This is a genomic window from Kitasatospora sp. NPDC051853 (assembly GCF_044452665.1).
Classification (GTDB): domain Bacteria; phylum Actinomycetota; class Actinomycetes; order Streptomycetales; family Streptomycetaceae; genus Kitasatospora.
Genome location: NZ_JBITBY010000001.1, coordinates 324,165 through 381,835, shown reverse-complemented (window position 1 = coordinate 381,835; position 57,671 = coordinate 324,165). Strand labels below are relative to the sequence as shown.

Annotated in this window: 33 protein-coding genes (2 of these 33 cut by a window edge); 13 read left to right on the top strand and 20 right to left on the bottom strand. The window is 75.7% G+C overall.

Annotated features, from left to right (window positions below):
• The 4 genes from ACIA8O_RS01675 to ACIA8O_RS01660 all read left to right on the top strand — a co-directional run.
• Positions 1 to 661, top strand: partial view of a carotenoid oxygenase family protein gene (locus ACIA8O_RS01675; protein ID WP_396291488.1) — the 3' portion only. 707 nt of this gene lie to the left of the window's left edge; only the last 661 of its 1,368 coding nucleotides appear in the window; its start codon lies off the left edge, out of view; the stop codon is at positions 659 to 661.
• Between the two features lie 197 nt (positions 662 to 858).
• Complete coding sequence (locus ACIA8O_RS01670; RefSeq protein ID WP_396291487.1) at positions 859 to 2,121, top strand: MurT ligase domain-containing protein; 1,263 nt, start codon at positions 859 to 861, stop codon at positions 2,119 to 2,121.
• A gap of 119 nt (positions 2,122 to 2,240) precedes the next feature.
• Complete coding sequence (locus ACIA8O_RS01665) at positions 2,241 to 2,969, top strand: type 1 glutamine amidotransferase (protein ID WP_396292102.1); 729 nt, start codon at positions 2,241 to 2,243, stop codon at positions 2,967 to 2,969.
• Between the two features lie 208 nt (positions 2,970 to 3,177).
• On the top strand, positions 3,178 to 4,203 hold the full coding sequence (locus ACIA8O_RS01660) for a 6-phosphofructokinase (protein WP_396291486.1): 1,026 nt from the start codon (positions 3,178 to 3,180) through the stop codon (positions 4,201 to 4,203).
• A 54-nt stretch (positions 4,204 to 4,257) separates the two neighbouring features.
• Here the strand turns inward: ACIA8O_RS01660 and ACIA8O_RS01655 are convergent, their stop codons facing one another.
• The gene (locus tag ACIA8O_RS01655; RefSeq protein ID WP_396291485.1) at positions 4,258 to 4,632 is read right to left on the bottom strand and encodes a RidA family protein; all 375 of its coding nucleotides are present in this window, start codon (positions 4,630 to 4,632) and stop codon (positions 4,258 to 4,260) included.
• Positions 4,633 to 4,711: 79 nt separating this feature from the next.
• Complete coding sequence (locus ACIA8O_RS01650; protein ID WP_396291484.1) at positions 4,712 to 5,185, bottom strand: RrF2 family transcriptional regulator; 474 nt, start codon at positions 5,183 to 5,185, stop codon at positions 4,712 to 4,714.
• A gap of 121 nt (positions 5,186 to 5,306) precedes the next feature.
• Between ACIA8O_RS01650 and ACIA8O_RS01645 the strand changes: the two genes are divergently transcribed.
• On the top strand, positions 5,307 to 6,323 hold the full coding sequence (locus tag ACIA8O_RS01645) for a 2-hydroxyacid dehydrogenase (RefSeq protein WP_396291483.1): 1,017 nt from the start codon (positions 5,307 to 5,309) through the stop codon (positions 6,321 to 6,323).
• Between the two features lie 7 nt (positions 6,324 to 6,330).
• On the opposite strand, the gene sbnB is transcribed toward ACIA8O_RS01645, so the two are convergent.
• Genes sbnB through ACIA8O_RS01625 form a run of 4 tightly spaced genes read right to left on the bottom strand, consistent with a single transcriptional unit; the run spans position 6,331 to position 9,779 of the window.
• Positions 6,331 to 7,323, bottom strand: coding sequence for a 2,3-diaminopropionate biosynthesis protein SbnB (gene sbnB, locus ACIA8O_RS01640; RefSeq protein WP_396291482.1), 993 nt, complete (start codon positions 7,321 to 7,323; stop codon positions 6,331 to 6,333).
• Positions 7,317 to 8,336 carry a 2,3-diaminopropionate biosynthesis protein SbnA gene (gene sbnA, locus ACIA8O_RS01635; protein WP_396291481.1) on the bottom strand — a complete coding sequence of 340 codons (1,020 nt, stop codon included), beginning with the start codon at positions 8,334 to 8,336 and terminating at the stop codon, positions 7,317 to 7,319. The genes sbnB and sbnA overlap by 7 nt, the downstream gene beginning before the upstream one ends.
• The gene (locus ACIA8O_RS01630; RefSeq protein ID WP_396291480.1) at positions 8,323 to 9,561 is read right to left on the bottom strand and encodes an MFS transporter; all 1,239 of its coding nucleotides are present in this window, start codon (positions 9,559 to 9,561) and stop codon (positions 8,323 to 8,325) included. The genes sbnA and ACIA8O_RS01630 overlap by 14 nt, the downstream gene beginning before the upstream one ends.
• A 2-nt stretch (positions 9,562 to 9,563) precedes the next feature.
• Positions 9,564 to 9,779 (bottom strand): MbtH family protein, encoded by a 216-nt coding sequence (locus tag ACIA8O_RS01625; RefSeq protein ID WP_396291479.1) that lies wholly within the window; start codon positions 9,777 to 9,779, stop codon positions 9,564 to 9,566.
• A 192-nt stretch (positions 9,780 to 9,971) separates the two neighbouring features.
• On the opposite strand from ACIA8O_RS01625, the gene ACIA8O_RS01620 reads away from it, so the two are divergent.
• From ACIA8O_RS01620 to ACIA8O_RS01610, 3 genes are read left to right on the top strand one after another with little or no spacing between them, the layout of a single operon-like run.
• Positions 9,972 to 11,009, top strand: a complete 1,038-nt coding sequence (locus ACIA8O_RS01620; RefSeq protein ID WP_396291478.1) for a TauD/TfdA family dioxygenase — start codon at positions 9,972 to 9,974, stop codon at positions 11,007 to 11,009.
• Positions 10,996 to 17,433: an amino acid adenylation domain-containing protein gene (locus ACIA8O_RS01615; RefSeq protein WP_396291477.1), complete on the top strand. Its 6,438-nt coding sequence runs from the start codon at positions 10,996 to 10,998 to the stop codon at positions 17,431 to 17,433. Before ACIA8O_RS01620 ends, ACIA8O_RS01615 begins: the two co-directional genes overlap by 14 nt.
• Complete coding sequence (locus ACIA8O_RS01610) at positions 17,430 to 24,599, top strand: amino acid adenylation domain-containing protein (RefSeq protein WP_396291476.1); 7,170 nt, start codon at positions 17,430 to 17,432, stop codon at positions 24,597 to 24,599. The genes ACIA8O_RS01615 and ACIA8O_RS01610 overlap by 4 nt, the downstream gene beginning before the upstream one ends.
• Before the next feature lie 209 nt (positions 24,600 to 24,808).
• Here the strand turns inward: ACIA8O_RS01610 and ACIA8O_RS01605 are convergent, their stop codons facing one another.
• From ACIA8O_RS01605 to ACIA8O_RS01560, 10 genes are all read right to left on the bottom strand, one after another.
• Positions 24,809 to 27,085 (bottom strand): lantibiotic dehydratase, encoded by a 2,277-nt coding sequence (locus ACIA8O_RS01605; RefSeq protein ID WP_396291475.1) that lies wholly within the window; start codon positions 27,083 to 27,085, stop codon positions 24,809 to 24,811.
• Positions 27,082 to 27,336, bottom strand: a complete 255-nt coding sequence (locus ACIA8O_RS01600) for an acyl carrier protein (RefSeq protein ID WP_396291474.1) — start codon at positions 27,334 to 27,336, stop codon at positions 27,082 to 27,084. Before ACIA8O_RS01600 ends, ACIA8O_RS01605 begins: the two co-directional genes overlap by 4 nt.
• Before the next feature lie 308 nt (positions 27,337 to 27,644).
• Positions 27,645 to 28,589 (bottom strand): threonine/serine dehydratase, encoded by a 945-nt coding sequence (locus tag ACIA8O_RS01595; RefSeq protein WP_396291473.1) that lies wholly within the window; start codon positions 28,587 to 28,589, stop codon positions 27,645 to 27,647.
• A complete protein-coding gene (locus ACIA8O_RS01590) occupies positions 28,586 to 30,085 on the bottom strand; it encodes an amino acid adenylation domain-containing protein (protein ID WP_396291472.1) in 1,500 nt (499 codons plus the stop codon). Before ACIA8O_RS01590 ends, ACIA8O_RS01595 begins: the two co-directional genes overlap by 4 nt.
• Entirely contained in the window at positions 30,082 to 32,388 is a 2,307-nt protein-coding gene (locus ACIA8O_RS01585; protein WP_396291471.1) for a lantibiotic dehydratase, read from the bottom strand. Before ACIA8O_RS01585 ends, ACIA8O_RS01590 begins: the two co-directional genes overlap by 4 nt.
• Positions 32,389 to 32,395: 7 nt before the next feature.
• Entirely contained in the window at positions 32,396 to 33,343 is a 948-nt protein-coding gene (locus tag ACIA8O_RS01580; RefSeq protein ID WP_396291470.1) for an ornithine carbamoyltransferase, read from the bottom strand.
• Positions 33,344 to 33,396: 53 nt separating this feature from the next.
• A complete protein-coding gene (locus tag ACIA8O_RS01575; RefSeq protein ID WP_396291469.1) occupies positions 33,397 to 34,656 on the bottom strand; it encodes an aspartate aminotransferase family protein in 1,260 nt (419 codons plus the stop codon).
• Between the two features lie 15 nt (positions 34,657 to 34,671).
• A complete protein-coding gene (locus tag ACIA8O_RS01570; protein WP_396291468.1) occupies positions 34,672 to 37,875 on the bottom strand; it encodes an amino acid adenylation domain-containing protein in 3,204 nt (1,067 codons plus the stop codon).
• A 162-nt stretch (positions 37,876 to 38,037) separates the two neighbouring features.
• Entirely contained in the window at positions 38,038 to 38,676 is a 639-nt protein-coding gene (locus ACIA8O_RS01565) for a response regulator transcription factor (protein ID WP_396291467.1), read from the bottom strand.
• A gap of 5 nt (positions 38,677 to 38,681) precedes the next feature.
• Complete coding sequence (locus ACIA8O_RS01560) at positions 38,682 to 39,305, bottom strand: DNA-binding response regulator (RefSeq protein WP_396291466.1); 624 nt, start codon at positions 39,303 to 39,305, stop codon at positions 38,682 to 38,684.
• A 417-nt stretch (positions 39,306 to 39,722) separates the two neighbouring features.
• Between ACIA8O_RS01560 and ACIA8O_RS01555 the strand changes: the two genes are divergently transcribed.
• The 4 genes from ACIA8O_RS01555 to ACIA8O_RS01540 all read left to right on the top strand — a co-directional run bounded on the left by ACIA8O_RS01555 (position 39,723) and on the right by ACIA8O_RS01540 (position 48,192).
• Positions 39,723 to 42,845, top strand: a complete 3,123-nt coding sequence (locus ACIA8O_RS01555) for a type 2 lanthipeptide synthetase LanM family protein (protein WP_396291465.1) — start codon at positions 39,723 to 39,725, stop codon at positions 42,843 to 42,845.
• Between the two features lie 94 nt (positions 42,846 to 42,939).
• Entirely contained in the window at positions 42,940 to 43,152 is a 213-nt protein-coding gene (locus tag ACIA8O_RS01550; protein ID WP_396291464.1) for a hypothetical protein, read from the top strand.
• Positions 43,153 to 43,227: 75 nt separating this feature from the next.
• Positions 43,228 to 46,170 carry an AAA family ATPase gene (locus ACIA8O_RS01545; RefSeq protein ID WP_396291463.1) on the top strand — a complete coding sequence of 981 codons (2,943 nt, stop codon included), beginning with the start codon at positions 43,228 to 43,230 and terminating at the stop codon, positions 46,168 to 46,170.
• A gap of 258 nt (positions 46,171 to 46,428) precedes the next feature.
• Entirely contained in the window at positions 46,429 to 48,192 is a 1,764-nt protein-coding gene (locus tag ACIA8O_RS01540; RefSeq protein WP_396291462.1) for a BTAD domain-containing putative transcriptional regulator, read from the top strand.
• A 24-nt stretch (positions 48,193 to 48,216) separates the two neighbouring features.
• Here ACIA8O_RS01540 and ACIA8O_RS01535 read toward each other — a convergent pair whose 3' ends face one another.
• The 4 genes from ACIA8O_RS01535 to lanL form a co-directional block, all read right to left on the bottom strand.
• On the bottom strand, positions 48,217 to 50,010 hold the full coding sequence (locus ACIA8O_RS01535; RefSeq protein ID WP_396291461.1) for an ABC transporter ATP-binding protein: 1,794 nt from the start codon (positions 50,008 to 50,010) through the stop codon (positions 48,217 to 48,219).
• Positions 50,007 to 51,710 (bottom strand): ABC transporter ATP-binding protein, encoded by a 1,704-nt coding sequence (locus tag ACIA8O_RS01530; RefSeq protein WP_396291460.1) that lies wholly within the window; start codon positions 51,708 to 51,710, stop codon positions 50,007 to 50,009. Before ACIA8O_RS01530 ends, ACIA8O_RS01535 begins: the two co-directional genes overlap by 4 nt.
• 464 nt (positions 51,711 to 52,174) lie before the next feature.
• Entirely contained in the window at positions 52,175 to 53,980 is a 1,806-nt protein-coding gene (locus ACIA8O_RS01525; RefSeq protein ID WP_396291459.1) for an alpha/beta hydrolase family protein, read from the bottom strand.
• Positions 53,977 to 56,688, bottom strand: coding sequence for a class IV lanthionine synthetase LanL (gene lanL, locus ACIA8O_RS01520; RefSeq protein ID WP_396291458.1), 2,712 nt, complete (start codon positions 56,686 to 56,688; stop codon positions 53,977 to 53,979). Before lanL ends, ACIA8O_RS01525 begins: the two co-directional genes overlap by 4 nt.
• A 195-nt stretch (positions 56,689 to 56,883) precedes the next feature.
• Here lanL and ACIA8O_RS01515 point away from each other — a divergent pair, with 195 nt between their 5' ends.
• On the top strand, positions 56,884 to 57,671 hold the beginning of the coding sequence (locus ACIA8O_RS01515; RefSeq protein ID WP_396291457.1) for a SpoIIE family protein phosphatase. Its footprint extends 1,843 nt past the window's final position; the window shows 788 of its 2,631 coding nt (coding positions 1-788); it begins with the start codon at positions 56,884 to 56,886; its stop codon lies beyond the right edge, outside the window.

Here is a 57,671-nt window from a genome sequence, read left to right as displayed (position 1 = left end):
GCTGCCGCGGGGTGCGGACGGGGCGCGGCGGGTGCGCTGGTTCGACGTGGCGCCGGGGTACGCGATGCACCTGGCCAACGCCTACGAGGACGCCGACGGACGGATCGTGGTCGAGGGGCCCTCGGTGGGGCGGCGGGGCTGGCAGCGGTCCTGGAACTGGTGGGTCGGCGCGCCGGACCGCGGCGCGGAGCCCAACTCCGGGGCGTACGCCACCCGGTGGACGGTGGACCTGGCCACCGGCCGGGTGGCCGAGGAGCGGACGGACGACCTGGTGGTGGAGTTCCCGACCATCAACGACGCCCGCACCGGGCGGCACCACCGCTACCAGTACGCCCTCTCCTTCCCGGACGACCTGGGCATCGGCAACCACGCGCTGGTCAAGTACGACCGCGCCACCGGCGCCCGCCGGCTGCGCCCCTTCGGCAACGGGCAGCTCCCCAGCGAGGCGGTCTTCGTCCCGGCGGCCGGGGGCGGGGACGCAGGGGACGAGGACGCCGGCTACCTGCTCACCGTGGTCGGCGACCTGAACGCGGACGCCTCCCGCCTCCTGGTCCTGGACGCCTCGGACCTCGGGACGGTCGCCACCGTGCACCTCCCCCGCCGCGTCCCGGCCATGATCCACGGCTCCTGGATCCCGGACGCCGCCCTGGCCGGGAGCTGAGCCGGCAGGGCCGGAGGCCAGCAACCGCAAGGGCCTCCGGCCCCGGCACGCACCGGGCCGGAGGCCCTGCGCGAGCCCTCGCGCGCCTCCGCACGCCCGCTGAGCGACACCCTGCGCGGTTGGCTGACGGAGAGTCGGTAGGCTGATGCTCGTCCCAGCCGCGATAGCGGTGCCGCGCCAAGGAGGAACGACTGAGCATGCCAGGCCCCGACTCGGAAGCCGCAGCCGTGCGCGACGCCTCGCTGCCCGCCCGCGCCAAGATCGCCGTGACGGCCGGCCGGATGGCCGCCGCCCTGTCGCAGAAGGCCGGCCGGGGCAGTGGTTCGGTGATCGGCGGGAAGATCGCCCTCAAGCTCGACCCGGACCTGCTGGCCACCCTCTCCGACCACCTGGACGTGGTCCTGGTCTCCGCCACCAACGGCAAGACCACCACCACCCGCCTGATCGCGGAGGCCCTCCGCGCGGCCGGGCCGGTGGTCTCCAACGCCCTCGGCGCCAACATGCCGGCCGGCATCACCGCCGCCCTGGCCGGTGGCGGCGAGGCCCGCTTCGGCGTGATCGAGGTGGACGAGAAGTACCTGGCCGGGGTCGCCCGCGACACCCGCCCCAAGGCCATAGCGCTGCTCAACCTCTCCCGCGACCAGCTGGACCGCGCCGCCGAGACCCGCATGATGGCGGAGAAGTGGCGCGAGGGCCTCAAGGACACCGACGCGGTGATCGTGGCCAACGCCGACGACCCGCTGGTGACCTGGGCCGCCTCCTCCTGCCGCAAGGTGGTCTGGGTGGCCGCCGGTCAGGCCTGGAAGGAGGACGCCTGGTCCTGCCCGTCCTGCGGCGGTGTGATGCAGCGTCCGGGCGACGACTGGTTCTGCCAGGACTGCGGCTTCCGCCGTCCGCAGCCCCACTGGGCGCTCCAGGGCACCCATGTGATCGACCCTCAGCGCGGCGCCTGGCCGATCCAGCTCCAGCTCCCGGGCCGGGCCAACCTGGCCAACGCGACCAGCTCGGCCGCCGTGGCCGCGGTCTTCGGCGTCGCCCCGCAGGTGGCGCTCCAGCGGATGCAGTCGGTGGCCGCGGTGGCCGGCCGCTACGACGTGGTGCAGTACCAGGGCCGGGACGTCCGGCTGCTGCTGGCCAAGAACCCGGCCGGCTGGCTGGAGACCTTCTCGCTGATCGACCAGCCGCCGGCCCCGGTGGTGCTGGCGGTCAACGCGCTGGACGCGGACGGCACCGACACCTCCTGGCTCTGGGACGTGGACTACGAGCGCCTGTCCGGCCATCCGATCTTCGTGATGGGCCAGCGCAAGCTGGACCTCGCGGTCCGGCTGGAGGTCGCGGGCCTCCAGTTCCACGTGGTGGACACCCTGGAGCAGGCCGTCCAGATGGCGCCGCCCGGGCGGATCGAGGCGATCGCCAACTACACCGCGTTCCAGCAGCTCCGGAAGGCGGTGGCGAACTGATGTCCAACCCGTACCAGGACCCGAACTACACCCCCCAGGTCCATCCCCAGCAGCCCGTGCAGCAGCAGCCCCCGCAGGCTCCGCCGCAGCAGCAGCCGTACGGAGGAAGGTCCCAGCGGATGACCGAGAGCACCCTGCGGCTGGTCTGGGTCTACCCCGACCTGCTGTCCACCTACGGCGACCGCGGCAACGCGCTCGTGGTGGAGCGTCGGGCCCGCCAGCGCGGGCTCAACGTCCAGCGGATCGACGTCCGTTCGGACCAGGCGGTGCCGACCAGCGGTGACATCTACCTGATCGGCGGCGGCGAGGACCGCCCGCAGCGGCTGGCCGCCGAGCGGCTGGCGGCGGACCAGGGCCTGGTCCGGGCGGCCGAGAACGGCGCGATCATCTTCTCGGTCTGCGCCGGCTACCAGATCCTCGGCCACGAGTTCCTCAACGACCGGGGCGAGCGCCAGCCGGGCCTGGGCCTGCTGGACGTCTGGACCGGCCGCGGCGAGGGCGCCCGCTGCGTCGGCGACGTGCTCGCCGAGACGGACCCCCAGCTGAACCTCCCTCAGCTCACCGGCTTCGAGAACCACCAGGGCGTCACCCACCTGGGCTCGGGCGTGCGGCCCTTCGCCACGGTGCAGGTCGGCAACGGCAACGGCACCGGTGACGGCACCGAGGGCGCCTGGCGGGACACCGTCTTCGGCACCTACCTGCACGGGCCCGTGATGGCCCGCAACCCCCAGGTGGCCGACATGCTCATCAAGTTGGCGCTGGACGTGAACGCCCTGCCGCCGGCCGACACCACCTGGTACGACGCGCTGCGCGCGGAGCGGATCGCGGCGGCCCGTCAGCCCGCCTGACCTGTCCGCTGGTTGGGCGGGGGCTGCTGTCCCCGCCCGATCCGGGCCAGAATAGAGACCTCGAACGCACACCCTCCTCGGCGTTCGGTGCAGTACCGCGGGGGCCACTTCAAAGGTGACGTGGCCCGCGTCGGCGCCTGCCCGGCCGGACACGGGCGCCTTTATGGTGGAAGTCCGGCTGTCCCATCTGCTCGGGAGTTGCAAAACAATGCGTATCGGAGTGCTGACCAGCGGCGGTGACTGCCCCGGCCTGAACGCCGTGATCCGTTCCGTGGTCCACCGGGGGGTGGTCGACCACGGCGACGAGATCATCGGTTTCCAGGACGGGTGGCGGGGTCTCCTGGAGGGCGTCCACCGTCCGCTGACCCTCGACTCGGTGAGCGGCATCCTGGCCCAGGGCGGCACCATCCTCGGCTCCTCGCGGGTCCAGCCGAGCCACCTGCGGGACGGCGTGGAGCGGGCCAAGCAGCTCTGCGCCGACCTCGGGATCGACGCCGTCATCCCGATCGGCGGCGAGGGCACGCTCAAGGCCGCCAAGCTGATGAGCGACGCGGGCCTGCCGGTGGTCGGCGTGCCGAAGACCATCGACAACGACATCGCCTGCACCGACGTCACCTTCGGCTTCGACACCGCCGTCTCGGTCGCCACCGAGGCGCTGGACCGGCTGAAGACCACCGCCGAGTCGCACCAGCGGGTCATGGTGGTCGAGGTGATGGGCCGTCACACCGGCTGGATCGCGCTCAACGCGGGCATGGCGGCCGGCGCCCACGCCATCGTGGTGCCGGAGCGGCCGTTCCACATCGACAAGCTGACCGAGGTCGTGGGCGAGCGCTTCGACCGCGGCAAGAAGTTCGCCATCGTGGTCTGCGCCGAGGGCGCCAAGCCCGAGCCCGGCTCCATGCACTGGGAGGAGGGCGTCAAGGACATCTACGGCCACGAGCGGTTCACCGGGATCGCCAACCAGCTCTCCCGCGAGCTGGAGCACCGCCTGGGCAAGGAGGCCAAGCCGGTCATCCTCGGCCACACCCAGCGCGGCGGCACCCCGACCGCCTACGACCGCGTCCTCGCCACCCGCTTCGGCTGGCACGCCGTCGAGGCCGCCCACAAGGGCGCCTTCGGGCACATCACCGCGCTCCAGGGCACCGAGATCAAGCTGGTCCCGCTGGCCGACGCGGTGGCCGACCTGAAGACCGTCCCGTCCGAGCGCTACGTCGAGGCCGAGACCGTCATCTGACGCCCCGTCGCACCGGAGGGCGGGCCCGTGGACCGGGCCCGCCCTCCGTGCCGTTCAGGGGACGGCGATGGCGTCGATCTCGAAGAGCATGCCCGGCAGGGCGAGCGCGGCGACCCCGGAGAGGGTCTGGGCCGGGGGCTCGTCGCCCCAGATCGCGGTGAGCTGCTCCAGCAGGACGCCGAGCTTCGCCAGGTCGTGGTCGACCACGTAACTGCCGAGCCGGACCACGTTCGCGTACCCGAGGCCCACGGCGGCCAGCGCGGTGCCGAGGTTGGCCAGCGCGATCCGGACCTGCTCGGCGAAGTCGGCCCCGACCACGGTGCCCTCCGCGTCGGCGGCGTACTGGCCGGCGATGTAGGCGGTGCCGTCGGTGGTGACGACGGCCTGGCTGTAGCCGAAGGCGGTGGGGTTGACGACGGTGTGCGGCATGGTGCTCTTCCCCTCGATGATCTGGATGTTTCATGTCCGGAATACGGCCCCGAAGAACTCCCGCCCCGGGGACGGGAGTTCAGGCGTCGGCGAACCAGCGGCGGACCCGGCCGGGTACGCCCGGACTGCCCCGCTCGACCTGCTCCATCAGCCCGGCCAGCGTCTGGGCGGCCAGCTCGCGGCGCCAGGCCAGCTCGGCCCGGCCCATCGCCAGGTCGATCAGACAGCTCTCCGGGCCGCGCCCCGGCGCCTGCGCACCGGGCCCCCGGCCGATGATGTCGGCGCAGCGGAAGGCCGGCTCGGGCCCCTCGATCGCCGCCACCACGTCCATCAGGGTGATCCGCTCCGGCTCCCGGGCCAGCCGGAAGCCGCCCTTCGGCCCGGAGACCGAGCTGACGATCCCGGCCCGGGCCAGCGCCTGGAGCTGCTTGTTCAGATAGGCGGGCGGCAGGTCGTGGTAGCCCGCCAACTTCACGGCGGGCAGGGCCCGTCCACCTCCGGCCCAGGCCAGGTTGAGGCAGCAGTGCAGGGCCCACTCGACGCCCTCGCTCATCTTCACAACCTGGACCCTACATATCCAGGATGGCTGCGGCAAGCGCGCCCTGACGGTCCGTCGGACGGCGGGCGGTTAGCGTACGGGTACAGCCAGCCGCCACCGGAAGGACACAGGCCCGATGGAGATCCTCGCCTACGGAGTCCAGGCCGACGAGCAGCCGATGCTGCGCGCCGCCTTCGAGGACCGCCACCGGCTGCGCACCCTGGCGGTCTTCCTCAACGCGGACACCGCGCCGCTGGCCGCCGGCTACCCGGCGCTGAGCACCAGCGTCAACTGCGAGCTGGACGCCGAGGTGCTCGGCCTGCTGGCCGAGGGCGGCACCAAGCTGATCGCCCAGCGCTCCACCGGCTTCAACAACATCGACCTGGAGGCCGCGGCCGAGCTCGGCCTCACCGTCTCCCGGGTCTCCTACTACTCCCCCTACGCGGTCGCCGAGCACGCCTGGACGCTGGCCCTGGCGGTCAACCGCCGGCTGGCCCGGGCCGCCAACCGCTCGCGCGAGTTCGACTTCCGGCTGGACGGTCTGATGGGCCGTGACGTGCACGGCATGACGGTCGGGGTGATCGGCACCGGGAAGATCGGCGAGTGCTTCGCCCGGATCGCGGCCGGCTTCGGCACCGAGCTGCTCGGCTGGGACATCGTGGAGAACCCGGCCTGCCGGGAGCTGGGCATGACCTACGTCCCCCGCGAGGAGCTGCTGGAGCGCAGCGACCTGGTCAGTCTGCACGTGCCGCTGCTGCCCGACACCCACCACCTGATCGACGCCGCCGCGCTGGCCCGGATGAAGGACGACGCCATCCTGGTCAACTCCAGCCGGGGCGGCCTGGTGGACACCGCTGCCCTGGTCGAGACGCTGCGCGACGGCCGGCTCGCCGGGGTCGGCCTGGACGTCTACGAGGAGGAGACCGGGGTCTTCTTCTACGACCGTTCGGTGGAGGGCATCGGCGACGACGTGCTGGCCCGGCTGATCAGCTTCCCCCAGGTGCTGGTGACCTCCCACCAGGCCTACTTCACCCGCACCGCGGTCGGCCAGATCATCGACGCCACCGCCCGCAACGTGGACGACTTCGAGGCCGGCCGCCGCAGCGAGAACACCCTGGTCCCGAGTGCTGCGGACGGCCGGCCTGGTGGATGAGTGCCCGTCAGCCCGGGAGGAAGCCGGGCACCCGGGTGCCGAGGCCGAGGGCCTGGGCCCGGCGGCGGGTGAGGTCGGCGACGGCGAGGTCGAGGACGCCCAGGCCGAACGGGGAGACGACGGTGACGCGGTCCTCGTCGCGCCGGGCCGGGGCCTCGGCGGAGAGCAGGTCGCCGATCGTGGTGGTGATGAACTCGCGGTGGCCGACGGCCTGTTCGGCGAGGTGCAGGGAGGTGGCCTCGCGGCAGACGTGGTCGGGGTCGTCCACCACGTTCACGGCGGAGAGGACGGATTCCGGGGTCAGGTCGCGCAGGGAGAGGTGGAGCAGCAGGGTGCCCGGCCGGCACGCGTCGGTGGTCAGGTGCGGCGCGGCGGCCGTGGTGGCCAGGCAGACCAGCGGGTGGGCGGCGAGCGCCTCGTCGGCGGTGCCCGCGACGGTGACCTTGAGGGTCGGCCACCGGTCGGCGCACCGGGCGGCGAAGGCGGCCGCCCGGGCTCCGTCGAGGTCGAAGACGGTGACCGAGGAGAGCTCCGGCAGCGCCGCCAGGAGGAACCTGAGCACCTCGAAGTTGATCACGCCGCAGCCGATCAGGGAGACCCCGGTGTCGGCGGTCGCCGGCACCAGGGCGGCCGCGGCCGCCGCGGCGCCCGCGGCGGTCCGCCGGGCCGAGATGACGGAGCCCTCCAGCACCGCCTCGGGCATGCCGGTGTCCGTGGAGTTGAGGATGACGGCGGCCGAGGCGCGCTCCAGCCCCTTCTCCAGGTTCCCGGGGAAGGAGGAGATCCATTTGATCCCGGCCACCGGGGTGTCGTCGCCGAGGTACCCGGGCAGGCCGATGATCCGGTCGCGCGGCTGGTCGGGGAACCGTAGGAAGACCGAGTGCGGCAGCACCGTCCGCCCCTGCGCGTGCAGCCGGTAGGCCTGCCGGACGGCCGCGAGGACCTCCTGCTCGGCACCGTCGAGGACTCGGCGGACGTCGTCCGCTCCCAGGATCAGCATGCTGGCACCCTCATGTCGGACTTCTGTTCCTTCCACTGGTGGGTGATGTCGCCGAAGTGGCGGCCCACCCACTCGTCGTCGTAGATGGTGTCGAGGTAGCGCTCGCCGCGGTCGGGCAGGACCAGGGCGCAGGTGGCACCCGCGGGGATCCGGTCGGCCATCAGCTCGACGGCCGCGACCACCGCGCCGGACGAGCCGCCGGCCAGGATGGCCTCGCGTGCCGCGAGCCGCCGGCAGCCGACCACGCAGTCGAGGTCGGTGACGTGGACGACCTCGTCCGCGAGGCCGTCCCGGTAGAGGCCGGGCCGGATCGCCGCGCCGTGGCCGGGGATGAGCCGCGGCCCCGGGGGCCGGCCGAAGATGGCGCTGCCGGCGGCGTCGACGGCGACGACCGTCACCGGCAGGCCGCGCTCCCGGACGTACTCCGCGCAGCCGCGCAGCGTGCCGCAGGAGCTGGTCGCGCAGAAGAGGTAGTCCACCCCGTCGGGGAGGCCCTCGACGATCTCCCGCATGGTGCGGCGGTGGGCCTGCGGGTTCAGCGGGTTGGCGTACTGGTTGGGCCAGTACGCGTGCCCGGTGAGGGTGGTGAGCTCCTGGATGCGGCGGATCCGCACCGGCAGGTACTCGCCGGTGGCCGGGTCGGTCTCCCGGACCACCTCCACCTCGGCGCCCAGCGCCCGCATGATGGCGATGTTCTGCTGGTTGGTGCGGGGGTCCACCACGCAGATGAACCGCAGTCCGTAGTAGGCGCAGACCTGGGCGAGGCCGATGCCGAGGTTGCCGGAGCTGGACTCGACGACGGTGGACCGGCCCGGGACCAGCTCGCCGGTGCGGATCCGCTCCCCCAGCATCTCCAGGGCGGACCTGTCCTTCATGCTGCCGCCGGGGTTGTGGGCCTCCAGCTTGGCGAAGGTCCGGAACCGCCGGGCCGGGTCGAGTCTGGTCAGTTCGACCAGCGGGGTCGCGCCGATGGTGCCGAGCACGCCGGCCGGCACCGGGTCAGACGGTGTCATGGTTTCTCCGTACCGAGCGGGCCAGGGTGGCGGCGGCGGCCAGCAGCAGCATCCAGACCGCGAGTGCCGCGGCGGCGCCCTGCGGGCCGGCGGTGTCCAGCAGCAGCCCGCCGGCCAGTGCGCCGAGCGGGAGCGCGCCGTTCGACAGGGTGCTCATCGCGGCGAGCACCCTGCCGCGCAACCGGTCCGGGGTGATGGCGAGTTGGTAGCTGCCGAGGGCGACGTTCCAGACCGGGCCGACGAACCACATCGCGGCGTAGGCCGCCGCGAGGACGAACTGACTGCTGGTCAGGACGATCACCCCCATCAGCACCGCCCAGGCCCAGTTGGCGACGATGACCAGGACGTTGAGCGGCACCCGGCGCCGGAACCAGGGCGCCGCGAGCGAGCCCAGGACTCCCCCGGCACCGGCGAAGCCCAGCATCACGCCGATCCCGGTGGCCGAGGCGCCGCTGCGGGTGGCCATCACGACGATCACCAGGAACAGCGCCCGGAACATCAGGTTGCTGCCGGCCACGAGCAGCGTCGTGACGCGCAGGAAGGGCTGCCGCCAGAGCCAGCGCAGGCCCTCCCCGATCTGGTCGGCCATCCGGCCGCCGGTGTCCTTGCGCGGTTCCGCCTCGAAGTCCTTGCGGATCAGCAGCAGGGTGACCAGCGACACCAGGTAGGAGAGCGCGTCGGCCAGGAACGGGACGGCCCGTCCGAGGGTGAACAGCGCTCCGCCCAGCGGGGTGCCCAGCATGGACGCGGCCCGGCCGCGCGCCTCGTTGCGGGAGAGCGCGAGCGCGAGCTGGCTCTCGGGCACGAGGTTCGGCACCGCGACGTGGGCCGCCAGGCCGTGCAGCACGGTCAGCGTGCCCTCGACGAAGCAGACGACCAGGATCTGGGGCAGGCCCAGCCGGTCGAGGGCGAGGGCCGCGACGACGCTGGCGACACCGAGGCCACGCAGCGCGTCGCACCAGATCATCAGCCGTCTGCGGTTCCACCGGTCGACCAGCGCGCCGGCCGGCAGTTGCAGCAGCAGGCCGGGGAGCAGGCCGAAGAACCCGGCCAGCCCGGCGTCGAACGCCGACCCGGTCAGGGCCAGCACCAGGAGTGGGTAGGCGATCAGGGACGCGGTCGAGCCCAGGTTGGACGCGGCGGCCCCGACCCACAGCAGGACGAAGTCACGGTTGCGGTGGAGCGGGGTGACCCGCTCGGTCGGGGTGGTGACGGCGGTGGTCATCGCTAGGAGGACGCCGCTTCCATCTGGCGCCGCAGGCTGAGCGGCCGCAGGTCGGTCCAGACCTCGGCGATGTGGGCCAGGCACGCCTCGCGGGTCCCCTCGGTGCCCTCGGCGTACCAACCGAGCGGCAGCGGCCGGTCGGCCGGCCAGACGGAGTACTGCTGCTCGTCGTTGACGACGACCCGGTGGACCCGCTCGTCGGTCTGCTCCTCGGCCATGACGGCCCTCCCTCGTATGCTCTGCCGCGTCACGAGCGTCACGTGACCGGTGGCGGCAGTAGGAGAGCCTCCCGGGTGACCGGGCCCCGGTTGCAGAGAAGAACCGGCAGTAAGCCGGGCACCCGGCCCTGCCGGCAGCGCTGCCGGTTGTTCTCTCGTTCCGCGACGGGGGCAGCCGGGACGCTGGCGGGCATGACTGCCAACCCATCGCCCCTGGCCCCGCGCGCGGGCTCGTCCGGTGGCTCCGCACCGGAACTCGCGCTCCCCTCCGTCCTGTCGTCCGACGCTCCCCTGGCCGAGTACCTGGCCTCCGCCCGTCCGCTGATCCGCCGTCTGCTGCTGGAGCACGGCGCCGTCCTGCTGCGCGGTTTCGACATCGGCGGGGTGGACGGGTTCGAGGGCGTGGTCCGCGCGGTGTCCGGGGCACCGTTGCCCTACGCCGAGCGCTCCTCCCCGCGCAGCGTCATCAAGGGGCAGGTGTACACCTCCACCGACTACCCGCCGAACGAGGAGATCTTCCTCCACAACGAGAACTCCTACCAGGCGAGTTGGCCGCTGACCCTGTTCTTCCACTGCGTGCGGCCGCCGGAGACGCTGGGCGCCACCCCGCTGGCCGACACCCGCCGGGTGTACGCCGCGATCGACCCCGCGGTCCGCGCGGAGTTCGCGGAGCAGGGCTGGATGGTGGTCCGCAACTTCAGCGACGGCTTCGGGGTGCCCTGGCAGCAGGCGTTCAACACCGAGGACCGGGCGGAGGTCACCGCCTACTGCGCCCGCAACGGCGTCCAGGCCGAGTGGACCCCGACCGGGCTGCGCACCCGGGCGCGCCGGGCCGCCGTGCACCGGCACCCGGTCACCGGGGAGACGGTCTGGTTCAACCACCTGACCTTCTTCCACGTGAGCACGCTGGCCGAGGACGTGTGCGCCGCGCTGCGCGAGATGTTCGACGAGTCGGAGCTGCCGACCAACACCTACTACGGCGACGGCCGGCCGATCCCGGACGAGGTGGTCGCCCACCTGCGGGACTGCTACCGCGCCGAGCAGCGCCGGTTCGACTGGCAGCAGGACGACGTCCTGCTGGTCGACAACATGCTGGCCGCGCACGCCCGCGAGCCGTTCACCGGCCCGCGCAAGATCGCCGTGGCGATGGCCGAACCCTGGACCCCGCCGGCACCGGACGCCCCGGCCGCCGCGCTCTCGCTGACGGAGGCGACCGATGGCAAGCACTGAGGACGGGTACCCGCTCGCGTTCGCGCAGGAGCAGCTCTGGTTCCTCGACCAGCTGCGCTCCGGCGCCTCGACGGAGTACCTGCTGCACGAGGCGTTCCGGATCCGCGGGCCGCTGGACGAGTCCGTGCTGGCCCTGGCGTTCACCGAGATCGCCACCCGGCACGAGGTGCTGCGCACCCGCTACCACGGCGAGGACGGGGCGGGGCTGCAGATCGTCGACGAGCCCGCGCCGGTGCCGCTGGCCGTGGTGGACCTGTCCGGGCTCCCGGCGGACGAGCAGCGGGAGCGGCTGGCCGGCCTGCAGGCGGCCGAGACGCGGACCCCGATCGACCTGCGCACCCGGTGGCCCTGGCGGGTCGGCCTGGCGCGGCTCGGCCCCGAGGAGGCCGTGCTGCTGGTGACGGTCCACCACATCGCCTTCGACGGCTGGTCCTGGGGCGTCCTGGCCCGTGAACTGTACGAGCTGTACGACGCGTTCGGCTCCGGCCGGGAGCCGGAGCTGGAGCCGCTGCCGGTGCAGTACGCGGACTTCGCCCACTGGCAGCGGGAGAGCTGGGAGGCCGCGGCCGAGACGATGGACCGCCGGCGCGGCTACTGGCGGGATCGGCTGGCCGGGCTGGAGCCGCTGGAGCTGCCGACCGACCGCCGGCGCCCCGCCCGGTGGCAGGCGGCGGGCGAGAGCCTCTCCTTCACCGTGCCGGCCCCGCTGGCCGGGCGGCTGGCGGAGCTCGGGCAGCGCCACGGGGCGACGCCGTTCATGGTGCACCTGGCGGCGTTCCAGCTGCTGCTGTCGCGCTACTCCGGCCGCCCGGACGTGGCGGTCGGGGTGTCCGTCGCCGGGCGCGACGAGGTCGCGCTGGAGCAGCTCATCGGCATGTTCCTCAACACCGTGGTGCTGCGCACCGACCTCGGCGGCCGGCCCTCCTTCACCGAGCTGCTGCGGCGGGTGCGGGAGACCACCCTGGAGGCCTACGAGCACCAGGACGTCCCGTTCGAGCGGGTGGTCGCCGATCTGGCCCCGGAGCGGGACCTCTCGCGCAACCCGGTCTTCCAGGTCGGCTTCGCGCTGCAGAACGCCGCGGGCCGCCCGGTCCGCCTGCCGGGTCTGGAGGTCGCCAAGGAGGAGGCGCTCGGCGGGAGTTCGGCCTTCGACCTGTCGCTGCACCTGGCCGAGCGGCCGGACGGTTCGCTGGGGGGCCGCTTCCTCTACCCCACCGCGCTGTTCGACCGGGACCGGATCGAGCGGATGGCGGGGCACCTGCTCGGGCTGCTGGGCGGCATCGCCGACGAGCCCGGCACCCCGGTGGCCGCGCTGGAGCTGCTCTCCCCCGCCGAGCTGCGCGGCCTGGCGGAGTGGAACCGCACCGAGGTCGAGCGCCCGGACGAGTCGCTGTACGAGCTGTTCCTCGCCCAGGCCCGGGCCACCCCGGGGGCGGTGGCCGTGGTGGCCGGGTCCGAGGAGGTCGGCTACCGCGAACTGGTTTCCCGCGTCGAGGAGTTGGCCGGGCGGCTGCGCGCGCTCGGGGTCGGCCGGGAGACGCCGGTCGGGGTGGCGCTGCACCGGGGCACCGCGCTGGTGACGGCGCTGCTCGCGGTGCTGGCCGCGGGCGGGGTGTACGTGCCGCTGGCGCCGGAGTACCCGGCCGAGCGGCTGGCCTTCCTGGCCGAGGACGCCGGGGTGCGGGTGCTGCTCACCGAGGAGGCGCTGCGCGGCCAACTGCCGCCGCACCCCTGCGTGCTGACGGTCGACGGGCCGCAGGGGCCGCCGGCCGGGACGGCGCCGGCCGCCGGGCCGGCCCCGTCCGACGGGGCGGACGCCGCCTACATCATGTACACCTCCGGCTCCACCGGGCGGCCGAAGGGCGTGGTGGTCCCGCAGGCCGCGATCCGCAACCGGGTGCTGTGGTCCGTGGAGGAGTACGACCTCGGCCCCGGGGACCGGGTGCTGCAGAAGACCACCATCGGCTTCGACGCCTCGGTGTGGGAGTTCCTCTCCCCGCTGGTCTGCGGCGCGACGGTGGTGATGGCCCCGGGCGAGGCGCACCGCGACCCGACCGTGCTGGCCCGCGCGGTGGCCGAACACGGCGTCACCATCCTCCAGTTGGCGCCCTCGGTGCTGCGCCTGCTGCTCGCCGACCCCGGCCTGGCGGCCTGCGGCGCGCTGCGGCTGGTCTGCTCGGCGGGTGAGCCGCTGACCGCCGACCTGTGCGACCGGCTGCGCGCGATCCTGCCCGTCGAGGTGTACAACACCTACGGCCCGACCGAGTGCGCCATCGACTCCACCGCCTGGCACCACCGCCCGGGCGGGCCGGGCGAGTCGGTGCCGATCGGCCTGCCGCTGCCCAACGCCCGCACCTACGTGGTCGACCGCGAGGACCGGCCGGTGCCGGTCGGCGTGGTCGGCGAGCTCTGCGTGGCCGGCGTCGGCCTGGCCCGCGGCTACGCGGGCCGCGGCGACCTGACGGCCGACCGGTTCACCCCCGACCCGTTCGCCACCGAGCCCGGCGGGCGCTGGTACCGCACCGGGGACCTGGCGCGGCGGCGCGCCGACGGCGCGCTGGAGTACGTCGGCCGGATCGACGACCAGGTGAAGGTGCGCGGGGTCCGGATCGAACCCGGGGAGATCGAGGCCCTCCTGACGTCCCATCCGGCGGTCGCCGCCGCCGTGGTCGGCGTCCACCGCGGGGACGCGGGCGAGGCCGACCTGGTGGCCTGGACGGTCGCCCGCCCGGGGGCGGCGGCCGGCCTGGAGGAGCTGCGCGCCCACCTCGCGGCCCGGCTGCCGGAGGCGATGGTGCCCTCGCGCTTCGTCGCGCTGGACGGGCTGCCGCTCACGCCCAACGGCAAGGTGGACCGGCGCCGGCTGCCGTCGCCGGACGGGCGGCAGCAGGAGAGCGGCACGCCGTGGGTCGCCCCGCGGCCGGGCACCGAGCAGGCCGTGGCCGAGCTGATGGCCGAGGTGCTGGGCGTCGAACGGGTCGGTGCCCAGGACGACTTCTTCCTGCTCGGCGGTCACTCGCTGGTCGCGATCCGGCTGGTGATGCGGCTGCGCCGCACGCTGGGTGCGGAGCTGACGGTCGGTGAGCTGTTCGCCGACCGGACGGTGGCCGCGCTGGCGGCCCGGGTGGACGCCGCCGGGACGGACCCGGCCGAGGCCCCGATCCGGCCGGTGCCGCGCGGGGGCGGGCTGCCGCTCTCCTTCGGCCAGCAGCGGATGTGGTTCCTGGACCGGCTCGAACCGGGCAGCGACGAGTACGTCGTGCCGATGGCGCTGCGGCTGACCGGTCCGCTGGACCCGGCCGCGCTGCGCCGGGCGGTGGACGACACCGTCGCCGTGCACGAGGTGCTGCGCACCCGCTACGTCCCCAACGGCGGTGACCCGGTGCAGGTGATCGACCCGCCGGCGCCCGCCGACTTCACCCTGGTCGACCTGGCCGGGGAGCCGGACGCCGAGCAGCGGGCGGCCGGGCTGCTGGAGGAGCTCACCACCCGCCCCTTCGACCTGGAGCGGGACCGGCCGCTGCGCGTGACGCTGGTCCGGACCGGCCCCGAGCGGCACCTGCTGGTGCTGACCCTCCACCACATCGCCTTCGACGCCTGGTCGATGGAGATCTACCTGCGGGACCTGCGGGCGGCCTACGACGCGGCGGCCGCCGGAGAGCCGTCCCCGCTGCGGCGGCCGGCGGTCCAGTACGCGGACTTCGCGGCCTGGCAGCGGGAGCAGCAGGCGGCGGGCGCGATCGACCAGCAGCTCGGCTACTGGCAGGACCGGCTGGGCGGCCTCACCCCGGTCGAGCTGCCCACCGACCGGCTGCGCGCGGCGGTCCGCGACGCGCGCGGGGACAACGTGATCGTCGACGTGCCGCCGGCGGTCGGCACGGCCCTCGCCGAGCTGGCCGGGCGGCACGGCGCCACGCCGTTCATGCTGCTGCTGGCCGCCTTCCAGGTGCTGCTGGGCCGCTACACCGGGCGGGACGACGTGGCGGTCGGCACGCCGGTGGCGGGGCGGACCAGGCCGGAGACCGAGGAGCTGGTCGGGTTCTTCAGCAACAACCTGGTGATCCGCACCGACCTGGCCGGGGACCCGGTGTTCACCGAGGTGCTGGACCAGGTGCGCCGGGTCTCGCTGGAGGCGTTCGGGCAGCAGGACCTGCCGTTCGAGCGCCTGGTGGACGCGCTCCGCCCGGAGCGGGACCTGTCCCGCAACCCGCTCTTCCAGGTGATGTTCGACCACCAGCACATGGGCGGCGTGCCGGGCAGTCTCGGCGGGGCGGCGATCGAGCCGCTGCGGGCCGGCCTGACGGTGGCCAAGTTCGACCTGACGGTGACGGTCAAGGAGCGCCCGGACGGACGGCTGCACTGCTGGTTCGAGTACGCCACCGCGCTGTTCGACCGCGCCACCGTCGAGCGGATGGCCCGCCACTACCTGACGCTGCTGGGCGGCATCGCCGCCGCGCCCGGGCGCCGGGTGGCCGAGCTCGACCTGCTGGGCGAGGCCGAGCTGCGGACGGTGCTGACCGAGTGGCCCGACCCCGAGGGCGGGCGGACCGCGCTGCTCGACCCGGCCGAGGAGCACGGGCTCTGCGTGCCGGAGCTGTTCGCCCGTCAGGCGGCCCGGACCCCGGAGGCGGTCGCGGTGGTCTCCGGCGGCCGGCAGCTGACCTACGCGGAGCTGGACGCGCGGGCGGACCGCTTCGCCCGCCGGCTCCGCGCGCTGGGCGTCGGCCCCGAGACGGTGGTGGCCTCCTGCCTGGAGCGCAGCCCCGAGGCGGTCGTGGTGCTGCTCGGCGTGCTCAAGGCCGGCGGCGTGTACGTCCCGTTCGACCCGCAGCACCCGGCGGAGCGGCTGGACTTCATGCTGGCCGACGCCGGGGCGGGGACGGTGGTCACCACCCGGGCCTTCCGCGACCGGTTCCGGGGCGACCACCAGGTGGTGACGGTCGATCAGGAGCCGGAGCAGGACCCCGACGGTCCGGAGGCCCAGGACGCCCCGCTCCCGGCGGTGCGGCCCGGCAGCCTGGCCTACGTCATCTACACCTCCGGCTCGACCGGCCGCCCCAAGGGCGTGATGATCGAGCACCGCTCCTACGCCCACCACTGCCGGGTGATCGCGGACGCCTACGGTCTCGCGCCCGGCGAGCGGGTGGTGCTGCTCTCGGCGCTCACCTTCGACGTGGCGATGGACCAGATCGCGGCCACCCTGCTGGCCGGGGCGACCGTGGTGGTCGGCGACCCGGTGTTCTGGACGCCGGCCGAGCTGCCCGCCCGCCTGGCCGAGCACGGGGTGACCGTCGTGGAGATCACCCCCGCCTACTACCGCGCCATGATGGAGTCGCCGGACCTCGGCCGGCTCGGCGCGCTGAAGCTGATGAACGTCGGCAGTGACGTGGTCACCGGCCACGACGCCCGCCGCTGGGCGGAGACCGGGCTGCCCGGACGGTTCCTGTGCAACTACGGGCCGACCGAGGCGACCGTCACCTGCCTGCTGCACCCCGTCGACCGGACGGCCGGGGAGGGCGGCGGCGCCGCCGCCCTGCCGATCGGCCGCCCGGTGGCCGGCACCCGGGCGTACGTCCTGGACGCCGAGCTGCGGCCCGTCCCGGTCGGCGTGCCGGGCGAGCTCTGCCTCGGCGGGGTCCGGCTGGCCCGCGGCTACCACCGCAGGCCGGAGCTGACGGCCGACCGGTTCGTCCCCGACCCGGTGTCGGGCGTGCCCGGCGCGCGGCTCTACCGGACCGGCGACCTGGTGCGCCACCGGCCGGACGGCACCATCGAGTTCCTGGGCCGGATGGACCACCAGGTCAAGGTGCGCGGGCTGCGGATCGAGCTCGGCGAGATCGAGGCCGCGCTCACCCGGCACCCGGCGCTCCAGGAGGCGGTGGTGCTGGCCGCCGAGCCGGCCCCGGGCGAGCGCCGGCTGGTCGGGTACCTGGTCGCCCGGCCGGGCGAGGAGGTGCCGGAGCCGGCCGAACTGCGCGGGCACCTGCGCGAGTTGCTGCCCGAGTACATGATCCCCACGGCCTGGGTGCCGCTGGACGCGCTGCCGCTGACCGCCAGCAAGAAGGTCGACCGCAAGGCGCTGCCCGACCCCGCCGCCGCGGGTGCCGACGGCACCCGCGCGTACCTGGCGCCGCGCGATCCGGCCGAGGAGGCCGTGGCGGCGGTCTGGTGCGAGGTGCTGGGCGTCGAACGGGTCGGCGCCCGGGACGACTTCTTCCTGCTGGGCGGGCACTCGCTGCTCGCCACCCGGGTGCTGGCCGGGATCCAGGAGGCGTTCGCGGTGGAGCTGCCGCTGCGCCGGCTGTTCGAGGCCACGACCGTGGCCGAACTCGCCGCGGTGGTGGTCGAGGCCGTCGAGGCCGACATCGCCGGGCTGTCCGATGACGAGGTGGCGGGCCTGCTCGCCGAGGAGGAGGCACGATGACCGACATGGAGACCCGGGCGGACCAGCGGCAGGAGCTGCTCCGGCAGCGCCTACGGGGCCGGAGCGCGCCGAAGCCGGCCGAGACCATCGGCCGGGTGCCGCGCGGCGGCCCGCTGCCGCTCTCCTTCGCGCAGCGCCGGCTGTGGATCCTGGACCGGCTGCGGCCGGACACCACCGAGTACCTGATGACCACGGCCCTGCGGCTGGAGGGACGGCTGGACCGGGCCGCCCTGCGCACCGCGCTGGACGGCGTCGTCGCGCGGCACGAGGTGCTGCGCACCCGCTACCCGGTGGTGGCCGGCGAGCCGGTCCAGGTGATCGACGCGCCGGCCCCGGTGCCGCTCACCGAGCTCGACCTGAGCGCGGCGGAGCCCGCCGCCGTGGCGGAGCGGCTGGCCGCGCTGGCCACCTCCGAGCGCCGGCCGGTCGACCTGGCCGAGGGGCCGGTGTTCGCCGCGACGCTGGTCCGGCTGGGCGCCGAGGAGCACGCGCTGTTCCTGACCCTCCACCACATCGCCGCCGACGGCCGCTCGGAGGAGCTGCTGGTGGACGAGCTGGCCCGGCACTACGCCGGTGCCGCGCCCGGGCAGCCCCCGGTGCAGTACGCGGACTACGCCGCCTGGCAGCGCGAGCGGCTCACCGGTGACCTGTCGGAGCGTCAGCTCGCCCACTGGCGCGAGCGGCTCGCCGGGCTGACCCCGCTGGACCTGCCCACCGACCGGCCGCGCCCCGCCGTCCAGGACACCGCCGGCTCCCAGGTGCCGCTGCGGGTGCCCGCCGAGACCGGCCGCCGGCTGCTCGCGCTCGCCCGGGAGCACGGCGCCACCCCGTTCATGGCGCTGCTCGCCGCCCAGGCCGCCCTGCTCGGCCGCTGGAGCGGGCAGCGGGACGTGGCCGTCGGCACGCCGGTCTCCGGCCGTGACCGGGCCGAACTGCGCTCCGCCGTCGGCCTGTTCCTCAACACCCTGGTGCTACGCACCGACCTCTCGGGGGCGCCGTCCTTCCTGGACCTGCTGGACCGGGTGCGGACGGCCGCGCTGGACGCCTACACCCACCAGGACATCCCGTTCGAGCGGCTGGTGGACGAGCTGGCGCCGGAGCGCGACCCCTCGCGCAACCCGCTGTTCTCCACCATGCTGCTCTGGGAGGAGGCCGCCTCGGGCGCCCCGGGCATGGGGGACCTGACGGTGAGCCGGCTGCCGGTCGGCGAGAGCAGCGCCAAGGTCGACCTGACGGTGGGTCTGGCCGAGCGGGCGGACGGGTCGTTGGCGGGCGGGGTGACGTACGCCTCCGCGCTGTTCGACCGGGCCACCGCCGAGCGCTTCGCCGCCGGGTTCGTCCGGCTGCTGGAGAGCGTCGTCGAGGCGCCCCACCTGCCGGTCGAGGAGCTGGACGTGGTGCCCGGGCCGGAGCACGCGCTGCTGCGGGAGTGGAACGCCACCGAGCGGCCCTACCCCTCGGGCACCCTGCCGCTGCTCTTCGAGGAGCAGGCGGCCCGCACCCCGGACGCGCCCGCCGTGCGGTTCGAGGGCGGCACGCTGTCGTACCGCGAGCTGAACCTGCGGGCCAACCGGCTGGCGCACCACCTGCGCCGGAGCGGGGTGGGCCCGGAGTCGGTGGTGGGCGTCTGCCTGCACCGGGGCCCCGAGCTGGTGGTCGCGCTGCTGGGCGTGCTCAAGGCCGGCGGCGCCTACCTGCCGCTGGACCCCGAACACCCGTCGGAGCGGCTGGCCTTCATGCTGGCGGACTCCGCCGCGCGGGCCGTGGTCACCGACGCCGGCCTCACCCCGCTGGTCGAGGGCCGGGTGCCCCTGGTGGTGGACGTGGCCGGGCCGTTCGACGAGGCCTGGGAGCACGACCTGGTGTTCGCCGCGGGCCCCGAGCACGCCGCGTACGTGATCTACACCTCGGGCTCGACCGGCCGGCCGAAGGGCGTGCTGGTCGAGCACCGGGCGATCGTCAACCGCCTGCACTGGATGCAGGAGGAGTACCGGCTGGACGCCACCGACCGGGTGCTGCAGAAGACGCCGTACGGGTTCGACGTCTCGGTCTGGGAGTTCTTCTGGCCGCTGGTCACCGGCGCCGTGCTGGTGGTGGCCCGCCCGGGCGGGCACCGGGACCCGGCCTACCTGGCCGGGCTGATCACCGCCGAGCGGATCACCACCCTGCACTTCGTGCCGTCCATGCTCCGGGCCTTCCTGGACGGGCCGCTGCCCGCCCTGCCCTCGCTGCGCCGGATGGTCTGCAGCGGCGAGGCGCTGCCGCCGGACCTGGTGGCGGCGGTGGACCGGCGGATCGGCTGCGAGCTGCACAACCTGTACGGCCCCACCGAGGCCGCCGTGGACGTCACGGCGGTGCGGTGCGTGCCCGGAGAGCCCGTCACCATCGGCCGGCCGATCGCCAACACCCGTACCCACGTGGTCGACTCCGCGCTGCGGCCGACCCCGGTCGGCGTGCCGGGCGAACTGCTGCTGGGCGGTGTGCAGCTGGCCCGCGGCTACCTGGCCCGGCCCGACCTGACCGCCGACCGCTTCGTCCCGGACCCGTTCGGCACCGAGCCCGGCGGCCGGCTCTACCGCACCGGTGACCTGGCCCGGTTCCGGGCGGACGGCACCATCGAGTACCTGGGCCGGCTCGACCACCAGGTGAAGATCCGCGGCCAGCGGGTCGAACTCGGCGAGATCGAGGCGGTGCTGACCGAGGCCGCCGGGGTGCGGAGCGCGGCGGTGACCGTCCACGACGATCAGCTGGTCGCCCATCTGACGCCCGCCGACGTCGAGGTGGACTCCGTGCGCGAGCACGTCCGGAGCAGGCTGCCGGAGCACATGCACCCGGTGCACTGGACACTGCTGGACGCGCTGCCGCTGACCACCAGCGGCAAGGTGGACCGCCGGGCGCTGCCCGCGCCCGACCGCAGCCGGGCGGCGCTGGCCGGGGAGTTCACCGCTCCCCGGGACGCCCTGGAGGCCACCCTGGCCGCCGCGTTCGCCGACGCGCTGGGGGTGGACCGGGTCGGGGTGCACGACAGCTTCTTCCAGCTCGGCGGCGACTCGATGCGCGCGATCCGGGCGGTCGGCGCGCTGCGCGCGCAGGGCGTCGAGGTGACCGTGCAGGACCTGTTCGTCCGTCAGCGGGTCGCCGAGCTGGCCGAGTCGGTCCGCTCCGGCGCCGCCCCGGCCGCCGCCGAGGAGCCGCTGGTCGAGCCGTTCGCCCTGCTGTCCGCGGAGGACCGGGAGCGGCTGCCCGAGGGGCTGGCCGACGCCTACCCGATGGCCCGGACCCAGGCCGGCATGGTGTACGAGATGCTGGCCGCCACCGGCCGCGCGGTCTACCAGAACGTGTCCTGCTACCGCGTCCGCGACGAGCTCCCGTTCGACCTCGACGCGCTGCGCGAGGCGGGCCGCCGGCTGGTGGGTCGCAACGAGATCCTGCGCACCTCCTTCGACCTGTCCGGCTTCTCCGAGGTGCTCCAACTGGTGCACCACCACGCCGAGTTGCCGGTCGGCATGGACGACCTGCGCGGCATCCCGGCGGCCGACCAGCGGGCCATCGTGGACGGCTTCCTGGTCGGCGAGCGGCGCAAGCCCTTCGACCTGGAGCGGCCGCCGCTGCTGCGCTACCACGTCCACGTGGTCGACGACCGGGAGTGGTGGCTGACCCACACCGAGGCCCACGCCATCCTGGACGGCTGGAGCCACACCTCCGTGGTCGCCGAACTGCTCGCCCTCTACCGGGCGGTCCGGCAGGGCCGCGAACCGGACCTGGCCCCGCCGCCGGAGGTGCGGTTCGCCGACTTCGTCGCGCTGGAGCGCCGGGCACTGGCCTCCGCCGAGGACCGCGCCTTCTGGGCCGAACGGGTCGGCCGGTACGAGAAGTTCGAGCTGCCCGCCGACTGGGCGGACGACGCGAGCGACGAGCGGGCCGTGATCCTGGAGGTCACCTACCAGGACCTGCTGCCCGGCCTGCGCCGGCTCGCCGCCGCGGCGAACGCCTCGCTGAAGAGCGTGCTGCACACCGCCCACCTGAAGGCGCTGAGCGTGGCCACCGGCCGGCGCGGCTTCTTCACCGGCCTGGTCTGCAACGGCCGGCCCGAACGGGACCGCGGCGACGAGGTGAAGGGCCTCTACCTCAACACCGTGCCCTTCGCGGCCGAGCTCTCCGCCCCGACCTGGCGCGGCCTGGTCGCCGAGGTCTTCGCCGGCGAGGCCGCGCTCTGGCCGCACCGGCGGTACCCGATGCCCGCCATGCAGCAGGAGTGGGGCTCCGGCTCCTCCCTGGTCGAGGTGGCCTTCGGCTACCTGGACTTCCACGTGATGGACTGGGAGTCCGGCCAGGTCGGCATGGTGGACGACTTCAGCCCGAGCGAACTCGCCCTGGAGGTGTGGACCTTCCCCGGTCTGCTGCGGCTCGGCGGGCTGCCCGGCCGGATCGGCCGCCCGCAGCTCGAACTGCTCGCGCGCACCTACCGGCACGTGCTGGAGGCGATGGCCGCCGACCCCGAGGGCGGGGTGCGGGCGCTGTCGCTGCCGCCCGCCGACCGCCTGGCCGCCGTCCTGGCCGGCAACGACACCGCCCTGACGGTGCCCCAGGACCGCCTGGTGCACGAGCTGGTCGGCGAGCGGGCCCGCACCGCCCCCGACGCCGTCGCCCTGCGGTACGGCGACGAGACCCTGGCCTACCGCGACCTGGACACCCGGGCCAACCAACTCGCCCACCGCCTGCGGGCCCTGGGGATCGGCCCGGACGCCGTGGTCGGCCTGCACCTGCCGCGCACGCCCGAGCTGTTCGTCGCGCTGCTGGCCGTGCTCAAGGCGGGCGGCGCCTTCCTCCCGCTCGACCCGGCCTACCCGGCGGAGCGGCTGCGGCACATGCTCGCCGACGCCGGCACCACCGTGGTGCTCAGCGCCGAGGTGCCGCTGCCCGAGGGCGCCACCGGCCGGGTGGAGCTCCTCGACCCGGCCGCGTACCGCGAACTGCCCACCTGGGCACCGCCGGTGACGGCCGGTCCGGAGAACCTCGCGTACGTGATCTACACCTCCGGCTCCACCGGGCTGCCCAAGGGCGTCGGCGTCCCGCACCGGGGCGCGCTCAACCTGCGCCACGCGCAGCTCGAACCGCTCGACGTCCGCCCCGGCGACCGGGTGCTCCAGTTCGCCTCGCCCAGCTTCGACGCCTCGGTCTGGGAGGTGCTGATGGCGCTGACCAACGGCGCCGAACTGGTGCTGCCGCCGGCCGGCACCGACCCGGGCGACCTGCGCCGGCAGGCGCCGCTGGTGACCCACATGACCCTGCCGCCCTCGCTGCTCGACCGGCTGGACCCGGCGGACTTCCCGCAGCTGCGGGTGCTGGTCTCGGCCGGCGAGGCCGTCTCGGCCGAGCAGGCCGCCCGCTGGGCCGCGCACACCACCTTCGTCAACGCCTACGGCCCCACCGAGACCTCGGTCTGCGCCACCCTCACCCCGATCCCGGCCGGGGCCGGCGGCCGGCCCTCGATCGGCGGGCCGGTCGCCAACGTCCGGGTGCACGTCCTGGACGAGGAGCTGCACCCGCTGCCGGACGGCGTACCGGGCGAGCTGTACGTCGCGGGCCCGTGCCTGGCCCGCGGCTACCTCGGCCGGCCCGCGATGACCGCCGAGCGCTTCGTCCCCGACCCGTTCGCCACCGAGCCCGGGGCCCGGCTCTACCGGACCGGCGACGTGGTCTCCCGGCAGGCCGACGGCACGCTCCAGTACCTCGGCCGGCGCGACCACCAGGTCAAGGTGCGGGGCCTGCGCGCCGAGCCCGGCGAGATCGAGAACCTGCTGCTCACCCACCCGGCGGTGGCCGCCGCCGTGGTCACCGTGCACCGGCCCGGCACCGCCGACGCCACCCTGGTCGCGCACGTCCGCACCGAGCCCGGCCACCCCGCCGCCACTCCGGCCGACCTGCGCGAGCACCTGCGCGGCCGGATCCCGAAGGCCCTGCTCCCGACCCACTACCTGACGGCGGACCAGTTCCCGCTCACCCCCGCCGGCAAGGTCGACCGCGCCGCCCTGCCCGCACCCGACGGCACCAGGCCCGCGCTCGGCTCCCCCTACCGGGCCCCCGCCGCCGGACTGGAGCAGGCCATCGCCACCGCCTGGGGCGAGGCCCTGGGCATCGACCGGGTCGGCGCGGACGACGACTTCCACGAGCTCGGCGGGCACTCGCTCGCGATGATGCGGATCGTCGCCACGCTGCGCGCCCGGGAGGGGGTGGAGCTGCGGTTCCGCTCCTTCGTCGAGCACCGCACCGTCGCCGCGCTGGCCGCCTCGCTGGCCGAGACCCGCGGCAGCGTCGGACAACCCGACCCGCTGGTCTGGATCCGCCGGGAGGGCAGCCGCCGGACGCTGTTCTGCGTGCACCCCGGCGGCGGCAGCGCCCACTGGTACCTGCGGCTGGCCCCGCACCTGGACCCGGACCGGCCGGTCGCCGCCTTCGAGTGGCCCGGCCCGCACGCCGAGCCCGAGCCGCCGAGCGCGGAGCAGATGGCCGAGCGCTACCTCACCGAGCTCCGCCGCATCCAACCCGCCGGTCCCTACCTGCTGTTCAGCTGGTGCGGCGGCAGCGGCATCGCCTCCGAGGTGGCCCGCCGACTGGTCGAGGCGGGCGAGCAGGTCACCTTCCTGCTGCTCGACCCCGGCCTGGACGCCCACCAGCGGGCCGAGGGCTGGCGCGAACTCGCCCTGATCCGGCGGCTGGAGACGCTGCTGGAGGAGGTCCGCGACGGCGGCTCCGCCGCCGACACCCCGGCCCGCCGGCAGGAGATCCTCGCCCTGCTGGACCACCTGGTCGACGACGTCGACGAGGAGACCGGCATCACCCTCCCCGAGGAGGGCGTCGGCACCGAGTGGCCGCGCGCGACCCGGATCTGGCGCGAGGTGATGGAGATGGACCTCGCCTACCGGCACCGGTCCTTCCCCGGCGCGCTGCACCTGGTCGTCAGCGACGAACTCGCCCAGGGCGAGCACGAGGTGGCGTACGGACAGGCCTTCGGCGACTACGTCGACCGCTGGCGCGAACTGCTGACCTCCGGGGTGACGGTGCACCGGGTGCCCGGGGACCACTTCGGCGTGATGAAGGAGCCGCACGTGGCCGAGCTCGGGAGGATCGTGGAGGAGGTGATCTCGCGGGTGGACGAGGACTGACCGAGCGTTCGAGCGGCCCCGCCGGGTTCTTCCCGGCGGGGCCGCTCGGCGTTCCGGCCGGGTTGCCCGGCGCTCGGCGTCCGGGCCGGGTTGCCCGGCGCTCCGGCGGGCCCTCGGTGTCCCGGCCGGCCGCTCGGTGTCCCGATGCGGGCAAGCGAAAGGGGCCGGGTCCTGACCAGTGGTCAGGACCCGGCCCCGCCGGGTGGTGCTCAGTCCGTCACGGCCACGAAGCGCAGCTCCGAGGTGTAGCCCCGGCCCTGGTCGTCCGTCAGCCAGGCCTGCTCCGGGGTGGGCAGCATCTCGGTGACGGTCAGCCGGGCCTCCGGGTCCTTGCGGGCCAGCCGGCGGGCCGCCTTGGCCAGGATGTTGACGTAGGCCGGGCTGTCGAAGTCCACGAAGAACGGCCGCGGTTCGGCCGGCGAGACCACGAAGACGAACCGGGGCAGCTCCCGCTCCCGCCACCACCGGCGGGCCCGGACGAACCGGCGCGCCTCGCTCTTGTCCTCCGCGAAGTCCAGCGCCTGGCCGGGGAAGCGCCAGGTCTCCCGGGCCACCACCACGGAGTCCAGCGACAGCCGGGGCGTGTGGTCGGCCTCCGGCAGGATCCGGAAGCGGTCCATCACCAGGGTGGTCAGCACGTGCGAGAAGACCTCGACCGCGTCGAACTCCGTGCCGTCCGGCAGGACCACGACCAGCCGCCCCGCCCGGCGCTCGACCGTGGCGTCCGCGCTGCGCACCGTCCGGGGGCGGCCCGGGTCGGCGGTGTCGTCGAGCAGCGCGACCTGGTAGTCCTCGGGACGGACCAGGAAGTGCCGCACCCGGATCGACAGCCGGGACTTGTGCTCCTTCGGCAGCAGGGGCATCAGCCGGGCCGAGGGGTGGTCCCGCCCGGTGCGGGCGAACAGCTCCTCGGGGGCCGGGTGCTGGTTGACGAAGAGCGAGTTGCCCAGGGTGTTGGCGGCCAGGTGCAGTTCGCCGAGGACGAGTTCGAACTCGCCCCGGGCCACCGCCTCCGGGCCGTCGGCGGCGATCATCACGTCCGGGCTGACGTACCGGGCGGCCGCCCAGCCCGCCTTCGGCGCGCCGAAGGCGGCCGCGACCTCGGCGGCCAGGTCCACGCCGGCCACCCGGACCCGGCGCGCTCCCCCGGGCAGGCGCAGGATCTCCGCCCAGCGGCGCTGGAACTCGGCCTGGAGCCCGGCCGCCTCGGCGACGGCGTCCCCGTGCAGCACCGGCATGCAGGCGAACCAGAAGCTCGCCAGGTCCACCGGCCCGTCCGCCGCCAGCCGGTCGAAGACCTCGCCGGCCCGGCGCATCACCCGGGCGGCCAGCTCCTCGGTCAGCCAGACCGTACTGGTCATCAGCGGGTCGAGCGGAGCCAGCGCCGCGAGCACCTGACGGCCGATCAGGGTACGGGCGGAGCGGACGCAGTCCGCGTAGGCGACGGCCCGGCAGGGTGCGGTGGTGTCGCTCTTCTCCCGCTTGGCGGCCGCCTCGGTCAGGGTCTCGAAGCACTCCTCCAGCGCGCCGAGGGCCCGCACCAGCCGCTCCGGGTCCTGGCCGGCGGCCGCGACCTCGTCCCGGGCACGTTCGAGCGCGTCCAGCCGGGCCAGCGCCGGATCGCGGACCGCCGGGTCACCGATCGTCAGCAGCCGCTCGCGCAGCCGCAGTTCGGGCCGGATGTCGGCGGGCACGTCGAGCCGCCAGGTGACCCAGCGGCGCCGGACCAGCTCCTCCAGGGCCGCGGTCACCTCGGTGTCCGGGCCCAGCAGGAGCTGGATCTCGCGGGCCGGGCGGCGCCCGTCGCACAGGCGCAGGACGTCCACCAGCGCGGACGGGACGGCGAGGGCGGGGCGGCCGGGCACCCGGACCGCGTCCCCGTCGATCCGGACGTAGGGCACCCGGCGCGGCGCGAGCCAGGGCCGGACCGCCGGGTCCTCCTCGATCACCTTGGCCAGCGCGTCCACCGACCAGCCGGCGAGGTACACCGTGGAGGCCTCGACCAGCCCCGTGCCGGGGTCGACCTCGACGCCCTCGACGGAGCCGTCGAGCCGCCCCCAGCCGACCGGGCCGAAGAAGCCGATGGTGTCGTTCTTCACGCAGAACCGCTGCCAGTAGTGGGCCACCAACTCCTCGCGCTGGCGCGGTTTGAAGGTGCGTCCGTCCGCCGCGGGCGACCAGTTGAGGAAGGGCCGGACCGCCGAGTCGAGCACGCCCCGGTTCTGCCAGGCGACGGCGGCCCGGAACGGCCCGGCGGCGGCGATCTCCTGCATGGTCTCGGCGGTGCGCACGGCATCCCGTTCGAAGGCCCGCTCGAAGTCCTTCCACTCCGGGCCCTCCAGCCGGCCGTCGAACTTGTCCGCGGCGGTGGCCAGGCCGTCGGGCGCCAGCCGGAGCACGCCGTCGGCCGGGAAGCCCGGCCCGCGGACGCCGACCTGGTCCCAGAGCCGCCACCGCCCGCCCAGCGGCACCGAGTCGCCGGTCATCGGACGGCTGCCAGGTCCTCGGCCACGACCTCCGCGAGCTCGGCCGGGGTGGGGTGGGTGAAGACCAGCGCGACGGCGACCTCGACGCCCAGCGCGCCGCGGAGCCGGTCGGTGATCTGGAAGGCGGCCAGCGAGTCGCCGCCGGCCTCGAAGAAGTCGCTGTCCCGGTCGAGGCCCGGGTCGCCGAGCGCGTCCCGGTAGGCGTCGAGGACGAGGTCGGTGAGCGCGGCCGGGTCGGTGGCGATGGTCATGGTGCTTTCCTCTCGATGGACGTGGGTCTCGATGGACGTGCGTCAGGTCGACGGGTGCTGTGGGTCATGCGGCTCGTGCCTCCCCGGCGGGGTTGGCCCCATCAGGAGCGTCGTTCGGTGCGTGCTCTCGGCGTGCCGGAGAAAGGCCCTCGTAGCGGAGCTACTCGGGCCTTTGGCCGGTGCGGCGAAAGGGCCCCTCCTGCCCGATGGCGGGCAAGGAGGGCGCGTGCCGGGCGGCGCGACGGGGCGAACCCCGCCGGGGAGGCACGAGGGCACCGGCGGCTGCCGGTGCCCTCGGGGAGACGTGGTCACGGGGTGAGGTTCAGGGCCTCCGCCAGCGCGGCGGCGGTGTTGCCGCCGGAGACGATGACGGCGGTCCGGCCGGTCCGGCCGGGGAGGCCGGACCGGAGGGCGCCAGCCAGGGCGACGGCCCCGGTCGGTTCGGCCGCGATGCCGGCCCGGCGCAGCAGGCCCTGCGCCCGGACGATCTCGGCGTCGGTGACGCCGAGCAGCTCGTCCACCCGGCTCCGGACGATCGGCAGGATCACCTCGCCGGGGCGCTGCCCGCGCAGCCCGTCCGCGACGCTGTCGCAGGGCGGCACCTCGACCGGGCGGCCGAGGGCCAGCGACCGGGCGTAGCGGCGGGCCCCCGCGGGCTCGACGCCGACGATCCGGACCGGGCGGGCGAGCCCGGCCGCCGCGAGGCAGACCCCGGCGAGCAGACCGCCCCCGCCGGTCGGCACGAAGACCGCGTCGAGGTCGGGCGCGTCCTCGAACACCTCCAGGCCGACGGTGCCCTGACCGGCTATCACCAGCTCGTGGTCGGAGGAGGGGACGAAGACCGCGCCGGTCCGGGCCGCGAGCGCCTTCGCGTACCGGTCCCGGTCGGCCACCCCGCCGTCGACCCTGGTCACCCGGGCGCCGAGCCGGCGGATGGCCCGTTCCTTCGCCTCGCTCGCCGCGGCGGTCATCACCACCCTGACCCGCCGGCCGAGGGTGCGGCCGATCGAGGCGACGGCGATGCCGTGGTTGCCGGAGGAGCCGGTGACGATCTCCGGGGCGGCCGTCGCCAGCACGGCGTTGGCCGCGCCGCGGGCCTTGAACGAGCCGCCGCGCTGGAGGTGTTCGGCCTTGAACAGCAGGCCCGGCAGGACCGGGCTGGTGAGCAGCGGGGTGCGGTGCACCTCGCCGGCGATCCGTTCGGCGGCGGCCAGCACGTCGGCCCGGCCGAGCAGCAGGTCGGCGGCGGTCACCGGGCGGCCTCCAGCGCGAGCGCCCGCCGGTCGGCCTTGCCGCTGTGGGTCACCGGCAGGCTCGTGAGCCGGGTGAAGCGGCGGGGCAGCATGTACGGCGGCAGCGTCGCGGCGAGGTGGGCGCGCAGCTGCGCGTCCCCGGTGGCGCCCGGCGGGCCGGTGATGTGGGCGTGCAGCCAGACCCGGCCGCGGTCGTCGGTCTCGGCGGTCACCACCGCGCCGGTGACCTCGGGGTGTCCGAGCAGCGCGCCCTCGACCTCCGCCGGGTCGATCCGGTAGCCGCGGATCTTGACCTGGCGGTCGGCCCGGCCGAGGTACTCCAGGGTCCCGTCGGTCCACCGGCGGGCCAGGTCCCCGGTGCGGTACATCCGCGCTCCGGGCGGACCGCAGGGGTCGGGGACGAAGCGGTCGGCCGTACGGGCGGGCTGCCCGCCGTACCCGCGGCCGACGCCGATGCCGCTGATGTGCACCTCTCCCACCGCGCCGTCGGCCACCGGGCGCAGCTCCTGGTCGAGCAGCCGCACCCGGGCGCTGTCGATCGGCGTGCCGACCGGGTCGGTACCGGTGTCGGGGTCGGCGGGCACGTCGTAGCGGGTGGAGGTCATGGTGCACTCGGTCGGCCCGTACTGGTTCACCAGCCGCCCGCCGAGCAGGCTGCGGCCGCCGGCGGCCAGGAAGGGCCGCAGCGACTCGCCGCTGGAGGCGAGCAGCCGGATGCCGCGCAGCCGCTCGGCGGCACCGGGCGCCTGGGCCAGGAAGGTGAGGAACGAGGGAGTGGTGCTCAGCACGGTGTTCACGCCGTGGGTGGCGACGGTCTCGGCGAAGGCGTCCGCGCGCATCAGCTTGGCCCGGTCGACCAGGACCAGCCGGCCGCCGGCGGCCAGCGGGGCGAAGGTGTCGCGGAGGGAGGCGTCGTAACCGAGCGGGGCGAGCTGGAGGACCACCGTGTCCGGCCCGAGCTCGAAGTCCCGGACCAGGCACCGGAGGTAGGCGTGCAGGCCGCGGTGCTCGATCAGGACGGCGTTGGGCGCGCCGGTCGAGCCGGAGGTGTGGCTGACGTACGCGAGGGCCCGTGGCTCGGGGGCCGGGAACGGCAGCCCGTCGGGCTCGGGCAGGACGTCCAGCAGGATGGCCGGCAGCGGGAGCAGCAGTCTGAGGTTCTGGGCGAGTCGGCTGCTGGTCAGCAGGTGGCGGGCGCCGCCGCTGGTGAGCTGGGCGGCCAGCCGGGGGGTCGGGAGGTCGACGTCCAGGCTGAGGAAGGCGCCGCCGGCCCGGAGCACCGCGGCCATCGCGACCACGGCGTCCACGCCCCGCTCGACGGCGATCGCGCAGACCTGCTCGGGCCCGACGCCCCGGGTCCGCAGGTGGGCCGCCAACCGGTGGATGCGGTCGGCGAGTTCGCCGTACCGGAGCACCCCGTCGTCGGTGACGATCGCGACCGCCTCGGGGGTGCGGGCGGCGTGGGCCAGGATGTCGTCGACGAAGGTGCCGGTCATGCGTCCTCTCCGCTCTCGACGGTGCGGTCGACGGCCACGAAGCGCAGCTCCGAGGTGTAGGTGCTGCCCTGGTCGTCCGTCAGCCAGGCCTGCTCCGGGGTGGGGAGCATCTCGGTGACGGTGAGCCGGGCCTGCGGGTCCTTGCGGGCCAGCCGGCGGGCCGCCTTGGCCAGGATGGTGACGTACACCGGGCTGTCGAAGTCCACGAAGAACGGCCGGGGCTCGGTCGGGGAGACCACGAAGACGAACCGGGGAAGCTCCCGCTCCCGCTGCCAGGCCCGGGCCCGGACGAACCGGCGCGCCTCGCTCTTCTCCTCCGCGAAGTCCAGCGCCTCGCCCGCGAACCGCCAGGTCTCCCGGGCCACCACGGTGGAGTCGATGGTGATCCGCGGCGAGTGCTCGCCGTCGGTGCGCAGGGTGAAGCGGTCCATCACCCGGTGGGTCAGGGCGTGGCAGAAGACGTCGAGCAGGTCGAAGACGGCGCCGTCGGGCAGCACGGCCACCAGCCGCTCGTCCCGCTCCTCGACCCGGACCTCCGCGCAGCGGACGGTGCGCGGGCGGGCCGGGTCGGCGGTGTCGTCGACGATGGCGACCAGGTAGTCCTCCGGGCGCTCCAGCGCCTGCCGGCTGCGGCTGGACCACTTCAGCGGCATCTCCTTGGGCAGCATCGGGATCAGCCGGGGCCCGGGGAAGTCCCGGCCGGTCTCCTCCAACAGCTGCTGCCGGTCCGGGTGTTGGTGGACGAAGAGCGAGGCGGCCAGGGTGTTCATGGCGACGTGCAGTTCGCCGACCACGAGCTGGAAGTCACCGCGTTCGACATCGGCCAGGTCCTCCGCGATGATCATCACGTCCGGGCTGACGTACCGGGCGAGCGACCAGCCCCGGCCCGGCTCCGCGAAGGCCTCGCGCACCTGGTCCCCGATCTCGGCCGAGGAGCGCTGCACCCGGCGGGCCCCCTCCGGGGCGTCGATGATCCGGGCCCAGCGCGCGCGCAGCTCGGCCTGGATCCGCTCGATGTCGGCGGTCGACTCCGGGTGCGGGGCGGGCAGGCAGGCGAACCAGAGCGAACCGAGGTCCACCTCGCCCTGCCGCTCGCGCAGCCGCAGGTACTCCTGCCGGATCCGGGCGCCGACGGTCTCGGCGTAGCGGTTGGTCATCCAGCGGGCGCCGGTCAGGCAGAGTTCGAGCGGGGTGAGCTGTTCGAGCACGGCCGTCCCGACCGTGGCGGTGGCGGCGCGGCGGTGGTCGGAGTAGGCCAGCGCCCGGTTCGGGGCGGTCCGGGAGCCCTTCGACCGCTGGGCCGAGAGCTCGGTGATCCGGGCGAACTCGGCCTCCAGCGCGGAGAGCGCCGCGACCAGCTCCTCGGCGTCGAACCCGGCCCGGCGGACCCGGTCCCGGGCCGCCTCCAGCGCGTCCAGCCCGGCCAGCGCCGGCTCGCGCACCGCCGGGTCGCCGACCCGCTCCAGCAGCGCCCGCAGCTCACGCTCCGGGAAGGTGCTCGCCGGGGTCTCCAGCCGCCAGCTGACCCAGCGCCGCCGGACCAACTCCTCCAGCGCGGCGGTGACCTGCCGCTCCGTCAGCCCGGCGGCCTCCGCGATCGCGGCCGGCAGCCGTACGCCGTCGCAGAGCCCGAGCACCGTCAGCTGCTCGGGCGGCAGCACGAGGGGCGGGCGGCCGGGGACCACCACGGCGCCCTCGGAGATCCGGACGTACGGCACCGGGCGCGGGGCCAGCCAGGGCCGGATCGCCGGGTCCTCGCCGAACACCTTGGCCAGCGCGTCCACCGACCAGCTGGAGTAGTAGACCTCGGAGGCCGCGCTCAGGCCGCTGCCCGGGTCGACCTCGACCCCGCGCCGCGCGGTGTCCAGCCGCCCCCAGCCGACCGGGCCGAAGAAGCCGATGGTGTCGTTCTTCACGCAGAACCGCTGCCAGTAGTGCGCGACCAGCTCCTCGCGCTGCCGGGGCATGCTGGTGCGGCCCGCCACCGACGGGGTCCAGGCCAGGAAGGACTTGATCCCGGTCTCCAGGACGGTGCGGTTCTGCCAGGCCACGGCGGCCCGGAAGCGGTCCGAGCCGGCGATCTCCTGGAGGATCTCGGCGGTGCGCACCGCGGCGAGGTCGAACGCCTCCTGGAACGCCTCCCAGTCCGGGCCGTCCGGCCGGTCGTCGAACTTGTCTGCGGCCTCGGCCAGGCCCTCCGGCGCCAGCCGGAGCACCCCGGCCGCCGGGAAGCCCGGCCCGCGGAGTGCGAAGTGGGGCCACAGGCGCCACCCGCCGCCGGGCAGGGTCACGGTTTCTGGCATGACGGGACTACCTCCCAAGGGAATCGGCCGGGGTGCCGGTCAGGCACCACTCCAGGACGGCACGCGCGCTGTGGTACTTGTTCTCGGCCTGCTGGAACGCGATGCTGGCCGGTCCGTCGAGCACCTCGGCGGTGACCTCCTCCCCGCGGTGCGCGGGCAGGTCGTGCATGAACACCGCTCCCGGGCCGGCCTGCTCCAGGACCGCCGCGTCCACCTGGAACGGGGCGAACAGGCGCCGCCAGTCCGGGTCCGGCTTGACGGTCCCGGTGGTCTGCCAGCGGGTGGTGTAGACCACGTCCACCTCCGGCAGCTCGTCCATGTCGTGGCGCTCCGCGACGTACGAGCCGGCCTCCTTGGCGTGCCGCAGGGCCCGGTCGAGGTAGTCGCGGTCGAGGCCGTACCCGGGCGGCGTCCGCAGGTGCAGCTCGGTGCCCGGGAAGCGGGAGAGCGCCAGCGCGAGGGCCGAGGCGGTGTTGTTGCCCTCCCCCACGTAGAGCACCCGCAGCCCCTCGATCCGGCCGAACCGGCCGAACAGCGTGGTGAGGTCGGTGAGCGCCTGGGTGGGGTGCTCGGCGGCGCTCATCGCGTTGACCACCGCCATCCGCTGCTGGTCGGCGTAGGCCCGCAGCTCCTCCTCGCAGCCGGCGGTGCGGGCCACCAGCACGTCGAGCATCCGGGAGAGCACCGCCCCGGTGTCCTCGGTGCACTCCCCGGTGTTCTCCTGGAGGTCGCCGGGGCCGTAGGTGATCAGCCGGCCCCCCAGGCGCAGCGCCCCCGCGGAGAAGGCGGTCCTGGTGCGGGTGGACGTCTTGCGGAACAGCACGCCGACCACGGCGTCCTGCAGCGGACGCGCCGCCTCGCACCCGCCGGCGGCGTACTCGGCACCGCGCCGGACGATGCCGCGCAGGTCCTCGTCGGTGAGGTCGTCGATGGAGATCAGGTGGTTTCGGGGCATCGCAGGGGCCTCCTTCTCGCAGCGGATTCGGGTCAGGGGTCGTGGGGCGGCCCCTACGCGGTCAGCCCGTCCCGGAGGACGGCCAGGCCGCGGTCGAGCCGGGCGGCGTCGATGGTCAGCGGCGGCATGACCTTGAGCACCTCGTCGTAGCGGCCGCACCGCTCGACGATCAGGCCGTGGTCGAACGCGTACCGCTGCACCCGCTCGGCCCGCTCCGGCCCGCCGCTGCGGCCGGTGTCGATGCCGAGGACCATGCCCCGGCCGCGCAGGCCGAGGGCCGGGTCGAGTTCGGCGAGTTCGGCGCGGAACCGGTCGAGCCGCTCCGAGGCCGCCGCCAGGCCGGTGTGGAAGCCGCTCTGCTGCCACAGCTCGCAGGCGGCGGTGGCGGCGACGAAGGCCAGCTGGTTGCCGCGGAAGGTGCCGGTGTGCTCACCGGGCTCCCAGACGTCGAGCTCACGGCGGAACAGGGTGAGCGAGAGCGGCAGCCCGTACCCGCTGATCGACTTGGACACCGTCACCACGTCCGGGACGATCCCGGCGTCCTCGAAGCAGAAGAAGGTGCCGGTGCGGCCGCAGCCGGACTGGATCTCGTCCAGGACCAGCAGCACGCCGTACTTCTCGGTGACCGCGCGCAGCTCGCGCAGCCAGCCCCGGCTCGCCGGGTAGACGCCGCCCTCCATCTGGAGCGGCTCGACGATGACCGCGGCCGGCCGCTCCGTCCCCGAGGACGGGTCGGCCAGCAGCCGCTCCAGGTAGCCCACCGAGTCGAACGGGCCGAGCGGGCCGTCCTCGAACGGGACGAAGGTCACGTCCCCTCCGCCCACCCCGCCCGCCCGGCGGGCCCGGAGGCCGCCGGTGACCGCGAGGGAGCCGCGCGACATGCCGTGGTAGCCGCCGGTGAAGGCGACCAGACCGGTGCGCCCGGTCGCCTTGCGGACCAGCTTGAGCGCGGCCTCCACCGCGTCGGTGCCGGTCGGGCCGGTGAACTGCGCCTTGTAGTCGAGGCCCCGGGGCTGGAGCACGACCTCGTTGAAGCGGGCGAGGAAGTCCCGCTTGGCGACGGTGTGCATGTCCAGCCCGTGCATCACGCCGTCGGAGGCCAGGTAGTCGAGCAGCCGGCCCTTGATCGCGTCGTTGTTGTGGCCGTAGTTGAGGCTGCCGGCGCCGCAGAAGAAGTCCAGGAAGGCCCGGCCGTCCTCGGTGAACAGCTCGGCGCCCTTGGCCCGTTCGAACACCACCGGGAAGGTGCGGCAGTACATCCGCACCTCGGACTCCAACTTCTCGAAGACGGCGGTGTCCTGAGGGAGGGTCATCTGATGTCCTTTCGGTCAGCGGGTGGCCGCAGCGCGGCGGCGCGGGGTGAGGGCCGGCTTCGGGCGGTCGCCGGTGAGCCGGGGGTAGCCGTCGAGCGCCGCCGCGAGCAGCGCCACGGTGGGGCGGTCGAACAGGGCCCGCACCGGTACGTCGACGCCGAGCGCGGCCCGCAGCCGGACCGAGACCCGGGTGGCGAGCAGCGAGTGCCCGCCGAGCCGGAAGAAGTCGTCGTGCGGGCCGACCGCCGGGATGCCCAGCACCTCCTGCCAGACCTCGGCGACGGCGCGCTCGCGCGGGCCGAGCGGGGCGGCGTCCGCCGGGGCCGGCCCGGCGGCGGCCGCCTCGGGCAGCGGGAGCGCGTGGCGGTCGACCTTGCCGCTGACCGCCCTCGGCACCTCGTCCAGCAGCACGAACGCGGCCGGGACGAGGTAGTCGGGCAGGGACTGCAGGAGCAGCCGGCGCAGCTCGTCCGGCGCGGGCGGGCGGGCCGGGTCCCGGGGGACCAGGTAGGCGGTGAGCTGCCGCCCGCCCGCGCCGTCGGGCGTCGGGTGGACCACGGCGGCCCGGACGTCGTCCAGGCCGAGCAGGGCGGCCTCGATCTCGCCGGGCTCGATCCGGTGGCCGCGGATCTTCACCTGGTGGTCCCGGCGGCCGAGCACCTCGATCGACCCGTCCGGGCGCAGCCGCCCCAGGTCGCCGGTGGCGTACAGCCGGCCGCCGGGCAGGGCGGAGTGCGGATCGGGCCGGAAGGCGCCGGCGGTCTGGGCGGGCCGGCCGAGGTAGCCCCAGGCCAGGCCGGTGCCGCTGACGAAGATCTCCCCCGTGCCGTCCTCGGCCACCGGCTCCAGGCGGTCGTCGAGCAGCCGGACGTCGGTGTTGTCCAGCGCCGACCAGTCGAGGATCCGGCCGTCGTCGGCGTGCCGGGCGAGGCTGGTCCAGATGGTCGCCTCGGTCGGCCCGTACAGGTCCCAGACCCTCGCTCCCGTCCCGGCCAGCGTGCACGCCAGCTCCGGGTGGAGCTTCTCCCCGCCGGAGAGCACCAGCGTGCCGGGGTCCGGCGCCCAGCCGGTCTCGGTGAGCATCCGCAGCACCGACGGGGTGGCCTGGACCACGGCCGGCCGGTGACGGGCCGTCAGGGCGGCCATCCGCTCCGGGTCCCGCTGCTCCTCGGTGTCGGCCACCACCACCCGGGCGCCGGTGGTCAGCGGCAGGCACAGCTCCAGCATCGACGGGTCGAAGGAGACCGTGGTCAGGGCCAGCACGGCCTCGCCCGGCCGCAGCGCGATCCGGTCGGCCATCGCGGCCAGGAAGTTGGCCAGCGCGCGGTGCGGGACGGGCACGCCCTTGGGCATGCCGGTCGAGCCCGAGGTGTGGAAGACGTAGGCGAGGTCGTCCGGTCCGCCGGCCCGGTCGGGGCGGCCGGCGGGCCCGGCGTCGAGGGCGGCCCGGTCCCGGTCGAGCAGCACGGTGCGCACGCCGGTGCCGGCCAGCCGCTCGTGGTGCGCGAGGTCGGTGAGCACCACGGCGGCGCCGGTGTCGGCGATCAGGTAGGCGATCCGCTGGGCGGGGTGCATCGGGTCGAGCGGTACGTAGGCGGCGTCGGCCTTGAGGATCGCGAGCAGGGCCACCACCAGGGCGGTGCCCCGCTCCAGGTGCACCCCGACCCGGTCGCCCCGGCCGACGCCCAGGGCCCGGAGCCGGTGGGCGAGCCGGTTCGCCCGGTCGTCGAGTTCGGCGTAGCTCAGCGCGCCGTCGGCCGAGGCGACCGCGACCGCCCCCGACGTGGCCAGGGCCTGACGCTCGAACAGGTCGGTGAAGGTCTCCTCCGGCAGGTCGCGCGCCGGGCCCCGGCCCAGGGCCAGCAGGCGCCGCCGCTCCTTGGCCGGCAGCAGCGGCAGCCTCCCGGTCACCTCGGTCAGCGGCTCGGCCGGGTCGGCCAGCGCCTCGCGCAGCAGCCGGACGTAGCCGGCCGCGAGGTGCTCCACGGTCTCCCGGTCGAAGAGCGCGGTCGCGTACTGGAGACGGCCGGACAGGCCGCCGTCGGGGCCGCGCAGCAGGTCCATCACCAGGTCGAGGGGAGTGCCGGTGGCATCCGTCGGCACCACCTGGACGTCCAGGCCCGGCAGGGCGGGCGGTTCGGTCCCGCGGTCGAGCAGCAGGAAGGAGACCTGGAAGAGCGGGTTGCGGGCGAGGTCGCGTTCCGGGGCGAGCTCGGTGACGACGTGCTCGAAGGGGGTGTCGGCGTGCGAGAGGTCGGTGAGGACGGCGTTGCGCACCCGCTCGACGAGCCCGCCCAGGCCGGGGCCGCCGGACAGGTCGGTGCGCAGGACCACGGTGTTGACGAAGAGTCCGATCAGGTCGCGGGTCCCGGCCGGGCCGCGCCCGGCCACCGGCGCGCCCACCGCGAGGTCGGTCCGGCCGGTGTACCGGCCGAGCAGCGCCTGGAAGGCCGCCAGCAGCACCATGTACCTGGTCGCCCGGTGCGAGCGGGCCAGCCGGTCCACCTCGGCGGCCAGGTCGGCGGGGAGCGTGAACCGGACCAGACCGGCGTCACCGTCCCAGACCGGCGGGCGGGGGCGGTCGGTGGGGAGCTCCAGCGGGCCGAGGCCGGCCAGCCGGGACCGCCAGTACGCGCGCCCCGCGGCCGCCCGGTCCGCCGGGACGGCCTCCTGCCGTTCCGCGAAGTCCGCGTACTGGAAGGCGAGTTCGGGCAGCTCGGCGGCGGTCCCCGAGGTCCTGGCGCGGTAGCCGGCCGCGAGCTCCCGGGTGAGCACGTTCCAGGAGGCGAAGTCGAAGGCGATGTGGTGCACCACGACGGTCAGCAGGTGGTCGTCCTCGGCCAGCCGGGCCAGCACCGCCCGGAGCGGCGGCGCGGCCGCCAGGTCCAGCGGGCGCCGCAGCTCCCGGCGGACCAGCGCGTCGACGCCGTCGGCGCCCTCCGCGTCGACCCGCTCCAGCGGCACCGCGACCCGGGCGGCCACCCGGGCGACCGGCTCGCCGTCCACCTCCGCGTACTCCGTGCGCAGGACCTCGTGCCGCTCCAGCACGTCCGCGAGGGCACCGGTCAGCGCCTCGGCGTCCAGGGCGCCGCGGATGCGCAGGGCCATCGCGAGCAGGTGGTCCGCGGAGCCGGGCCGGAGCTGGTCGAGGAACCACAGCCGCCGCTGCGCGAAGGACGTCGTCCGGGTGGTACCGGTCGTGCGGCCGTCAGCGTCCACCGGCTCACTCACCTCCAAGATCGGGATCAGGGCGCGTCCCCGGGACCGGGGCACACGGGAAGCCTGTCGGCCGGGTGACCGGCCGGGTAGGGAAGGAGCGGCAGCGCTCGGCCGCCGGATTCACTGCGCTTACGTCTCTGTCCGGCCGCCCGCGGGCGGCGGTCAGATCAGACCCGTGCGGACCGCCTCGGCCACCGCGTGGGCGCGGTTGCGGGCGTGCAGCCGGGACATCAGCTCGTAGAGGGCGTTCTTGACGGTGTGCTGGGAGCAGGACAGCGCCCGGGCGATGGCGGCGTTGTCGTGGCCCTCCGCGACGAGCGAGAGCACGGTGGCCTGACGGGGCGTCAGGGGCGAGGTGCCCGGGCGGGCCGGGGCCGCCGCCTCCCCGCCGGGGTGGCGGAGCAGCCGGACCAGCACGTCGTAGGGCATCCGGCCGTCGCCGTGGTACGCGCTGTGCAGGGCGTCGACCAGCCGCTCGCCGGTCGCGTCGGACGAGTGCAGCATCGCGACCGCCCCGGCCCGCACCGCGCGCCGGACGCCGACGGCCGTGAAGCCGGAGGCGACCACCAGCAGGCGCAGCCCCTGCGTCCGCCCGTCCGCCGGGCAGCCGTCGAGCGCCTGGTCGACGGTCGGGGCGGCGGCCAGCAGCACGGCGTCGTCGCACTCGGCCGCGGCCGGTACGCCCACCCGGCGCAGGCTCCCCAGTACGGCCTCGCCCACGGTGCCGCCCGCCGTGAGCACCCGGACCGGCGGGTGCCCGGCCACCGGCCGGCCGGGCAGCGCGCACCCCCGCGTCGCCACCGGGCTCACAGCAGGCCCGTCCGGAGCGCGTAGGCCACCGCGTGGGCGCGGTTGCGCAGCCGGTAACGCCGGTTGATGTCGCGCACCACGGTGGTCACCGTCCGGGGCGAGTAGCAGAGCTCGCGGGCGATCTCCTCGGTCTCGCGGCCGTCGGCGACCAGCCGCAGGACCGCGAGCTCCCGATCGTCCAGGCCGCCGTGGGCCCCGTGCTCCCCCCGGGGGCCCGGTGCCGCGGCGGCCGCACCGTACTCCAGCAGACTGTCGATCAGATCGGGCGGCACGGTGAAGTCGCCCCCGGCCGCGGTGAGGACGGTGCGCACCAGCCGGTCCCCGCCGACCTCGCGGCGGCGCAGCAGGCCGGCGGCGCCGGCCTCGATGGCGCGCAGCGCCTCGGCCGGGGCCAGCTCGGTGGAGACCAGCACCACGTCGGGACGGTGGGCCTCCGTACGGATCGCCCGCACCTGGTCCAGCTCCCGGCCGGTGATCCGGTCGACCACCACGACCACCACCCTCGCCGTCTCGTGCGGCAGCACGACGTCGAGATCGGGACTGCTGAGCAGCGTGCTCCGGACTCCGGCCTCCAGCACCGGATCCGGCGCGACGACGCTGACGGACACGGGATCGCCCATGGGTACTCCTCGATCGGCTCGCGGTCGGCTCCTGGCCAAGAGCTTCGGCGCCCCGGGCGGACCCCGGCATCGGGTCGCTGCCCCCACATTCCCGCCCGGGCCACGAGGGCCTCCCCACGCCGGCCGGGCCACCCCCGGCCTGACCTGCGGCCGTACCCGCCCCACCCGCCACGGCCGGGGCGGTTCCTCCCCCGGCGGGGCCCGCCCCATGAGGAGCACCGTCCGGCGCGTCCTCCCCGCGCGGCGGAGGAAACCCCCACCCCACGCCCGCCGGGCCACCCCCCGCCTGACCTGCGGCCGTACCCGCCCCGGCCCCCGCCCCACCCCCCGCGGCCGGGGCGCTGGGTAGTGCCGCACGGGAATTTGCGCAGTGAACCCCCATGTCCCGGTAGGGGGGCCGCTGGCAGGGTGAGGCACGTGACCGCCACCGCCACCGCCGCCGCCCCGGCCGACAGCCACCCCGACTCCCTGCCCCTGTTCTGGTGGGCCCCCGGCACCAGCCTGCGCGAGCGGCTGGACGCCCCGGACCTCCCGGCGCCGGTCGCGCCGGAGCCGGCCGGCCTGCCAGGGCTGGAGCAGGAGTGCCTGGCCGTCCGGCTGTCGGCGCTGGGTGTGGGTGCGGGTCTCGCGGGGGCGCTCGCCGCCGAGCCGGCCGACCGCCTGGGCGGGCGGGTCGCCAAGCCGGACTGGGCCGTGTTCGTGGAGCGGGCGGTGGCCGCCGCGGACTCCTGGGAGGTCGTCCCGGTGGCGGGCGAGGGGGCGGAGGTGTTCGCTCCGGTGCTGCGTCCGCTGGTCGAGGCCGCCGTCGACGCGCTGCTCCGGCTCTCCCGCGAGGCGGGGGCCGGCCCGGAGGACCTGTCCGTCCTGGTGCCGAGGTTCCGCGACTGGCTGGGCCGGCGGATCTCGGGGCTGGCCGCGCGGACCCTGGCGGTGGAGCTCGCGGCCGCCCGGTCCGCCGGGCTGCTGGGCGGGAGCGGACCGGCGGACCGGTTCGCGGACTTCCTCCGCCGGTCGGGCGGCCGGGCCGGGCTGGGCCGTCTGTTCGCCGCCCACCCGGTGCTCGCCAGGCTGCTCGGCCGCACCTGCCTGCGGACGGCGTTGGCCTCCTCGGAGCTGGTCGCCCGGCTCGCCGCCGACCGCCGGGACATCACCGCGACGATCCTCGGCGGAACGGCCCCGGGGCCGCTGACCGAGGTCGAACTGGGCCTGGGCGATCCGCACCAGGGCGGCCGGTCGGTCTCGCTGCTGCGCTTCGCGGACGGGTCCGCCGTCGTCTACAAGCCGCGGCCGCTGGACCAGCACGCGCTGCTGGACCGGATGGCCGGCTGGCTCGACCCGCGGGCCCCCGGGCTCTGCCTGCGGACCCCGCGCACGGTCGCCCGGGACGGCTACGGCTGGCTGGAGTACATCACCCACCGGCACTGCCGCTCCCTCGCCGAGGTCGACCTCTTCTACCGCCGGCAGGGCGTGCTGCTCGCCCTGGCCCACTCGGTCGAGGGCGTGGACCTGCACTTCGACAACCTCATCGCGCACGGCGACCAGCCGGTGCTGGTGGACGTGGAGACCCTCCTGCACCCCGCCCTGCCCGAGACCGCGGCCCAGCCCGACCCGGCGGCCGCGGCGCTCGCCTCCTCGGTGCACCGGACCTGCCTGCTGCCCCAGCTGATGGTCGGCGAGTTCGGCGCGCTGGACATCTCGGCGATCGGCGGCGCGCCGGGCGGCACCCTGCCGTGCGCCCGGATGGGCTGGGACGGGGCCGGGACGGACACCATGCGGCTGGTACGCCGTCCCGCCCCGTTCGACGGGGCGCGCAACCGGCCGCAGCCCCCGGGCAGCGGCAGCGGTCCGACCGACCACCTGGAGGCCCTGCTGGCCGGCTTCCGGCTGGGGTACGACACCGTCGTCGCCCACCGGGACGACCTGACCGGCCCCACCGGCCCGCTCGCGGGCCGGACCGGCGCGGTCGGACGGCTGGTCGCCCGCCCCACCCAGCTGTACTGCACGCTGCTGGAGGAGTCGACCCACCCCGCCGTGCTGCGCGACGGGCTCGACCGGGACGCGATGTTCTCGGTGCTGTGGGCCGAGTCCGGCGGCGACCCGGCGCGGCAGCGGCTGATCGAGCACGAGATCGCCGACCTGTGGGACGGCGACGTACCGGTCTTCTTCCACCGCCCCGCGGGAACGGACGTGTGGACGTCCACCGGCGTCCGGGTGAGCGGCGTGCTCGACACCTCCGGGCTGGCCTCGGCACTGCGCAAGATCGGGTCGATGGGCGCGGTCGACCGGCACGACCAGGAGTGGATCATCTCCGCCGCGCTGGCCACCGCCCAGCCGGACGCCCGGCCCGCCCACCGCCGTCCGGCCGGCCCGGCCCGGCCGTCACCCGCCGCCGTGCCGGAGCCGCAGGCGCTGCTCGCCGCGGCCTGCGGCATCGCGGACGAGATCGCGGGCCGCGCCGCCCGGGGGCCGGGGCGCGTGAACTGGATCGGCCTGGAGCCGGTGGACACGCACTGGACCATGCTCCCGATGGGCGCGGGCCTGGCCCACGGCTACTGCGGTGCGGCGCTGTTCCTGGCCCAGGTGGGCCAGCTGACCGGCTCCTCGCGGTACCGGGACCTGGCCCGCGCGGCGGTCGCGCCGCTGCCCGGGCTGCTGGCCACCATGGCCGACGACCCGGACCTGGGCCGGGCCGTCGGGCCGGGCGGCTTCGACGGCCTGGGCGGGATCTGCTACGCCGTCGCCCGGCTCGGCACGCTGCTCGACCAGGACCTCGACGGCTGTCTGCCCACCGCCCTGCAGGCCCTGGCCGCCTGCCTCGACGACCCCGGCACCACGACCGACGTGTCGGCCGGCCTCTCCGGTGCGCTGGTGGCGCTGCACGCCGTCCACCGGGAGAGCGGGCTGCCGGAGGCCGCCCGCCTCGCGGACCGCCTGGCCCCCCGGCTGCTCGCCCGGGCCGGGGACGCCCCGGCCGGGCACGGTTTCGCCTTCGGCTCCGCCGGGGTCGGCTGGGCTCTGCTCCGCCACGCGCGGGCCGCCGGGCCGTCGGCCGGGGAGCGGTTCGCCGCCGCCGGACGGGCGCTGGTCACCGGCGCCCTCGCCGCCGCCGAGCAGGACCCGAAGGACCTCGGCTGGTGCTCCGGGCTGTCCGGCACCGTCCTGGCGGCGGTGGACGGCCTGCGGTGGCCGGCCCCCGACGGGGCCGTCGACGACGCGCTCGGCCGGGCGCTGCGCTCGCTCACCGGGCAACTGCCGTCCTCCGACCTCAGCCTGTGCCACGGCGACCTGGGCGTGGCCGAGGCCCTGGGCGTGCTCGCCCGCAGGCGCCCCGAGGCCCGGTCCGCCCTGCACACCCGGGCCGGCGTCACGCTCGGCGTCCTGCGGGACCGGGGCCGCCTGTGCGGGACGCCCGGCCACGTGACCACCCCCGGACTGCTCAGCGGCCTGTCCGGCATCGGGTACGCCCTGCTCAGGCTGGGGTTCCCCGACAGCGTGCCGTCCGTGCTGCTGCTCGACCCGAGTCCCGCCTGGGCCTCCTGACCGTTTCCCCTCGCGCCGGGCCGGGAAGCCCGTCCCGGCGCACCCTCGCACCCTCCTTCCGTACCGAGGCACATCCACACAGATGGGATCAGCAATGACGCTCGAGCCGTCGCAGGACACCCTCCCCGCCACCGAGGACACGATCGCCGAGGCCGACGACCGGACCGGCGACCCGGCGGGCGAGATCCGGCTGGTGCGCCGCAACCGCGCGTACAGCAAGGTCCTGGCCCTCGCCGGGCTCGGTCTCAGCAGCGGTCTGGTCGTGGCCCTCGATCCCTTCGGCACGAGCGTCTCGATCACGTCCTGACGGCTCCCGTTTCCGCCAGAGGATCGAACAGAAGCACTAGGACTTCGTCATGTCGGTCCACTACTATGCGGAACCATGCGCGCACGTGCAGTTGAGATCATCGGACGTGACACCGAGCTCGCCGCACTCAAGGCCTCCTTGCAAGCGGCGCGGGAGTCGCGCGGGTTCGCGGCCTTCCTGATCGGCGAGGGCGGCATCGGGAAGTCCCGACTGGTCGCCGAGGCGACCGGTGCCGCGCTCGACGGCGGTCTCCGGGTGCTCCGGGGGCGGAGCAGCACCATCGGACCGATGGTGCCGCTCCGCCCCCTCACCGAGGCCCTGATGCCCCTGTCGCGCGGCGGCGAGCCCCTCGACGAGGCCGGGCTCGGCCCCTACCGCCCGGTGCTCGGCCGGCTGATACCCGACTGGAGCGCCGGCACCCAGGAGCAGAGCTCGATGGTGGTGCTCGGCGAGGCCGTCCTGCGGCTGCTCGCGGCCATCGGGCGGGAGCGCGGCTGTCTGCTGGTCCTGGAGGACCTGCACGACGCCGACACCGAGACCCTGGCGGTCATCGAGTACCTGATCGACAACCTGGACCAGCTTCCGCTCATGCTCCTGGCGACCGTACGGGCCGAGCCGAGCGACGCGCTGGACCTGGCCGAGTCCGCGGCCAGGCGCCGTTCCGGCACCGCCCTCCGGCTCACGCCGCTGGCCGGCGACGACATCACCGACATGGTCGCCTCGTGCCTGGAGACCACCCCCGACCAGGTGCCCGCCGAGGCGCTGGCGCGGATCCGGGAGGACAGCGGCGGCAACCCGTTCCTCATCGAGGAGCTGCTCCAGGGCATGGTCGCCGGCGGTGCGCTGATCCGGGACGGCGGCAGCTGGCGGGTGGTCGGCGACCTGCGCCGCCAGGTGCCCCGGGCACTCCTCCAGGGCGTCGTGCACCGCATCGACCAGCTCGGCCCGCAGGGGCAGACCCTGCTGTCGGCCGCCGCCGTCCTCGGCCGCCGGTTCCCGCTGTCGGTGCTCCAGCGGATGACCGGCGTCGACGACCGGAGCCTGCTCAGCCACCTGCACGCCGGGGTGGCCGCGCAGCTCGTGGTGGTCGACGAGCCCGCGCCCGACTGGTACGCCTTCCAGCACCCGCTCACCGCCGAGGCCCTGCTGGCCCAGCTCACCCCCGCCGCCCGGGCGGCGCTCTGCGCGCAGGCGGCGGACGCGCTGGAGGCCCTGCACCCCGAGCTGGAGGGCGAGTGGTGCCCGCTCGCCGCCTCCCTGCGCGCCAACGCCGGGGACCACGCCCGCGCCGGGCGGCTGCTGACCGAGGCCGGGCGCCGGGCGCTGGCGAGCGGCGCGATCGGCTCCGCGGTGTCGCTCCTCGACCGGGCCGAGCGCCTGCTCGCCCCCGGCTCCAACTGCACGGCCCACGCCGAGGCCCTCGAACTCCTGCTGCCGGCCCTGGCCGAGACCGGCGAGCTGACCCGCGCGCTCAGCCTGGCGGACAGTCTGCGGGACCTGGTCGGGGCCGGGCTCGGAGCCCCCCGCCTGGCGGCCCTGCACACCCACCTCGCCCAGGTCGCCTACATCGCCGGCCGCTGGGCGGACGGGAACGAGCAGATCGAGCGCGCCCGGACCCTGCTCGGCTCCGCCCCCGACGAGGCGTACACCGCCCCGATCGACGTGATGGCGGGCTACCTCACCCTCGACACCCCCGGCCCGGACCGGACCCAGAAGGCCGAGCGGCTGGCCCGCTCCGCGATCGCGGCCGCGGAGCGCCACCACCTGCCCCTGGTCTCCTGCCAGGCCTGGGAGCTCCTGGGCGTCATCGCCCGCGAGCGCGACCTGGCGGAGGCCGACGCCTGCCTGGAGCGGGCGATGCGGACGGCGGAGGACCACAACCTGCCGGTCCAGCGGATGTACGCGCTGGCCCGGCTCGGCGGCAGCCGGTGGCTCGCGGACGGCGACACCCGCACCCTGGAGGTGGCCCGGGCCGAGGCCCGGCGGCTGGGCGCGGTCACCGTGCTCTACACCCTGGACGCGATCACCGTCCTCCACCTGGTCCTGCAGGGCCGGTTCGCCGAGGCCCGGCCGCTCGGGGACGAGTGCCTGGCGGTGGCCGGCCGGCTGCGGCTCACCCCGGTCGCCCGCTACGTCCTGATGGCCAAGGCGGTGTCGGCCGCCCACCAGGGCGACCGCGCGGCGATGAACGAGGCGCTGACCGAGTTCGGCCGCTGGGGCGGCAGCGGTTCGGTGGAGGAGCCGCTGGCCCTCGGTCTCGCCCGGGCCTTCTGCGCACTCCTGGAGGAGGACCGGGCCCGGGCCCTCCGGGACCTGGCCGGGGTGACGGCGCTGGAGGCGCAGAACCCGACCACCTTCCACCTGAGCGGACGCCACGGCGTCGGCCTGCTGCTGGACGTGCTGGCCGGGCAGGCCGACCGCGCCCGGTACGAGGCGGTCGCCGCCAGCTCGGCCGGGCGGATGCGGTGGAACCGGCACTTCGTCCTGCTCGCCGAGGCCGTCCTGCTCGGCCGGGAGGGCGAGGCCGCGGCCGCGGTCCGGGCGGCCCTGCTGGCCCAGGAGCTCGCCGCGCCCTACCCCGCCGCGCTCCACCTGGGGCAGCGGCTGATCGCGGAGGAGGCCGCCGCCGCCGGCTGGGGCGACCCGGAGGCCTGGCTGCGCCAGGCCGAACTCCACTTCCAGCAGGCCTCGGTGCCCGCGGTCGCCAGCGCCGCCCGCGGCCTGCTGCGCGGCATCGGGGCCCACGTCCAGCAGCGCCGCACCGGCAGCGACCACATCCCCGCCGAGCTGCGCCTGCTCGGCGTCACGGTCCGCGAGTACGAGGTCTTCCAGGTGCTGACCGACCGGCTGAGCAACAAGGCGATCGCCGAGCGCCTGCACATCTCGCCGCGGACGGTCGAGAAGCACATCGCCAGCCTCATCACCAAGACCGGGCAGCCCAACCGCTCCGGCCTCTGCGAGCTGTCCGCCTCCCACGCGGCCGGCCGCCCGCCCGAGCTGGTCCTGACCCGGGGGTAGAGCCGGTCGCCCTGACGGCCCCTGAGGGGTCGTCACCCAGGGCCGGGCCGCGGCGGGGGCCAACATGGGGGCCGCGCCCCCATGTCCGGTGCGCCGCCCGTCGGCAGAATCGGCGGTGGCGCAGCGCACGGCAGCCCCCCGGTCGGTCGGACGGGGGAGCACGTACGCCTCTCTTCCTACTTCTGGGGGCCCTGGGTGTTGAGCTCGAATTGGTGCGTACCGCAGACCGGGCCGGCCGCGACGGCGCCGCGGGGCCGGATGCTCCCGCCGGCCCTGCCGGACGCGTGCGTCGAGCGTCCCGGGCTGGTGGCGGTCCTCGACGCGGCGGTCCGACGGCGCGTCACCCTCCTGCTGGCCGGGCCCGGTTGGGGCAAGTCGACCTCGCTGGCCCTGTGGGCGCGGTCCAACCCGGTGGCCTGGCTCACCGTCGACGAGGACCACTCCGACCTCGGCCGCTTCGCGTCGGACCTGCTCCTCGCGCTCCAGCCCTTCCTCGACCTCCCCGAGGCGGTCCGCGAGGACCTCCCGGTGCTCGAACTCGCCCGGGACGCGGCGGCCTTCGTCGACGTGCTCGCCTTCGCCCTGCGGGGGCAGGCCGTCCTCGTGCTGGACGACGTGCACCACCTCCCGGAGCAGTCGGCCGCCGCCCGGCTGGTGGAGCGGCTGTGCTCCCGGGCGCCGGGCGGCCTGCGGATCGTCCTCACGGCCCGCCGCGAGCCCGCGCTGCGGCTGGACCGGCTGCGCGGGCGGGGCCACGTCTCCGACCTCGACGCCGGGCCGCTGCGGATGGACCCCGCCACGGTGGCGGCGTTCCTCTCCTCGGCGCTCGGTGCCCCGGCGGGAGGGGTGGCCGAGCCGGTCCACCGATGTACCGACGGCTGGCCGGCCGCCGTCCGCCTGACGGCGGACGCGCTGCGCGGCACGCCGCCGCACTCCTGGCCGCAGGCCCTGGCCGCCGGGCCGGGCCCCCGTCTGATGCTGCGTTACGTCCGCGAGGAGGTCCTGGCCGGGGAGTCCGCCGACGCGCTGGAGCTCATGGCGGGCCTGGCCCGGCAGCCCGGGGTCACGGGGCCCGAGGTCGGTGGGCCCGGGGCCGCGGAGCCCGAGGAGCTCCCGCGGGCGGCCGACGACCTGGTGCGGCGCGGCCTGGTCGCCGAGGCGCCGGGGGGTGCCACCCGGGTGGTGGAGCCGATCCGCCGGTGCCTGGCGGTGGGGACGACGGGGGCGGCCGCCCGGACCACCGCGGGGAGGGCCGGGCCCGACCTCGCCTTCCACACCCTCGGCGGCTTCCGGGTGGTCCGCGACGGCCGGGCCGTCCCGACCACCGAGTGGAAGTCGGCCAAGGCCCGCCACCTGCTCAAGCTGCTGCTGGCCCGGCGCGGCCGGCCGGCCTCCCGCGAGCAGCTGATGGACTTCCTCTGGCCGGACGAGGCCCCCGAGCGGCTCGGGAACCGGCTGTCGGTCGTCCTCTCCGCCGCCCGGGCCGCCCTGCTCGGGGACCGGCGCAGCGGTGCGGACGGCCCGCTGGTCGCCGACCGCGACGTGATCCTGCTGGACCTGCGCCGGATCGACGTGGACGTCGAGCGCTTCCTGGAGCAGGCCGCCGAAGCGCTGGACGCCGACCGGCGCGGCGGCGACGCGCTGGCGCTGCTCTCCTCCGCCCACCGGCTCTACCGCGGCGCGTTCCTCGCCGACGACCTCTACGCGGAGTGGGCCGAGCCGCTGCGGGAGGAGGCGCACTCCGAGTTCCTGTGCGTCCTGCACGCGCTGGTCCGGCAGGCCGAACGGTCCGGGGACACCACCCTGGCCATCCGCTTCGCCCTCCGCCTGCTGGAGCACGACGCGTACGACGAGCAGGCGCACATCGGCCTGATCGGGCTGCTCACCCGGGCCGGCCGGCACGGCGAGGCGAGACGCCGGTACGGCACGTACACCGCGCAGATGCGCGCCATCGGGGTGACCCCGTCGTACGCCGCGGGCGGGGGCGCGCCGGCGATGCGCCGAAGCGCCGGACCGGGGTGACCCGGTCCGGCGCCCGGCACCCGGTCAGGACGCGCCCGCACCCACCTCCTCGTGCGTCCTCGCCCCGGGCCCCGGCCCGCCGGATCCCTCCGGTCCGCCTTGGTGCCAGTGGCCGAGCAGCCGCGCGTACAGCGGTGAGAGGCCGGGCAGCAGCCGCGGGGGTGCGACGACCGCCTTGGCGCCGTCGAGCAGCAGGACCCGCCGGGCCCGCTCCGCCGAGCTGATCCGGTGGGCGATGACCACCAGCGCGCCGCCGCGCCGGAGGAAGGCGGCCTCGGCCCGGCTCTCCGCCCGGGGGTCGAGGTGGCAGGTCGCCTCGTCGAGGACGACGATCCTGGCCTCGCTCGCGTGGACCCGGGCGAGCGCGATCAACTGGCGTTCCCCGCTTGAGAGTTCCTCGCCGCCGGGCCCGATCTCTCCGTCGAGCCCGCCGAGCCGTTCGATCAGCGGGCGCAGCCCGAGCTCCTCCACCGTCCGGTCGAGCAGGGCGTCGTCGGCGTCCGGCCGCAGGTAGCCGAGGTTCTCGCGGACGGTGCCCGCGAAGACGTACGCCTCCTGCGGGATCAGCGCGACCTGCCGGTGCAGGTGCGCGGGGTCGACCCGGTCGACGGGGATCCCGCCGAGGGTGACCCGGCCGCCGGTCGGGGCGAGCCCGCCGGTCAGCAGCCGGGCCAGGGTGGACTTGCCCGCGCCGCTCGGTCCGACCACCGCGAGGTGGTCGCCGTCGGCGATCTCCAGGTCCAGTCCGGCCAGCACCGGTTCGGACCAGGGCCCGTAGGAGAAGGTGAGGCCGGTGGTGGCGAGCGGGGCGCCGACGGGCGGGGCGGCCACCCCGGCGGCCGGCACCGGGACGGTCCCGGCGAGGGCGAGCCGCGAGAGGACGGTGCCCAGTTGGATGCCCCAGGTCGCCACCAGGCCGACCAGCGCGCGCAGGGCGGGCAGCAGGTTCGCCGTGACGTAGGTGACCGCGCCGATCAGCTGACCCCCGGTCAGCCGGCCGCCGCCGACCAGCCAGGGCCCGGCCGCCAGGACGGCGAGCAGGGGCAGCTGGCCGCCGAGCAGGACGACCAGGGTGCGCAGCGTGCCGGCCCGGGCGAGCCGGACGGCCGCCTCGGCCTGACGGTCGATCACCGTGCCCACCGCGGTGGCGGCCTGCCGCTCCGCCCCGCACGCGACGACGTCGCGTAGTCCGCCGAGCACCGGCCCCACCTCCTGCGCGATCCGCTCCTCCAGCACCACGGCCTCCCGTCGGCGGGCGGCGAGGCCGCGCAACGTCAGCGCGAACAGCAGCCCGGCCAGCAGCAGCGGCGGCAGCACCAGCGCCACCACGGCCGGTGCCAGGGTCAGCAGCCCGACCAGGGTGGCCAGCAGGGTGACGGCGGTGCGGCGCAGCGAACGCAGCGCGGCACCGACCAGGCCCCGGACGGTCTCCACCTGGCCGGTCAGCCGGGCAACGGCGGAGGTGTCCGGCCGGGCTCCGCCGTGCACGGCGTCGGAGAGGGTGCCGCCGACCAGGCCGCGCACCAGCGCGTCCCGCAGCGGTTCGACGGTCGCCCCGAGCCACGGGAACATGCCCCGGGTGGCCAGCGCGCCGAGGCCGCCCGCCACCACCAGGGCCACCAGGCAGGCCACCCCGATCCCCGGGCGGCCGCGCAGGAACCCCTCGTCCAGGGCGGCAGCGACCAGCCGGCCGGAGAGCAGGGCCGGCAGGCCCTCCAGCAGTGACCACAGCCCGACCCGGACCAACGCGGGCCGCCGGGCGGCGAGTTCGCCGCGCAGCAGGGCCCATCCGGCGCGGGAGTCCGGTTCGCGCGTCATGCCGCCTCCTCCCGTCCGAAGACGGCCCGGTACTCCGGGTCGGACCACAGGTCGGCGTGCTCGCCCACGGCGCGCACCCGGCCGTCGTCGAGCCAGACCACGTGGTCGGCGCCGGCGGCGGTCGCGGGCCGCCGGGCGATGATCAGGCGGGTACGGCCCGCCAGGTCCTCGGTGAGCATGCGGGAGACCTTCATCTCGGTGACGGTGTCCAGGCTGGAGGTCGCGTCGTCCAGCACCAGGACCCTGGCCCCGCGGGCGAGCGCGCGGGCCAGCCCCAGCCGCTGGGTCTCGCCGCCGGACAGCCCGAGGCCGGCCAGCGGGGTCGCGTAGCCCTGCGGCAGCCGCCGGACGAAGGTGTCCATCTCGGCGAGCCGGGCGGCCCGTTCGACCGCCGCCTGCTCCGGTCGGGCGCAGCCGTACGCGATGGCGTCCCGGACGGTCCCGCCGAGCAGCACCGGGCGTTCGAAGGCGTAGGCGATCTCCTGCCGGAGCTCCCGCGGGTCGACCCGGTCGACCGGGGTGCCGTCGAGCAGCACCTCGCCCTCGTCCGCCTCGGCCAGCCGCCCGATCAGCCGGGCGAGGGTGCTCTTGCCCGCGCCGGACGGCCCGACCAGGGCGAGCGCCCGGCCGGCCGGCAGGTCCAGGTCGACGGCGTCGAGGACGGTGCGCCCGCCCTGACGGACCGTCACCTTCCGCAGCTGGACCCGGCCCGGCCCGGCCGCCAGGGGTTCCCGCCCCGACGGGGCCGTGTCGGAGGGTCCGTCGAGGAGCTCGTCCACCCGGCGGGCCCCGGCCCGGGCCCGGGCGAACTCGGCGTAGGCGTCGATCTGGTTGAGGAACCCCAGCGCCAGCACGGTGTACCCGGCCGCCGCGAGCAGCTGCCCGGCGGGCAGCGTGCCCCGGACCACGGCGAAGCCGGCCACGGTGAGCACGGCCGCCTCCACCACCGGCACCAGCAGCTGCATCCGCCAGACCACCGACCGCTGCCGCTCCCAGGTCTCGGTGCCCACCGCGGAGAGCGCGGGCAGCGGTTCGAGCACCCGGGCGGTCTCCTGCTCCAGCGTCCCGGCCGCCCGGACGGTCCGGATTCCCGCCAGGGTCTCGGTCAGCCGGGCGGCGATCGAGGCCTGCAGCTCCTGGTACCGGACGAACAGGTCGGCCATCCGGCTGACGAACAGCCGGATCAGGACGAACAGCGGCACGGCGCTGACCACCAGGGTCACCGCCAGCCAGGGGTGGACGAACCAGAGCATCACCAGCCCGGCCAGCGAGGTGGCCAGGCCGGCCACGATGCCGAGGCCGGCCAGCGCGAGGTGTCCGGCATCGGTGGTGTTGGCGACCAGCCGGCCGGTGACGTCACCGGCGGCGAGCTCGCGGCCGGCCGTCCCGCGGGCCAGCACCCCGGCCAGCAGCCCGTGCCGGAGCAGGGCGGTCGCACGGGTCCCGCAGGAGGCCGCGACGATCTCGGTGACCGCCTCCAGCCCGGCGGCGGCGAGCAGCAGCAGCGCGACGCCCGCCACGGTCCGGCCGTCGGCCCGCCCGGCGAGGGCCGCGTCCGCCGCCCCCGCCACCGCGGCCGGCAGGGCCAGCACCACCGCCGCCCCGGCGAGCCGGGCCCCGGCCAGCAGGGCCAGCCGCCCGGCCACCGGCCGCACCGCCCGTCGGGCGGTACCACCGGCCGGGTTCTTCCTCGTCCCCATCCCGTCCCTCCCCTCGTCGTCGTGCGCGTCCCGGAACACACCCGGGGGCGCCGCACACCCGTACGGCGCCCCGGGCAGTGGTGTGCTACTCGGCCGCGCTGGTGTACTCGCAGGTGACGGAGCAGGTGTAGGTGCAGGGGCGCAGGCCATCGGCCTCCTCGCCCGGCAGCATCTCCAGGGCCTCGACGGACTCGACGATCTCCATGACGGTTCTCCTTCTCTCAGTGGTCGTGCTCTCAGTGGTCGTGGTTGACGGTGGCTCGGGAACTCACTCGGCCTGGCTGGTCATCTGGCAGGTGATCGAGCAGGTGTAGGTGCAGGGGCGCAGGCCCTCGGCCTCCTCGCCCGGCAGCATCTCCAGGGCCTCGACGGTCTCGACGGTCTCCATGACGGTTCTCCTTCTTCTCCGACGGGTGGTGCGGTACCACGGCCGGGCCGGCCGTGGTGGCTCGTGGGGCGCCCGGTCAGTGACCGGCGCCGGTGAGGAAGCGCGCCGCCGCGGCGGCGGTCGCGTTCCCGGTGGTGCCGTCGTCGAGCGGTGCGTGACCGCCCGTCGGCAGCTCGTGGAACCAGAGGTCGCGTCCCTCGGCCCAGCCCGCTCCGAGCAGGGTCCGGCGCAGCTCGCGGGACTGTCCGACGGGGATCACCTCGTCCTGCCGCCCGTGCACCACGAACAGCGGCGGTGCGCCGGGCGGCGCCGCGGCGAACAGCCGGACGAGGTCGCGCGGGCCGACGGCGTCGCCGGCCTCCCGCACCGCGCCGAGCCGGTCGAGCAGCGCCCTGGTCGGTGCGGACGCCACCCGGTGGAGCCGGCGGCCGGACAGGAAGGGGGCGACCGCGAGGCACCTGCTCCACAGCCCGGGCCGCAGTACGGCGGCGAGCAGTGCGAGGTGCGCGCCGTAGCTGCTGCCGTACAGCGCGGGCGGTTCCAGGCCGAGCGGGCGGCGGCGCCGTGCGAGCTGCTCGGCCAGGTGCAGGAGGTCGGCCAGGTCCGGCACTCCCCAGGCGCCGTCCAGGACGTCGCGGTGGGCGTCGCCGTAGCCGGTGCTGCCGCGCTGGTTGGGTGCCACCACCGCGCACCCGGCGGCGGCGAGCCGCTGGAGGAACGGTTCGTGGCCGAGGTCCCAGTGCGCCTGCGGTCCACCGTGCAGGGCGACCACCAGCCGGGGGCTGCGCCACCAGGCGGGCCCGCCGTGCACCACGGCCTCCATTGCGCCCTCGGCGCCGGCCAGCCACTCGGTGTGCGCCCCCGCTCCCTGCGGCAGCGAGCCGGTGAAGGCCCAGCCGCCGTCGGGGACGGCGAGCGCCATGCCGGTGGGCAGGACGGGTGTCGAGTACGGGAAGCGGAGCCCGGCGGTGCCCCAGTGGGCGGGGCCGCGCAGGACGCCGTCCGGTACCGGCAGGCGGGTGAGCGTGTCGTGGCCGAGGTCGTGCAGCCACAGCTGCGAGCGGGCGCCGGTCTCGACGTGCAGGGCGATCCGGCGGCCGTCGGGGTCGAAGGCCAACGGGTGGGCGGTGCCGGGCAGGCCGGTCCAGCCGCTCAGCGTCCGCGGCTCCCGGCCCGGGCCGACCAGGGTGTGCACCGGTGCGTTCGGCGGTCCGCCGGCGAGTACCAGCAGTCCGGAGGTCTCGGCGGCGAGCCGGACCTGCCCGGCGGGCAGGGTCTCGTCGGCGGCCAGCGTGCCGGCCGTCAGGTCGAGGATGCCGGGGACGATCCGTCCGTCCTGACGGAGGCTCACCGAGAGCCGCCGCCCCGCGCGGTCGAGCCACACCCCGCCGCCGAACTCGGCCGCCGTGCGCAGGACTTCGGTGAACCCCGGCCCGGGGCGGGCCTCGATCCGCCACACCGACCGGGTGGTGTCCGTGACGGTGAACAGCAGCCCCAGCACCTCCGGGTCCGCGCTCGGCAGCAGCCGGGCGCCCCGGGTGCGGACGGTACCGAGCGGCCGTTCCAGGACGGCGGTGCCGTCCGGCTCCAGCAGGGCCGTCCGGTGGCCGTCGGGGCCGAGGCGGAGCACCAGGACCCGTCCGTCGGGGGTCGGGACCGGCTGGGTGCGCAGGGTCTCCCCCTCCGCCGCCGGCAGTGGCTGACAGTGCGTCACCTCACCGTCGAAGGACCAGAGTTCGGCCCACTTGCGTCCGTCGGCGGTGCCGGCCAGGCCGGCCGCGCCCCGGCCGTCGGGGGCGAAGCGGACGCTGGTGCGCATCACGGGCCGCGCGGTGCCGGGCCCGGTCGGGGCCGGGGCGGTCGTGGTCGTGGTCGTGGTCACCGTGCCGCCCCCGCCGTGGCCGGCACCCGGTCGGCGGGCAGCCAGAGCCGGGGGCCGCCGTCGCGCAGGCGGAGCAGGAAGGCGAGCGCACCCGCCAGGCCGGTGCCGTAGTCGGCCACGACCTCCGTCCGGCTCTCGTCGGCCACCAGCCGCCGCCCGCCCCGTACGGTGTCGTTCACCAGCATCGCCTCGGCAATCTCCCGTGCCCCGTCCCGGTCGCCCAGGTCGAGCAGCAGCTCGCCGTCGCCGGCCAGGCCGTGGCACGCGGCGGGTGAGGACTGCCAGCGGTTGAACCGCACCGTGGTGCCCGCCCGCCGGGCGAGGTCCGCGAAGCGCTCGTCGCCGGTGGCGGCCGACAGCCGGGCCAGGAAGGTGCCGATCCCGGAGACCCCGGTGCACCAGTGCAGCGACATCGGCCGGGCCGGATCGGGCTCCGCACCGCGCTCGGCGGGCCAGCTGACGCAGTCGTCGACGCGCGCGGCGGCCTCGACCAGGCTCTCCCCGGCCGCCCCGGCCAGGTCCAGCCAGGCCTGCTCGCCGGTCGCGGTCCCGGCGGCCAGCAGGAAGGCGCCCACCCCGGCCAGGCCGTGACCGAACCCGTAGTGGGTCAGCCCGGCGAGCACCGAGTCGAAGTCCTCGGGCACGGTCCAGAACGCGCCGGGGCCGACCCGTTCGGCCGAGCGCACCAGGGCCTCGGCGCACCGCCGCACCCGTGCCCCGGACCTCGGGTCGCCGCTCTCCTGCCAGAGCTGGAGCGCGGCGAGCCCGGCTCCGGCCAGCCCGTGGCAGACGTCGGGGTTGGCCCAGTCCGTCGGTACCGAGTCCGCCAGCTCCAGCGCCGCGTTCTCCAACGCACCGTCACCGAGCAGGCGTCCGGCCCGGTACAGCGCCAGGGCGGTCCCGGAGGAGCCGAAGTACAGGCCGGGCAGCTGCCTCGGCAGGCGCCGCACCCGGGTGCCCAGCCAGTCGGCGGTGCGCCGGACCGGCTCCAGGAGGCGTTCGTCGCCGCCTTCCGCGGCGAGGGTGAGGACGGCCAGCACCCCGGCGGCCCCGTGCTGGACGTTGCACCGGTCGGTGGTGGCACCGAAGCCGCCGGACTTCCACAGCTCGACCGGGTCGTCGTGGTCGGCCGTGGCCACCAGGTGGTCCAGCCCGTCGCGCAGCAGGCGGTCGATCCCGTCGTCCGGGGCCGGCGCCGCCGCCGGCACCCGCTCCGCGTACGGTCGTTCGAGGAACTCGCGGACCCGGTCCAGCCCCCAGCGCTGCCCCGGGTCCTCGGCGAGCAGCCCGAGGACGGGCTCGGCGAGGGCGCGCAGCGCCGGGTTGCGGCGGCCGACGGCCTCGACCAGCCGGGCCAGCCGCCGGTCGGCGGGCCGGGCCGGCGCCTCGTCCTCCGGCAGCAGCGTGGAGGCGCCCGTCGCCAGGAAGAACAGGGTCGCCCCGAGCGCGTAGAGGTCGACGGACGGCCTGGGCGCGGGGCTGAACTTCGCCGCGCCGAGCAGTTCGGGGGCCGCGAAGCCGAGCGTGTACGCCTTGGGCGCCGGCTCGCCGGGGGCGCGGACGTGCTCCAGGTCGATCAGCCGCAGCTCGCCCCCGGGCGTCATCATCAGGTTGCCCGGCTTGAGGTCGCGCAGCACCAGCCCGCGCTCGTGCACGGCGCCGACCAGGGCGACCAGCCGCAGCGCCAGCGCGCGGGCCTCGGCGACGTCCAACCCCAGGTCGCTGCGCGGCTGGAGCCGTGCGCGGACCCAGGCGTCGAGGTTCATCCCCTCGATGTACTCCTCGACCAGGAACAGGCTGCCGCTCTTCTCGAACAGCTCCAGCTTCCGGGGCGCGACGCCGTCGGCGCCCAGCAGGTCCAGCTTCCGGGCCTCGGTGCGCAGGGCGTCCCGGACGTCGGTGCCGGCCAGCGAGGACCCGACGTGCGAGCGGGCCTGCTTGATCACCACCCGGCCGCCGCCGACCCGGTCGTCCGCCAGGTAGACGCCGCCCTTGTTCGCGTGCTGGAGCGCGCGCCGCACCGCGTACCGGCCCTTCAGCAGGACCGCTCCGGGCCTGCCCGGCGCCGTCGGCGCGGCCTTGCCCGCCGGGAACGGCGAGGGCGCCCAGGCCGGCGGCGAGAACCAGGCCCGGCGGCCGTCCCGCTCGGGCGAGCCGTCCGGGGCCTGGAGCACGGTCTCGTACGTGCCGTCGTTGCCCAGCCGCCGCAGCCCCAGGAACGCGCCGTAGCGGTAGTACACCTGACTGCCCGTCCGGTACGGCCGGTCCGACAGCACCGCCGGCCCGGGCAGGCCCGCGGTCGCGGCGTCGAGCAGTTCGGCCACCGTACGGAAGTGCGCGTCGTCGTCCGGGTAGGCGGTGATGAACTTGCCGCCGCTCCCCCGCTCGCAGCGGGTGGAGACCAGCTGCGAGACCTCGTCCAGGGTCCGGGCGAACTTGAACGCGCACCCCTGCTCGAACAGGACCGGCAGTGCCTTGGCCAGCACCACGGCCGCCGACAGCGGCGTCGCCGACACGTGCAGCTTCCAGCCCTGCCGCCGGCCCACGTGCCCGGCCGGCTCGGCGCGGAACCAGAACCCGTCCCCGCGCATCCGCCAGTCCTCCGCCCCCAGCCGGGCGGCCGACGCCCGGGCCAGGTCCTCCAGCAGGAACGCCTCGTGCCCCGCGGCACCCTTCCCGCGTCCCTGCGGATCCACCTGACCGCTCATCATCGACCTCCCACGACGGTTGTCTCCGGGCCCTTTCCGGGGCCACGACGACGACCATAGGGACGACCGTTCGAACGGCCTGCGGGTCGTCTGCGGGTCGTCTGAGGAAATCCTTCGAGGTCACCGGGGGCGGACCCGGGCAGGGGGTCGCGCCCCGCTTGGCCGTGGCCGGTCCCAAGGGGTACACCTGGGCACATGGCTCCGTTTTCCGCGCTCGGGCCGCGCACCGTGGCGGGCCAGGTCTTCGTCCTCCAGGTGCTGATCGTGCTGCTGCTGGTGGTCACGGTCGGCGTGGAGTCGGCGCTGCAGGCCCGGCGGGACAGCGCGGCCGAGGCCCGGCAGCGCTCGCTCGCGGTGGCCGAGACCTTCGCCAACGCCCCCGGCCTGGCCGAGGCGCTCCGCTCCCCCGACCCGACCGCGCTGCTCCAGCCGAGAGCCGAGGCCGCACGGATCGGGTCCGGCGTCGACTTCGTGGTCGTGCTCGACACCGACGCCGTCCGCTACACCCATCCGATGCCCGACCGGATCGGCAAGAAGTTCGTCGGGACCACGGCACCGGCCCTGGCCGGGGAGTCGGTCACCGAGGAGGTCACCGGCACCATCGGCCCGCTGGTGCAGGCGGTGGTCCCGGTGCGGGACGACACCGGCCGGATCGTCGGCATGGTCTCGGCGGGGATCAGGACCAGCCGGGTCAGCGACAGCGCCGACGAGCAGCTGCCGGTCCTGGTCGGCAGCGCCGCCGCCGCGCTCGCCCTGGCCACCGTCGGCGCCGGGCTGGTCAGCCGCCGGCTGCGCCGGCAGACCCGGGGCCTCGGGCCGGCCGAGATGACCCGGATGTACGAGCACCACGACGCGGTGCTGCACTCGGTCCGCGAGGGCGTGCTGATCGTCGACCGGGAGGGCAGGCTGCTGCTCGCCAACGACGAGGCCGAGCGCCTGCTGGGGCTCCCCGCCGACGCCGAGGGCCGACCCGTCGCCGAGCT

What these genes read in the sequence shown, in the direction of transcription:
- ACIA8O_RS01630 (WP_396291480.1), bottom strand. Translation starts at nt 9,561, where the DNA reads ATGACCACCGCCGTCACCACCCCGACCGAGCGGGTCACCCCGCTCCAC.
- ACIA8O_RS01610 (WP_396291476.1), top strand. Translation starts at nt 17,430, where the DNA reads ATGACCGACATGGAGACCCGGGCGGACCAGCGGCAGGAGCTGCTCCGG.
- ACIA8O_RS01625 (WP_396291479.1), bottom strand. Translation starts at nt 9,779, where the DNA reads ATGGCCGAGGAGCAGACCGACGAGCGGGTCCACCGGGTCGTCGTCAAC.
- ACIA8O_RS01545 (WP_396291463.1), top strand. Translation starts at nt 43,228, where the DNA reads ATGCGCGCACGTGCAGTTGAGATCATCGGACGTGACACCGAGCTCGCC.
- ACIA8O_RS01615 (WP_396291477.1), top strand. Translation starts at nt 10,996, where the DNA reads ATGGCAAGCACTGAGGACGGGTACCCGCTCGCGTTCGCGCAGGAGCAG.
- sbnA (WP_396291481.1), bottom strand. Translation starts at nt 8,336, where the DNA reads ATGACACCGTCTGACCCGGTGCCGGCCGGCGTGCTCGGCACCATCGGC.
- ACIA8O_RS01670 (WP_396291487.1), top strand. Translation starts at nt 859, where the DNA reads ATGCCAGGCCCCGACTCGGAAGCCGCAGCCGTGCGCGACGCCTCGCTG.
- ACIA8O_RS01575 (WP_396291469.1), bottom strand. Translation starts at nt 34,656, where the DNA reads ATGACCCTCCCTCAGGACACCGCCGTCTTCGAGAAGTTGGAGTCCGAG.
- ACIA8O_RS01590 (WP_396291472.1), bottom strand. Translation starts at nt 30,085, where the DNA reads ATGACCGGCACCTTCGTCGACGACATCCTGGCCCACGCCGCCCGCACC.
- ACIA8O_RS01560 (WP_396291466.1), bottom strand. Translation starts at nt 39,305, where the DNA reads ATGGGCGATCCCGTGTCCGTCAGCGTCGTCGCGCCGGATCCGGTGCTG.
- ACIA8O_RS01535 (WP_396291461.1), bottom strand. Translation starts at nt 50,010, where the DNA reads ATGACGCGCGAACCGGACTCCCGCGCCGGATGGGCCCTGCTGCGCGGC.
- ACIA8O_RS01645 (WP_396291483.1), top strand. Translation starts at nt 5,307, where the DNA reads ATGGAGATCCTCGCCTACGGAGTCCAGGCCGACGAGCAGCCGATGCTG.
- lanL (WP_396291458.1), bottom strand. Translation starts at nt 56,688, where the DNA reads ATGAGCGGTCAGGTGGATCCGCAGGGACGCGGGAAGGGTGCCGCGGGG.
- ACIA8O_RS01660 (WP_396291486.1), top strand. Translation starts at nt 3,178, where the DNA reads ATGCGTATCGGAGTGCTGACCAGCGGCGGTGACTGCCCCGGCCTGAAC.
- ACIA8O_RS01530 (WP_396291460.1), bottom strand. Translation starts at nt 51,710, where the DNA reads ATGGGGACGAGGAAGAACCCGGCCGGTGGTACCGCCCGACGGGCGGTG.
- ACIA8O_RS01665 (WP_396292102.1), top strand. Translation starts at nt 2,241, where the DNA reads ATGACCGAGAGCACCCTGCGGCTGGTCTGGGTCTACCCCGACCTGCTG.
- sbnB (WP_396291482.1), bottom strand. Translation starts at nt 7,323, where the DNA reads ATGCTGATCCTGGGAGCGGACGACGTCCGCCGAGTCCTCGACGGTGCC.
- ACIA8O_RS01620 (WP_396291478.1), top strand. Translation starts at nt 9,972, where the DNA reads ATGACTGCCAACCCATCGCCCCTGGCCCCGCGCGCGGGCTCGTCCGGT.
- ACIA8O_RS01650 (WP_396291484.1), bottom strand. Translation starts at nt 5,185, where the DNA reads ATGAGCGAGGGCGTCGAGTGGGCCCTGCACTGCTGCCTCAACCTGGCC.
- ACIA8O_RS01580 (WP_396291470.1), bottom strand. Translation starts at nt 33,343, where the DNA reads ATGCCCCGAAACCACCTGATCTCCATCGACGACCTCACCGACGAGGAC.
- ACIA8O_RS01605 (WP_396291475.1), bottom strand. Translation starts at nt 27,085, where the DNA reads ATGACCGGCGACTCGGTGCCGCTGGGCGGGCGGTGGCGGCTCTGGGAC.
- ACIA8O_RS01585 (WP_396291471.1), bottom strand. Translation starts at nt 32,388, where the DNA reads ATGCCAGAAACCGTGACCCTGCCCGGCGGCGGGTGGCGCCTGTGGCCC.
- ACIA8O_RS01655 (WP_396291485.1), bottom strand. Translation starts at nt 4,632, where the DNA reads ATGCCGCACACCGTCGTCAACCCCACCGCCTTCGGCTACAGCCAGGCC.
- ACIA8O_RS01540 (WP_396291462.1), top strand. Translation starts at nt 46,429, where the DNA reads ATGCTCCCGCCGGCCCTGCCGGACGCGTGCGTCGAGCGTCCCGGGCTG.
- ACIA8O_RS01600 (WP_396291474.1), bottom strand. Translation starts at nt 27,336, where the DNA reads ATGACCATCGCCACCGACCCGGCCGCGCTCACCGACCTCGTCCTCGAC.
- ACIA8O_RS01550 (WP_396291464.1), top strand. Translation starts at nt 42,940, where the DNA reads ATGACGCTCGAGCCGTCGCAGGACACCCTCCCCGCCACCGAGGACACG.